Genomic DNA, 55,835 nt, shown 5'->3' on the forward strand with positions numbered 1-55,835 from the left:
ATTAACCCCACGTCTACAATATGGCGGCGGGGCCCCCACATATCGGGCCCCCCCCCCGGCCGATTGCTTTGTGTTCGCGGCACGTCCCGACGGAGATATTTCCGTTCGGTCGCGTGATCCGCACCGGCTCAACTTCTTTGCGACTTCATGGTTACGTCGTGAGTTCGCGAGGTTGCTGCTAGGGTGGGCGGGTCGTCGGGTTCCGGGCTGTGCGGGCGCTCTCCGTTCAGTCGGCGATCGATCGTATGATCGCCTGTCCCACAGGAACTGTGAGGTTCGGGACTCGACCGACGATGACCCGCGCCGCCGGTCGCCGCTGCTGGATTCAGAACCTCCGATACGAGGTGATCCGTCCGCGGTGGTGCGCCGAGGTCGGCATGTGTTCGACATACGTTCGGAAGGTGAGACGGAGTTCGGTGGCAGCAGGCTGTGGGTTTCGACGCGGACCATAGGCACATGGTTCTCGGGGGGAGGTTGGACCTGTCGACGACGAGAGAACTGATGAATGTGGATATCGCCGTAGTACTGCCATGGATCCTCGCCCTTGCACTTGTGCTCGCGGTGGCGGGGTATTCGGTGAATGCCGGAAAGCGCCAGAAGGCTCGGATCAATGAGCTAACGGCGCGACAGAGCACATACGAAGAGGCACTAGAGGCGTTCGGCGTCAAGACGATGCCGGCGCTGACCGAGGCGGTGCGGCGCTACGAGCCGTCCACCCCCGCGATGGAAGTGCCTGCGGGGCTGGAGGATTCGCGATTCGCGCAGGGTCTGCGCTGGATCGCCGAACGCTACAGCGACGACCTGCGTCGCGTGCAGGCCGAGACCCGCGAGATGGTCGCGCACGAGGCCGAGGAACAGGCCCGGATGGTCATCAAACATACCGAGACCACGGTCAGAGCCGAGGTCGCCACGTCCGCCCGCGAGGCGACCAGTGGTGCGGTGCGCTCGTTCGGCACCTCGGTGGTGAGTCTCGGCGCCGACGTCAGCCAGGTGGTCAGCGCGGCGCTGCGCGAACATCGCGATGACGAGGTCTACGCGACGCTCACCCGGATCGACCACACCGTGCAGCAGATGATCCGTCAGGCGCAGTCCTACGTGATCGTCTGCGGTGGCCTTCCCGGACGTCGCTGGCCCGCGCAGTCGCTGACCGATGTGGTCGGCGGCGCGGTCGGCCGTGTGCGCGACTACCTGCGCGTCCGGCCGAATCAGCTCGACCGGGTCGTCATCAGCCGCGCGGTGGAACCGCTGGTGCACACGCTCGCGACCCTGCTCGACAACGCGTTGCGCTATTCCCCGCCAACGTCTTTCGTCGATGTCAGTTTCCAGACCGGCCATCACGGCGTCACCATCATCATCGATGACGCGGGCGTGCGGATGAACTCCGAGCAGATGGAGGAGGCCAGGCAGATCCTCGCGAACGAGCGCCCGGTCGACATCCACCAGCTCGGACCCGCGCCCAAGGTGGGTTTCCCCGGTATCGCCGCACTGGCGCGCCGGTACGGATTCACCGTCTACATCGACGGACCGAACGCCTACGGCGGCATGCGCGCCATGGTCTACGTTCCCGAGGCACTGCTCGCGGCGCCGACCAAGAACGACGAACCCGCTGCTACGCCCATCGAGGCCAAGGTGCTCGAGCCTGCCCTCGTGCCGGCCGGGCCCGAGCCGGCCAGTGAGGAGAGCGAATTCGCCGTGCACGACATCACCAGCGGTGGTCTACCCAAGCGTCGGCGTCGCATGGTCGCGCCCACGTCGGCCCGGCCACGCATCGCCGGATCCGATTCCGCGACGCCGTCGGGACCCGCTCGACCCGATATCGCCGCCGCCTGGCAAACAGGTTCCAAGAGCGGCCGCGCAGCCGCGGACGACAATTCGCCGATCGCCCCGAACAGTATCGCGACCGAACACACGGAAGGGACTACACCCTGATGAGCACACCGAACACAGCCGTGACCGACAACAGCAACAAGCTGGGTTGGTTACTCGAGGATCTGAACGTTCCCGGCGTGCGTTTCGCGGTGCTGTTGTCCGATGACGGTTTACGGATCGCGCACTCCACGGGCATCACTCGCGATAACGCCGAGCGGTTCTCCGCCGCCGCGTCCGGGCTGCGCTCATTGGGCAAGGCACTCGGCGAATTCTGCGGCGGACTGGAGTCCGGTCTGCGGCAGAACATGACCGAATACGACGACGGGATGATCTTCATCACCGCGGCGGGCGAGGGTGCGCTCCTCGGGGTTTCGACCACCGGGGAGATCGACGTGAGTCTCATCGCCCACCGCATGAACGAATTGGCCGCGAGAGTCGGCCACGAGCTAGGCAGCATGTCGCAGCGGAGAGCCGATAGCGACCGGCGATGACCAGATCCCGCCGCGATCCCGACCTGGTGCGCGCGTATGTGCGCACTGGCGGTCGTTTGCGCCCGACGCGCGAACTGGATTTGGTCACACTGGTCATCACGAAGTCCGATCCGGCGCCGGGTGCGGCGCCGGACGTCGTGCGCGTGATGAATCTGTGTAGCAGGCGCGGCGCGCTGTCCGTCGCCGAGATCGCGGCCTATCTGGATCTGCCGCCGTCGGTGGTGAAGATCCTGGTCGCCGACCTGATGGACAGCGAGCATCTGGTCACACCGACCCCGGCCGAAAATCTGCCGGAGATCGCCCTGTTGGAGGAGGTACTCAATGGGCTCCGTGCTCTCCCGGCCTGAGCGCACTGTCGACTATGTGCCGGAGACGGTGACCCGTTCGGTCAAGCTATTGGTCGCGGGAAATTTCGGCGTCGGCAAGACGACTTTCGTCAGCAGTGTCTCGGAGATCAAACCACTGCGCACCGAGGAGACGATCACCGAGGCGAGCGTCGGCATCGACGATATGGTGGGTCTGCCCGGCAAGGTGCACACCACCGTCGCCATGGATTTCGGGCGTATCACCCTGAATCCGCAGCTGGCGCTGTACCTGTTCGGGACACCGGGGCAGCAGCGGTTCGTGCCGCTGTGGGAGGAGTTGGCGCGCGGGGCGCTGGGGGCCCTGGTGCTCGTGGACACCCGGCGGATCGAGAAGGCCGACGAGGTGTTGTCGGTGCTGGAGGAACGCGGCGTGCCGTATTCGGTGGCCGTCAACCAATTCGAGGGCGCGCAGAGCTATCCGCTCGAAGAGATCCGGGACGCCCTCGATCTGACGCCCGACACGCCACTGACCGCGCTCGACGCACGTCATCGCGGTACCTGTCTGCAGTCACTCATCACCCTGGTCGAATTCCTATTCCATCGCGTGGAGACTAGTCGTTGACTTTGCCGTCCCATCCCGCCCGCTGCCCGGTGCCGCACGGATCACCGATCGACACCGACGGGCCGCGGGTTTCTCTGTTCGACCCGGAATTCGCGCAGGATCCCCATGGCGCGTATGACCGGATGCGTGCTCGCTACGGGTCCCTCGCACCGGTCGACCTGGCTCCCGATGTGCCGGCGACGCTGGTGATCGGCTATCACACCGCCGTGCGAATCCTCAACGATCCCGAACATTTTCCCGCTGATCCGCGCACCTGGCAGCGCAATATCCCCGGGGAATGTCCCGTGTTGCCGATGTTGGAGTGGCGGCCGAACGCATTGCGCAGCACCGGTATCGAACACACCCGCTACCGGCAGGCGAATGCCGCGAGTATCGCCGCGATGGATCTGCACGCGCTGCACGCGGTGGTCGAGAGAATCGCGCTGCCGTTGATCAACGGCTTCTGCGGTGACGGGACGGCGGATCTGATCAGCCAGTACGCCTTTCCATTGACTTTCGCGGTGCTCAACGACATGCTCGGCTGCCCGCAGGATATCAGCCAGCAGGTCGCCACCGGCATGGCCGCGATCTTCGACGGTGTGAACGCGGATAAAGGCAACGCGATGCTGGCCGACGCGCTACTGGAACTGACCGTGCGCAAACGCCGCGATCCCGGTGACGACATCACCTCCCGGCTCATCGCCCACGAGGCGGGGCTCGACGATGTCGAGATGGTCCACCAACTGGCCACCCTCTATGGCGCGGGTATCGAGACGCAGCAGAATCTGATCGTGCATACGGTGCTGCTGATGCTCACCGACGAGCGTTTCGGCGGCAATATTCTCGGTGGCAGTCTTTCCACCCGCGACGCCGTCGACGAGGTGCTGTTCACCGACCCGCCCATGGCGAACTACTGCGTCACCTATCCGCGCCAGCCGATTCTGATCGAGGACGTCTGGCTCCCCGCGCACCAACCCGTCGTCATCAGCATGACCGGCTGTAACAACGATCCCGCGGTCAAGGCGCGCGAGTACTCCGACAATCGGTCGCATCTGTCCTGGGGGGTCGGGCCGCATGCCTGCCCCGCGCGTTCGCTGGCCTACCTCGTTGTGCAGGACGCCATCGATCAGTTGCTGGACGCGCTGCCCGAACTGCGTCTCGGGATTCCGGCCGAGCAGTTGATGTGGCGGCCGGGGCCCTTCCATCGGGCCCTGGTCTCACTCCCGGTCAATTTTCCGAAATCCGCTCCGCTGTACGGGTACTGACGGAGCAGGACCGCCGTACGGCGGTCCTGCGGCAACTGAGGGTGCTCGGCTCGCGGCATTCGTGGGTGAGCGCGAATTCAGAGCTGGGTGAGCGCGGCGAGCAGGGTGAGCAAGGGGATCGCGCCCTGCGCCGCCGCGGCCTTGACGAATCGGCGGTCGGTGGCGACGAGCACGATCGCCGCGAGGAGCATCGATCCGCACCCCATCACGATCAGTGCCCAGCCCGCCGCCTCGACCGATCGGACAAGCGCGGCGCCGACGAATGTCCCGATGGCCAGGAAGAGATTGTAGAAACCCTGGTTGAAGGCCCACGGGCGGACAGCGCCGACGTCGGTTTCCGCCACCCCGAAAATCCCGCGATGCACCTGGGGGCGGCCGAACCGCAGCGCCTCGAGGGTGAAGATGTAGACGTGGATGACGGCGGCGGCAATCGCCAGAATCTGCACGATCGTGAGCAAGGGCCCTCCTCTGGGACACGGTGGATGCGGTCCTGCGAGAACCGTAGCGCTGTCACGATGTGCCGTGGTGCGCCGCGCCGTTTTCGGCTACCGCGACGCGTCGTCTCGCACGCGGTAGTTCCGCAGCACCAGCGCCAGACAGCCGACGGCCGCGACGACTCCTACGGCGAACATCGCCGGGTAGCCGAAGCCGACGGACTTGTGCAGGGAGGCCAGGATCGCCGGGACGCCGAATCCGAGATAGGACACGGAATAGAAAACCGCCGTCAACCCCGCGAGATCGTCCGGGCGGGCGATGCGTTCGATCTCCTGCAGGCCCGCCACCATCCCGATGCCGTAACCCGCGCCGAGCACACAGGCGGTGAGGATCGTCGCCCACATCGTCAGGACATGCGCCGCCGCCACCGCCGCCACCATGCCGCACACCACGAACAGCAGTGATACCACCGCGGCGCGGGCCGTGCCCGGCTCGTCGATCCGGCGCGCGACGGATTGGATCGCGAAACCACAGCTCAGCGTGATCGCGGTGATCAGCGCGGAGAAGGCGATGGGAGCACCGTGCACCCGCGGCGCCATCAGCGTCGGCATCACGGCGTAGGCCGTCGCCGCCGAGGCGAACAACCACGAGGCCACCGGCACCACCACTGCGCCGAAGCGCCGGTATCCGGCGACCGGAATCCTCAGATCGTCGCGCAGGCGGCCGGGATCAGCCTGGGAGACTACCGTTTCCGGCGCCCGGGCCACCTGGGTCGCGGCGGCGAGACACAGCGCCACATTGATCAGGTAGGCCAGCGAATGCGGCCACGGCGCCCACTGCGCCAGCACTCCGGCCACGCCGGCGCCGACCGCGAATCCCGCGGTCAGACTCATCGCCGAGCGGCGCGCCCCGATGCCAGCGCCCCGATCCCGATCGAACGGTGGTTGCGACAGCTCCTTGAGCCAGCTGCTGCCCACCGCCATGGCGAGGCCGAGGGCGATTCCGCACAGCACCCGCCCGGCCGAGAGCATCGGTACCGAATCGGCGCCGAAGGCCAGCAGCAGCGAACCCGCGGCCGCGATCAGCGGGGCCGGTCGCATGAGCGGCCTGCGTCCGTACCGATCCGACATCGGCCCACCGATCAGCAGGGCGGGCACGATGCCGAGCACGTAGTGGAACAGCAGCAGGTCGACGGTGGTGGCGGGAAGTCCGTTCGCCTTGTACATCACCAGTAGCGGCGTGAATTCGTTACCGCCCCAGGCGATCGCGAATATGGAGGCCGCGACCGCGGGCCAGCGCCCGGTAGCCGTCGCGGCGCGTGCGGGCCGGATATCGGTCAGCGCGGTCATCACAGACCTCGTAGCGACAGCTGGTGCACCGCGGACAGATGCGCGACCAGCGCGGTGGCGAACGCGTCCACGTCACCGGCCTCGATCAGATCCGCGAGTGCGGTGTGCTGTGCGATGATTGCCGCCATATCGGTCGCGCCGCGATGGAGCGCGAGACTATTCATGCGGCGCTGCCGTTCCCGCAGCGAATCGTAGAACGCGGCGAGCAACGGGTTGTCGGCGGCGACCACGTAGGTGCGGTGGAAATCGGTGTCCTCCAGCGCGAACGCGTCGCGATCGCCCGCCTCGGCGTGGGCCCGCTGCCGGTCGAGCGAATCGCGCAACGCCGAGGTCAGCGCGGACCTTTCGCGCACCGCCACCGCCCGTACCGCCGCGACCTCGACGACATAGCGCGCGTGCGCCACATGCTCGGCCTCCGCGACGGGGATCGGCACAACGAGCGCACCCCGCTTCGGGTAGAGCTTCATCCAGCCTTCGGTCTCCAACCGCAGAAACGCCTCCCGCACCGGCGTCCGTGACATGCCGAGATCGCTCGCGACCTCGCCCTCGCTGATGAGTTCTCCGCCCGGAAGCGCACCGGTGAGAATCCGCTCCTTCACTGCGCGATAGGCGTGGTCGGCAGATGAGTACGTCTTAGACACAAGTTGTATTCTAGACGTGTCACGTAGTAACAGACCGTGGGGTCGGTCACGGTTGGCGTGTTCGTTCACCCGACCCCGGTGTGGGTACCGCGCCGCGCGCACCGATCAGGACATGCCCGCCGGTAGATGTTCGAAGATCAGGATCGTTTCCGTCGAGGACACCGCGGGGCGCTCGTTGAGATCGGTCAGCACGAAGGCGCGTAATTCGTCGGTGTTCGAGGTCGCGACATGGATGAGATAGTCGTCGGCGCCCGCGATCAGATACACGTTGAGCACCTCGGGTAGCGCGGCGAGTTCGCGGCCGAATTCGGCGAGGCGATCGCGTGAATTCCCGTGCAGCCGAACGGCGATCATGGCTTGCAGATCCCGGCCGAGCGCGGCGGGGTCGATATCGGCGTGCACGCCGCGGATCACGCCGCGCTCGACGAGCGCGCGCACCCGGCCCAGGCAGGTCGACGGTGCGATACCCGCCGCCGCGGCGAGCGCGTTATTGGTCATGCGGCCGTCGCGCGCGAGGTGGTCGAGCAGCACCCTGTCGATCTCGTCGATGGGCACCGCGCCGCGCCGACCCGGCGTGGCGGGCGGGCGTTCGATCACCGTGGGTCGTGTGCGTTGGGGGCCGTTGGGCGCGGGCACCGCGCCGGTTTTTAGCACGCGCATACCGTACCGAATACGGTGCGAGCGACCATCGGGCATCCACCCATACCGTCGCCGTACTGTGTTGTGCCGGTGCGGATTTTCGGCCCGGCGGCGGGTGAATCCGAGTCAGGCGGGGGCACGCGGTGCAATACCCGCGACTGCCGCCGCGGCGGTGAAAACGTTCTCGAGCATGGCCGGGGTCAGCCTTCCGGTGAAGGTGTTCTGCTGACTCACGTGATAGCAGCCGAAAACGTGCAGCGGCGCGCGGTCGGCGCGGGCCGGTGCGAGCAGTACCCGCGCGCCGTGCCCGAACGCGGGCCGTGGTCGCGGCACGATCCATCCGGCTGCCGCGAGTACGGGCATCAGCGCCTGCCACCCCCATCCGCCGAGCACGACCACGGCGCGCACCGTCGGCGCGAGCAGTTCGAGTTCGGTATGCAGCCAATGGCGGCACCGGTCGCGTTCCTCGGGGGTCGGCTTGTTGTCGGGCGGCGCGCAGTGCACGGGTGCGGTGACACGGGTGTCGAATAGTCGCAGACCGTCGTCGCGGCGCACCGCGGTCGGTTGATTCGTCAAACCCGCCGCGTACATGGCGGCGTAGAGCACGTCGCCGCTGCGGTCGCCGGTGAACATGCGGCCGGTGCGGTTTCCGCCGTGCGCCGCGGGAGCGAGGCCCACCACGAGCAGACGCGCGTCGTCAGGTCCGTAACCGGGCACCGGTCGTCCCCAGTAGGTCTCGTCGCGGAATGCCGCGCGTTTGTCGCGCGCGACCTGCTCACGCCAGGCCACCAGACGCGGGCAGGCGCGGCATACGCTGACGGCGGCGTCGAGTGCGGCAATGGTCCGGCACATTGGCGACTCAACTCCTCGCCGGTCCCGGGACAGGGCCCGCGCATTGATTGCCGAACGTCATCCTTGCAGCGTAGGCGGCCGGTCCGATAACAGCCCTGCTGCCGGTATACCGAAGCGGTCACGGTCGGCACGGTAGCGTCCCCGATGTCGAACCGACTGGTTGCGACAGAATGTCCGGCGGCGGTAGTTTGCGGTGGTGGCCGCACGGCGAGGGGTCGGGGCTGGTCGCGAGGTGTAATGCGCCCGTGTGTCCGCGGGGCTCGCGTGGCCGTCGTGCGTTAGGATCGCGATGCCATCGTGGAGCAACTGGCGGGCGCACTGGAAACCGCTCGGGGAGTTGTACATTGGGTAGGACAAGCGGTGCCGTTCGCAATGAAGGGAACGGTGGGCGGATATGAATCCGCGCGAAGATCTGCTGCGCCGTCTCTTGGACGCGCTGCACGATCTTCCCGACGACGAACGGCTCGTGCCGATGTCACGGGCCCATCAGCGCCATCCGTCGGCGACCACCTCTGGCGACCGTACGGCGCTGGCGGATCTTTTCGCCGATCGCGTGAAGTATTACGGCGGACTGGTGTACCACCTCATCGAGCCGGATGTTCCGGAGATGGTTCGCGATATTCTCGCGGTGCGCGGCGTGCGCTCGGTGGTGGCGCCGCAGGGTCTTCCCGAATCCTGGTTGCGCGCGTGGGCGTCCGACGAGGGGCACCGCGTCATCGATGACAGCCCATTCCTGCCGCAGGACGAGTTGTCGGGCGCCGACGCCGTGCTCACCACCTGCGCCGCTGCCGTGGCCGACGCGGGCATCATCGTCCTGGACGGCAGCGCGGGCCAGGGGCGTCGCGCACCCACCCTCGCCCCCGACTGCCACCTGTGCGTCGTCCGGATCGATCAGATCGGCGCATCCCTGCCCGAGGTGATCGACCGGCTCGACCATCGCCGCCCGATCACCTGGTTCGGCGGACCGTCCACCGACGCCGAATCCGCGTCATCGAGCGACTCCTCGGCGCCCCGACAGCTCATCGTCCTGATCGTCGACCCGGTGATCTGACTACCCGGAATTCGCGGGTGTGCGCCGATGCGGCGCAGCCTACCGGTGACGGTCTTCGGTCCTCCCCGCCGATGACGTTCGGCCCTCGCCGCGCCGATACCGCGCCTGGTGCCATGGGAGCGGCCCCTCCCGGCCGAAGCCCGAACGACGAACAGAGAGGCGGGATACCCGTTGGCACGAGATCTGACCCAGCGTGAGATTCTCAGCGAGTTGGAGCCGGTCGCCGAGACCTGCGTGAACCGGCACCTGGGAATGGCCAAGGACTGGCAACCGCACGACTATGTGCCGTGGGAGGCGGGCCGCAATTTCGCCATGCTCGGCGGAAAGGATTGGGAGCCGGAACAATCCGCGCTCAGCGAGGTGGCCAAGGCCGCCATGGTGACGAATCTGCTCACCGAGGACAATCTGCCGTCCTACCATCGCGAGATCTCGGAGAATTTCTCCCGGGACGGTGCGTGGGGGACCTGGGTCGGGCGCTGGACCGCGGAGGAGATGCGCCACAGCGTTGTCATTCGCGACTATCTGGTGGTGACCCGAGGCGTCGATCCGGTGGCCCTGGAAAACGCCAGGATGGTGCACATGACCAACGGCTTCTCCTCCGGCGCGACCGAAGTGGAGATCAACAGCGGCGCGGGATTCCTGCATTCGGTCGCCTACGTCTCCTTCCAGGAACTGGCGACGCGGGTCGCCCATCGTAATACCGGCCGGGTCTGCGAGGATCCGATCGCCGACCGGATGTTGCAGCGCATCGCGGCCGACGAGAACCTGCACATGATCTTCTACCGCACCGTGTGCGGAGCCGCTCTCGATCTCGCGCCGGACCAGGCGATCGAGGCGATCGACCGGGTGGTCCAGAATTTCCGGATGCCGGGCGCGGGAATGCCGGACTTCCGTCGGCACGGGGTGCTGATGGCCAAACACGGGGTCTACGACTTGCGTCAGCATCTCGAAGAGGTGCTGTGGCCGGTGATCCGGCAGTGGAATATCTTCGAGCGCACCGATTTCGGAACCCGTGGCGAAAAGATCCGGGAAGGGTTGGCCGCTTTTCTGGACAATCTGGAGCGGGTCGCGATCCCTCGGTTCGAGGAACAGCGCGACCGGGCGCTGGCAAGGGAGAAGGCCAAGGAGACGGCCAGGGAGAAGGCGAACGCCTGAGTCGGCTCAATCCAGCGGTGTGACGCCGAGCAGCACGGCGACCACTTGGCGCAGGCGGTCGACATCGCCGTGAATTCCCGCCGCTCGATCGTTGTAGAGGAATGCCTCGCCGAGTCGGACCAGCGCGTAGGCGAGCAGGGAGCGTTCCAGCGGCGGCTCGTAACCGTCCTCCCGCTCGGCCCTGGCGATCAAATCCTCGATCGCGGCGACGATTCTCGGCTGTACCGGACCGTCGCTCGCGGTGAGGATGCGCAAGCCCGAGATGGGTTCGTGTTCGAAGTAGCGCCGGAAGGGTTCGTTATCCGATTCCCACCGGGCGACGCGGTCGAAGACCTCGAGCACGCGCGCCGCGCCGCGAGTCCGGCGCCGCTGGTCGGCGCGGTCGAGCATGCGCTGATGTTCGTCGACCAGCATCGCGCCGAGTAATCCGTCGCGGGAACCGTACCAGCGATAGATGGAGGCGCGGCTGAGTCCGAGTTCGGCCGCGATCGCCTGCACGTCGACGCGTTCGCCCGCGAGGAACGCGCGGCGGGTCAGGTCGAGGACCTGCTCCCTGGTGGCTGAGGCCGGCCGTCCGGGGGAACGGGTGGACGGACGCCGCTGGGGGGTACTCACCGCGAGAATAGTACAGCGCTTATGACATGTATCAGAACGCTGACCTGGAAGTTCCCGGTTGATCGCGTCGGGTTAGTTAGAGACGCCCTATTCGAGATGTATTTTATGAGTGTCGACTCGACCCCCTTCGACCCTCAGGAGTCTCTATGAGTGACACTCGCACCGCCATCGTCACCGGCGCCGCCCGCGGTATCGGCGCGGCCACCGCCCGCAAACTCGCCGAAGACGGATTCGCCGTCGCGATCCTCGATCTGGACGAGCAGGCGGGTAAGCCCGTGGTCGCCGATATCGAAGCGGCTGGTGGCAGGGCGCTCGCGGTCGGGGTCGACGTCTCCGACGAACAGTCCGTCGACGCGGCGGTCCAGCGCGTCGCCGACGGCCTCGGCGCCCCGACCGTCCTGGTCAACAACGCCGGTATCACCCGGGACAATCTCCTGTTCAAAATGACCGTCGCCGACTGGGATTCGGTGATGGGCGTACATCTGCGCGGTTCCTTCCTGATGAGCAGGGCCACGCAGAAATACATGACCGAGGCCAAGTGGGGCCGCATCGTGAACCTGTCGAGCACCTCGGCGCTCGGCAACCGCGGTCAGGTCAACTACTCGGCGGCGAAGGCGGGTCTGCAGGGCTTCACCAAAACCCTGGCGATCGAACTGGGCAAATTCGGTGTGACAGCCAATGCCATTGCCCCCGGTTTCATCGAGACCGATATGACCCACGCGACCGCCGAGCGCGTCGGCCTCACCTTCGAGCAGTTCCGCGACGGTATGGCCAAGCAGATTCCGGTGGGGCGGATCGGCCAGCCCTCCGATATCGCCAACGCCGTCTCCTTCCTCGTGAGCGAGGGCGCTGGATTCGTCTCCGGACAGGTCCTGTACGTCGCGGGCGGACCGACCGACTGATCGCGGAGATTTCGACAATGCGAACGTTCAACGGCATCGCCGAACTCGAGGCGGCGGTCGGCACCCACCTCGGCTACAGCGAATGGCATACCGTCACCCAGGAGCAGGTCGATCTGTTCGCCGAGGCCACCGGTGACCATCAGTGGATCCACGTGGATCCGGACAAGGCCGCGAACGGCCCGTTCGGCACGACCATCGCGCACGGCTACCTCACGCTGTCGCTGGTGCCGAAACTGGTCGCGCAGGTGTACCGGGTCGACGGCCTGAAGATGGCGATCAACTACGGCGCCAACAAGGTGCGCTTCGTCTCGGTGGTGCCGGTCGGTAGCCGGGTGCGTGCGGGAGTGGAGCTGCTCGGCCTCACGGCCACCGGCGCCGGCACCCAGCTGGCCGCGAGGGTGACGATCGAGATCGAGGGTAGCGACAAACCCGCCTGTGTGGCCGAGACGCTATCGGTGCTGGTGGGCTGAGTTCGGACAGGGACTCACCTACGCGACCCGTGGTCCGCGCCCGCCCGCGCCCGATACGATCGGGCTGGGGACGATATGTCCCCGGACAGGGTTTGCTGGACGATTCGCGTGCGATCGGCTATCCGGTAGCGCGCGGACCACGGCGTGCGCGGGAAGACGGCCCGCGCGGAATGAGGACCGCATGCTCGGCCACCGCACCAATCGCACGTGGATCGCCCGCACATCGCTCACCGGGCGGGCGGGAGCGATGGCCTTCGTCGCGGTGGCCGTCGTCGGGGCGGCCTTCGTCCTCGGCGCGCTGAGTCAGCCGCCGCAGGCCGCCGCCGCCGTCACCAGGGTCGGCGTACTGCCCGATATCAACTACGGTCCGATCACCGACTACGGCACCGGCTGTTCCTACACGATCGAGGCATTCCTTACCGACGCCGTCACCCCGGTGTCGCTCTACGACAACGGAATTCCCCTGGCGACCATCGCGCCGACGGGCGGCGTCGCGCTGGCGACCTGGATTCCGACGACACGGGGCGCGCACACCATCAGCGCCGTACAGGGCCCCGGCGGGCCGATAGCGCCGAGCGTGACTGTCGACGTCGGCGTCGGCATACCGCTCGGCACCTCCTGTCTCGTCCTGTGAGGTACACCGCCGGTGACATGGCCCGCGGTGCGCCGCCGCTGGAGGAGCGAGGTCATCCTCGCGCGGACAGCGATGCGCCGCTCGACGGCAGCAGCGTCGCCAACGCCGTCGCCGCGTGCGGGTAGTTGTCCAGCAGGGCCGTGACGGCGCGGTTCGGCCCGGCCGCGACGGGCTGCCAGCCGCCTTGGTGACCGAGGAGTGCGGCGAAGGCATCGCAGGCGGCGGGATGCGCCCGCAACAGCTCACCCACCGGTCCGCCCGAGGCGACCGCAACGACCGGTGGGGCCTGCGCGGTGTGCGTCCACGGCGGGGTCCACGATTCGATGGCCGTGCGCTCGCCGGGGAAGGTGCGGCCCGCCTCGCGGGTCAGGGCGGGGATCAACTCCGCCGCCTGTCCGCGCAGGGTGGTGATCAGTTTCGGCAGCCACGGCAGCAGCACCGCGTCGGGCAGGCGGCCGAATGCCTTGGAGAGCAACTCCACGATGAACGGTTTCACCGTCGGCACCGGATCCATGGCTTGCACGAACCCGCTGAGGTATTGCGGGAACGCCGGGACCACCAGCGGATTCGCGAGCATCTCGTCGCAGCGGCTCCGCAATTCGGCCTGAGTGAGCAGACCCAGTTGCAGGCGCGTCGCCCACAACAGCGCGACCTTGGCGGGCGCCTCGGGATGGGACTGGCGCACGGCCAATTCCAGCTGGGTGTGATCGCAGCCGAGGGAGAGCGCCAGATTCTCCATGCCGAACAGGAATCCGAGCATGGCCGCGACCGGTCGGACGCCGGTGTCCTCGTCGGTGAACGCGGTGGGCAACAGGGTGCAGTAATGCGCGTAGCCTGCGGTGACGAAGGTGCGGCACCACTGCGGTAATCCGCTGCCGGTGGATCGGAAATAGTTGAGCAACAGTCGGATTCGACGCAGTACCGCGGGCGCTTCGTCGACCGACCGTTCCGCGGCGAGCAATTCGACGGCGCGGGCGCCGAGTTCGTCGGCGAGTCGTGCCGAGCCGAGGTAGACCAGCGCGTCCTCCACTGCGGCGAGCGCACCCGCCGCGGTGGCGTCCGGATCGTTGACCGAGCGGCGCAGGCGCTGTTCGAGCACTTGCTCGACGGTGACGCCCTCGTAACCGAGTTGCACCAGGTCGCGCTGGTATTTGCCGATGGCGAGATCCCAGCTCTCCTGGATGGAGCGCTCGCCGAGCGCGCGCGAGCCCATGATGGGTCGCGCCGCGCCCGCGGGCAGCAATCTGCGCAGCATCCACAGCAGATCCGAACACGGACGCAGATGCGGTTCGGATTCGAGATCGAGCAGGGTGCGGCGTACCCCGCGGTGGGCCGGGTCGACGCCGACCGGTCGCAGACGATCGAAGACGTTCTGGGCCAGCGGCGGCAGCGCCGCGTAGCCGACCTGCCCGATCCGATCGCCGCCGAGCAGGATTTCGCAGAGCCTGCGCACATCCCTGCGCCCGGGGACGTGGTCCTTCTCGATACAGGTGATCGCGGCGTCCTGGAAGTCGTACGGCGTCGGGCGCGCTCGATTGCGCATGCCCGCCAACAGGATCGAGGTCTCATAGATCGCGATGGCGTCGGCGGTACTGGCCAGATAGCCGTTACGGCGTGCCAGCCGCACGATATCGACCGACCATTCCAGCAGTTCCGCCTCGTCCAGCCGATCCAGTCGCGGTGGACTGGAAAGGAAGCCGGAGAGCTGGTCGGCGACGGGCGTCGCATCGACCGGAGCCGCCTCGGCCTTGCGGCTCGGCGCGCGTTTCGCCGACTGCTGACCTTTCAACGCGAACGGTCGCAGCTTGCCGCGCCGGACTCCCTTGGCCCAGGTGGCGGCGGCGATCGATACCGAACCCGCCGCCAGCCCGAACTGGTCCTCGATCGCGGAATGACTCGACGGGATCAGCCCGTACTGCCACACCGTCGCCGAACGCGGGGTGATCTCGTACGGCGCGTCGGAGGCGATGCCGAATTGCTCGACGCGACTGGCCGCGTGGAAGGCGCCGCACACGTACAGGCAGTGCGCCGGATCGGATCCGGTGGCAGCCAGATGTTCGCGCATCCGCGTCCACATATACCGTTCGCGGTCCTCGTCGCGATCGGCGCCGGTGCGGCGCAGTCGACGGAACAGACTCCCGATCAGCACCATGACCTGCCGGTAGGTGTCGTAATCGGCCCCCGCCAGCGGTTGTTCGACGTACTGATCCCACCATTCCGACCAGTGCCGCACCTTGCCGTGGTGCAGCAGATGTTCCTCGAGTTCGGCGAAACGCGGGCGCAGATCACCGATTTCGATTCCCACCGCGTCGCCGTGCAGAGCTTCGTCCGCGCCGCTCGCCTCGGCGGATTCCTGCGGTTCGGTCGGTGACCACTGGAAGACGTGATCGGTCGACCTGTCGACCAGCACCAGCTCGACGCCGGGAGTGTCGAGCGCGTAGGCGATGGCCTGGTATTCGGCCGAGGCCTCGGTGATCGGAGCGACCACCGACAGCGGGGCCCAGGCGGCCGGGAATCCGTCGGGCTCTCCGGCCCATGCCTGCAACGCGACCGGCAACGCGCAGTTGCGCAATTCCTCCAGAATCGGTCGCAGATCCTCGCACAACTCCAGGTAGATGACCTTGGGTTGTTTCTCGTGCAGTCTGCGCACCATCGCCAGCGCCGAGGCGGGCGAGTGGTGGCAGACCGGGAAGATCTCCAGTTCCTCGCGCAGCGCGCGGTCGACGTCGTCGACGATGCCCGCGAGGATTTCGGCGACGACACCCGGTTCGGCCGCGAATTGCGTCGCGGCGTCGGTGAGCTGCTCGCGCAGCGCGGTGAAGGTGCTCACGAGAGCCTCGCGATGGCGTCACGGCCACCCTCGAGGAATTGCGACCAATCGCCGCCCACGTCCTTGCTGCGCGGCTCGACCACCCCGTGCCAGAACTTGTTGAGGATGGCGAGATCCTCCGGCGCGCGCCTGGCCAGCGATCCGACCAGCGATCCGGCCAGGGTTTCCGCGCGCAGCGTGTTGTCGCCGAAGAACTGGCTGTGCAGGATCGCGTCCTCGAGGACGCCGATCTGCTCTGCCGTGGACAGCGCCGACTCGAGTTTCTCGTCGTCGCTCGCGGCGGCGGCAGCGGCGGCGCGCAGATCGGCGAAACTCTCCAGCAGGATATCCAGCAGCGTCGGCGGCAGTTCCAATTCGATCTGATGGCGGCGCAGCAGTTCCGCGGTGCGGAAGCGCACGATCTCGGCCTCACTGCGCTTGTTCGTCACCACCGGGACACGGACGAAATTGAAGCGGCGCTTCAACGCCGAGGACAGATCGTTCACACCACGGTCGCGACTGTTCGCCGTGGCGATGATGGAGAATCCCGGCTGCGCGAATACGATATTGTCGTCGTCCAGTTCCGGGATGGACACGTATTTCTCGGAAAGGATGGAGATCAGCGCGTCCTGGACATCGCTGGTCGAGCGGGTCAATTCCTCGAAACGGCCGATGACGCCCTGTTCCATGGCGGTCATGATGGGGGAGGGGATCATCGATTCCCTCGACTGTCCCTTGGCGATGACCATGGAGATATTCCACGAGTACTTGATGTGATCCTCGGTGGTGCCCGCGGTGCCCTGCACCACCAGAGTCGAATTGCGGCTGATGGCGGCGGAGAGCAATTCGGCCAGCCAACTCTTCCCGGTGCCTGGATCGCCGATCAGCAGCAGCCCGCGGTCGGAGGCCAGGGTGACGATGCTGCGTTCCACGAAACTGCGATCCCCGAACCATTTCTGGTCGATCGCGCGGTCGAGACCATCGGCGCGTTCGGAGCCGAGAATGAACAGCCGCACCATTTTCGGGCTCAATCGCCACGAAAACGGTTTCGGGCTGTCATCGATGGATTCCAGCCAGTCCAGTTCTTCGGCGTACTTGACTTCGGCGGGGGCGCGCAAGGTGGATTCGGTCATGGTCGGCGTCTCCTAGTCGAGAAAGTTCTTGAGTTCGTTGACAAGCTTTTGAATGCGGCCCGAGAGCACCGGGGTTCCCATGGTCTTGAACCGTTCCCGGAACCACGGGTTCACGCTCTGCTGGCCCGAGCTGTTCACCGAGCCCACCGGAATGAGTTTCACCCCGTTACGGTGCACGGCCTGCATGCTCTCGAACAGCTCCTGGCATTGCCATTCGTAGAAATCCGAGATCCACACCAGCACGGTGTTCTTCGGATCGGTGATCTTCGGCTGCGCGAGGGTCATCGCGACGCGGCCGTCGGTGCCGCCGCCGAGGTTGGTGCGCAACAGCACTTCGAAGGGGTCGTGCACCCACGGTGTCAGGTCGAGCGCGTTGGTGTCGTAGGCGACCAGATGCACGTCGACCTTCGGCAGCCCGGCGAATATGGAGGCCAGGATCGTGCAGTTGACCATGGCGTCGACCATGGAGCCGGATTGGTCGACCACCACGATCATCTTCGCGGGCACGGTGCGCTTGGCGGTCTGCCGGTAGAACAGGCGATCGACGTAGAGCCGCTCGTCGTCCGGGTTCCAGTTGGTGAGGTTCTTCCAGATGGTCCGGTCGACATCGAGATTGCGCAGGATCCGCTTGGGCGCGATCGTGCGGTCGATGGTACCGGCGCTCGCCTGCTGCACCTGGGTGCGCAGCACCTCGGCGACCTGGTCGACGAACCGCCGGATCAATGCCTTGGCATTGGCGAGGGCGACGCCGGACAGGTTGGACTTGTCGCGCAGCAACTGCTCGATGAGCGACATGCTCGGGGTGAGTCGCGCGGCCAGTCGCGGATCGGCCAGGACCTCCCGCAACCGCATCCTGGCCACCAGATCGCCTTCGAGACCGGCGAGTACCGCGCGCATCTCGGCGTCGTCGCCGGTGCCGAGGGTTCCGCGCAGCCAGCCCGCGTCACGCTGCCAGCCCGCGAGCTGGGTCGCGCTGACATTTCCCGAACCGGTGGCGAAGACGTTGAGCAGCAGTTTGGAGATCAGCGCGGCATTGCGGACCTCGTGCGCCGCCACCGATTCCGACTCGCCGGTACGCGGTGTTGGACCGTCGGCGTCGCGAGCATCGGTGCCCGAAGTGCCCGAAGTGCCCGAAGTGCCCGAAGTGCCCGAAGTGTCGACAGCCTCGTCGTCGGACGTGGCCGAAGTGTCTCCCGCCGACCCGTTCTCACCCGGTTCGATCTCGGTGCGCAACGATTCGAGGTCCCCGGTGAGTTCGGGGAACCGTTGCACCACGGTATCGATCGCGACACCGGGATCGAGCAGTGCGGCGGGCAGTCCGAGGTCATCGATGATCGCGACGCTCGCCGCTTCGAGTGTCGACTGCGGTTCGGTGTCGAAGATCCGGGCCAGCAGCCGCCAGTAGAGGATCTGGCGCTGGGTTTCGTGGGGAGTTCGGCGCGTATCGCTCATTTCCGCAGCAACCGTCCCGCCCGTTCGCGCAGAACCGCGACCGAATCGCCGGATTTCGCCAGCGCTTTCACCACTTTCGGATCGGTCGGGCCGAGGGCCCAATCCCCGTTGTGCGCGTCGACCGGCGCACCCTTGACCATGCGCCGCACCGCGAGTGGGCGCAGCATCCAGCGACCGGCGTCCCAGCGCACCAGCCCGATACAGGCCGATGAACTCGTCACGGCCGAAGGGGTGAGCGGCCCGCAGCCGGGCAGGCGCTCCACGTCGACGGCCAGGCGGTGACCGTCCAGTTCCACCGCCCCGTCCCGCACCCGATAGCCCTCCAGCAGTACGGGTTCGGCCAGGTGGACCGGATCGCGCTCGAGCGGGGGCGCCGCCGGACCGACCGCGTCCGCCAGTCGGACGCGCGCGGTGGTGAAGGGATCGGCGGGCGCGTCGAGTTCCGCCCTGTCGTCGCGCCACAGCAGATCGCCACTCGCGGTGAGCGGTAGATCGGTTACCGCGAGGGCGCGGTGTTCGGCCAGCGCCCGCAGGAGCTGCCGGTGATCTGCGAGGAGCTCCCAGATCGCCGGGCCGACAATGGTGTCGACCTTCGCCGCGCCGACGCTCACGCGCACCCGGCGGGTGAGCCCGTCTCCCGTTTCCAGCACGCCGTGGATCTGCGCCTGCACGGCGGTGCCGTGTTCGTGCACGTCGACACCGAGGATCAACAGCCGCCCGGAGACGGTGGCCGCGTGCGGAATATCAGCGCAACGCCAGGTCGACAGCAGTGCCCGCGTCCACAGGTCGGCCCAGCGCCGCGTGGGCAGCTTGTCCAGGGTGGCGATGGGGCACGCCGCGCGCAGTTCCGCGGTGAAACCGTCCAGTAGCACGGCCGGACGCCGCAGCGTCGGCTCGGCCCACAACGCCGCGACGGTCCGATCGGCGGCGGCGACGAGATCGTGGTCGACCCCCCGCCAGCCGGTGATGGCCACCTCCTGTAGCCAGGACCGGCATCCGACGACGAGATCGTCGGGCCGCGCCGGCTCATCGGAACCCTCCCACGCGGATCGGGTTCGTCCCAGCGCCGAGTCGAACCGCTCGGCGAGCGCGTCGTGGACCGCGCCGAGCAAGGCGGCCCGCCCCGCCGCCACCGCGGACAATTCCTCCGGCCCGATCGAGCCCGCGCCGAGCTTTGCCGCCGCGTCGGCGACCGCGGCGCCGAGCGGTGATCCGCTCACCGCCCCCGCCATCGCCGCCAGTGCCGCGCCGTCCTGGTCGCCGAGGCGTCCGAACCCGTTGACCAGCGCGGTATCGATACCGGCCACCACCGCCACGGCATCGGGCACAGCGGTCGGGATCTCGGCCAACGCTGCCATCTGCACACCGAGCATCAGCGCGTCACCCCCGTGGTGGCCGGGAACCACTGCAATTCCGGAATCGGCGCGGTGCTACCGGGAAATTCCAGATACGCGAGGTGCCGCAGGAATCTGCTGAAGACCACCGCGGCGGGCGCGGGCTCATGGACGGCGTCGAGCGCGGCGAGCAGATGTCCGTTCTCGGGAGCCTCAACCCGCAGATACCGGGCGACCTGTTCGATTCCGTACTGCACTATCGCCTCGCTGACCAGCGCGGAGATATGTTTGCACGGGTACGCCCCGCGCAGGCCGCCGCACGGCCGATTGTTATTGGTGCTGCAACTGAGCCCGTGGTTGTGCACCGAAATCGACGAGACATAGACCCGTGCGAGATCGGACCCGCTGGACACCACGCCTTGCAGTCGCCCGTCTGCCAACTCGACGAACGGCACCTTCGCGAGTTTGCGCGGCGCGACGACGGGCAGCATCCGCACCACCGACGCTCGCTCCCATTCGCGCTCATCGGAATCCATGGGTTTGCCTCCCGTTCCTCATCATGGTGATCAACCTACGGGAGGCCACCGACAAGTCGGCAATGCCGAGATTGCCTCGGGTAATGTTGTCGTACAGCGACTTTCGTTCAGCCAGCGATTGTCGGTGGTGACTGCTACGCTCAGCACGGTGTTCTTGCAGTACTACTTTGCACTCGGCGAATCCGACGCCGCCGCGGTGCAACGGGTGCGCGATACGGTCCGCTATTTCCTGGGGTGCCGGGAGGTGCGCACGGCGGAATCGGAGCACGGTTTCCTGATCGTTCCCGGCCACCCGGTCGACCTCGGCGCCCTCGCGGAATTGATGGCCGAGGCATTGCGCAATGTGGACCGGGCCACCGAAGTACCCGATCGGCACCTGATCACCCCCATGCTCGGCTTCGATTTCGCCTGCGGCTGGGGTAAGGCGACCCCGCCCGTCTGCCCGCGCTGCCGGACCCCGCTCGACGGGTGGGACGAGGAGGCATGGATGTACGGCCCCGAACCCTTCGAAACCTGCGCATCCTGCGAATACACCGCGCTCGTCGGCGACTGGGATCTCACGAGCGCGTCTTTCGCCAAAACGAATTGTGGTGTCGCCCTGCTGGATTGGCCCGAACTCTGGGAGTACGCGCGCGATGTCCACGAGCATGCGCTCGGACTTATCGGCCGCCGCGCACGGTACCTGTGCGGGACGGTCGGTTGACGCAGGCCCTGGCGCGTCGCGCACGTCGCGACGGGCAGCGTGATATCGAGGACAGATGATATCGACGCGTTCCTCCTATGACGTGGTGGTGGTCGGCGGCGGCCACAACGGCTTGGTCGCCGCGGCATATCTCGCACGGGCCGGTCGTTCGGTACTGGTGCTGGAACGTCAGGACCACACCGGCGGCGCAGCGGTATCCACGCGCATGTTCGCCGGAGTCGACGCGCGGGTGTCGCGATACTCCTATTTGGTGAGTCTGCTGCCGCGCCGGATCGTTCGCGACCTGGGACTGCGTTTCGACACCCGCCGCCGCCGGATCTCCTCCTACACCCCGGTCGGCGCGGGCGGACTGCTGGTCGACACGGGTTCCGCGTCACGAACCAGGCAGAGTTTCGAACGTCTCACCGGCTCCCCCCGGGATTACGAGGCCTGGCAGGAGTTCTACGGCGCGATGGAACGTCTCGCGCAGCGTGTCTTCCCGACCTTGACCGAGCCACTTCCCTCGCGCGACGAACTCCGGACCCTGGTGGACGACGCCGAGATCTGGGACGCCGTTTTCGAACGACCCCTCGGCGAGACCATCGAGTCCCGTTTCGCCGACGACACCGTCCGCGGCGTGGTGCTCACCGACGCCCTGATCGGTACCTTCACCCATGCCAACGATCCGACGCTGCGACAGAATCGATGTTTCCTCTACCACGTCATCGGCGGCGGTACCGGCGACTGGGATGTGCCCCTCGGCGGCATGGGCGCGCTCACCGACGCCTTGGCCGCGGCGGCGCGGGCGGCGGGTGCGCATATCATGACCGGATGCGAGGTGACGGGGATCGACACCGATGGCCTCACCTGCGAGGTCCGTCACGCGGACGGCACAGTCGGGGCAGGATATGTGCTGGTCAACGCCTCGCCCTATGAACTGGCGCGTCTGCTCGGCGAGCCTTTGCCGACGAAACCCGAAGGCTCCCAACTCAAACTCAATATGGTGCTGAACCGGCTGCCACGGTTGCGCGATGACGCGGTCGGCCCCGGTGACGCCTTCGCGGGCACGTTCCACATCGCCGAATCCTACGAACGACTCGACCGCGCCTACCGTGAGGCGAGCCGCGGCGCGCTGCCGTCCGCGCCGCCGTCGGAAATCTATTGCCACACACTGACCGATCCCTCGATCATGTCCGGCGACGCCGCCGCGCGCGGCCTGCACACCATGACCCTGTTCGGTCTGCATACTCCGGCGAGGCTGTTCGTCGACGATCCGGAGGCCGCGAAGGCCGCACTGGTCGATGCGACGCTGGCGCAGTTGGACGCGGTACTCGCCGAACCGATCGCCGACTGCCTGGCCACCGATGCCGACGGCGTCCCCTGTCTGGAAGCGAAATCACCGCTCGACCTCGAGCGAGAGGTGGGCCTGCCCGGTGGTCACATCTTCCATCGGGATCTGGCTTTCCCCTTCGCCACCGAGGCCGGCGACGACTCGGCGGCGCGTTGGGGTGTGGATTCGGGTCGCGCGAGGGTTCTGCTGTGTGGTGCGGGCGCGGTGCGCGGCGGCGGGGTCAGCGGAATTCCCGGACACAATGCCGCGATGGCCGTCCTGGAATCGTGATCGCGTTCGTTGTGGGCGCGGGGCGCGGGCGGGTCGGTACCGGGCCTGCACGAGATCTCCACAATTCGGCCCGGTCCTGCGCACAACGACTTCCTAGGGTTGCGGACATGGAGAGTGTGCTGCTCGGTAGGGGAGAGAACAGCGATTTCGCGAGATGGACGCGCGAATTCGAAGCGAAGGTCATCGCGCGGGACGCGGCGGGGGAGCCGGATTGGCAGGGCGGTGCGCGCCTCGACCCCTCGGTGATCCGCAGCATCCAGCGGTTCCAGGTCGGCGAAAGCGGCGACGGCGCGAATCTGATCGCCAAGGCCGATCGTGCGGGTGACCTCGAGTACGCCGCTGCCGTCCGGCTGTTCGTGGCGGAGGAACGTAACCACGCGCGTCTGCTGGAACTGCTGCTGCGCTCGGCGGGCGCACCCACGATCGCGAGCCACTGGACCGACGCCGTCTTCGTCCGCCTGCGTCGGGCACTGGGGCTGCGGCTCGAACTGATGGTGCTGATGGTCGCCGAAGTCGTTGCGCTGCAATACTATCGACTGCTGCGTGCGGGTACATCGGATCCGCTCGCCACGCAGGTCGCCGCGCTCGTGCTGAGCGATGAGAAGCGTCACGTCCCATTCCACTGCCAACGTCTGCGCGTGGAATTCGCGACGAGTTCCCGAGTGGTGAGGTGCGCGGCGCTGTTCGCCTGGTCGATCGTACTCCTCGGCGCGACCGTGGTCGTCGCCTTCGATCACGGTCCCGCGTTACGTCACTTCGGTTGCCGCCGTGCAGAATTCGTGCGAGCCGTACTCGCACTATTCGTCACGATCGCACCGACGGCCATATCGCCGTCCACGGCGCGCTCTGTTCGTTCGCCGCGCGGAAATTCTCGATAGCGACGAATAATCTTGGGGGAGAGCCGATCATCGACCGGCCTATAGCCCGCCGAGCCCCGCGAGCACCTCGAAGGCGATATCGGCGGACCGCCACAGCGCGTCGATCTCCAGTTCGGTCGCGGGTGCGAGAACGGGATCCTGTAGGGCGAGACCGTTGGTGAAGATCGCCACGTTGGCTCCCGCATCGGCGAGACGGAGAAGCGCGCCGCTGCCGACGCCCGCCCCGAATACGGCATCGAGCCCTTCACCGAGAAAATAGAACCGCCACAGCGGACCGAGGTCACCGCCGTACACCCGCTCGGTCGAACTGACGATCAGCTGCCCCCGCTGCGCGATGGCGTCGACGATCCGGAAATAGTCCGCCGCGTTTGCGGGCGTACCATGCACGGCCGCAAAGGAATACGCGAGATCGACACTCAAATGCGCGTTGTATCCGGCCATCGCGACCCGTGCGGGCGACAGGTCACACTGCCGGGTGAGGTCGAAATACCGTGCCCAGTGCGCCTGCACCGGCGCGCCGCTGAATTCGGCGTGCACATTGTCGAGGAAACGTGAGAGCAGTTCCAGGCTGATCCGATGCGCCCACTCCGGATCATCGAATGCCGACGGGTCACGCTGCAAAGGCAGCACGGCGGCCCTCTCCACCTCATCCAATCCCAACGGGAACAGTCCGCGCCGATCCCGATGCCGCACCAAGATCTCGGTGAGCTGTCGATGGTTGTCCACCGCCTGCTCCAGCCGCCGCATGGACGGCCCGACGAGCGCCGCGGTGTCGGACAGTCCGACCACCGCGTCGACCTCGGCGGCGCTGAGCGGCGTGCCGCAGGCCTGGTCGACCTGGGCGGCGGCGGGAGTCCCGAGCGTGAACGCGGCGAGCAGCGCGAGCAGCGCGGACAGCACCCCGAGCCGTCGGGCCGCGGCGGTGGGGCGTGCGCGGTGATCGAGGTGAATTCTGTTGCGGACGTTCGTCATCGCGGCTCCGATAATGCGTCGAATGATGCGGGGTTGCCGATACACGAGAGACGCCGGTGTCCGCGTGATCGAACGGTCACCGGCCGCGCCGAAGCCTATCGAATGTCGTCGCCGTCCGCCCGCCGCCACGGGCGTCGGCGCTGTCGTGTCGTGCTGCGGTGGCTCCGGCCAGCGTGGATCCGCGGTGAGGCGGGTGTTCGGCGTGCGGGCATAGAGCCGCGTGCGCATCGCCGCTGCGGGCGCTACGAGGTGCAGGCGGATGGATCTGATCTCGGCTCTTCGATGTGTGCGTTCGCGATCTTCGCCAACGAGCGGAATCTTGTGTGCCACGAACACCTTTGATACCGTGTGAGTCCTGGCGCGGGGGATGTCTTCCGGATCGATCGGGAGCGCACGCCAGAAGGCTCGGCCGATCGATGGTTCGAGCAAGCGATGCCGGTCCTACCTGATCACGTATCAGGAGCCGATTTCGCGTCAACTGTCAGGGAGGGGATTTCAATGCGCAAAGTACTCTATTTCGCCGTATCCGCGGGGATCGCGGCCTCGGTGATCGCGGTAACGTCTGGTACGGCCTCCGCGCAGACTCTCACCGAGTACTGCATCGCGGGCGGCGGCAGAGTGGTGACGAAATACAATCCGCCGAAGGGGACGATAACCGTCTGCGAAGGCGGAAGACTGAACGGTCACGTGCTGTCCGTGAATCGTTAGGCACCGCGAGGCCCGGGCTTCTCTCGCGCCCGGGCCGTTCGGCCTGTCGCACACTCACGGGACCTTGCGCAGAATCCCGGACATGGGGCCAGCGACGCTGGGTGTGCGATAGGACAATGATCCGTCGGGTCGTAGCATCACGGTGGAGACCGCCCCATCGTCGGTGCAGCCGCCCCCGTTCGAGGCCAAGCGGGCAGTGAGGGCAATCTCTGTCGCGCTGACCGCATTCAGTCGCTCGGTGCGAGCGCATCGTGCACCGGACAGTTTGCCGGTATTGGACGACTGTCCGACCTCGTCGCCGACTCCGCCCTCGCCGAGCGTCAATTCGATGTCGAAGGCGAACAACGTATCGTTCGCGGTGCCCCGCCATGTGCCGATGAATTCGGCGGGCAGCTCCGACACAGCACCGGTCGTGGTAGTGGTAGTGGACGAGACGCTCTGCGTCGCAGACTCGGTGATCGCGGACGTGCTGCTGCCGACGTCACCATTCGCGTCGGTCGACGTACCACGCAACTGGGTGCCGACGAAGTAGGCGCCGCCCGCCACGACTATCGCGATGATCGACAGCGCGGCGAACAGGGCCACACGGGTGCGATCCTTCGACGGTGACACGGGTTTCGGCGATCCGGTGAAGGTCGCGGGTTCCGGCGGCGAGGCGTGCCGCTGGGATCGCGGCGGAAACGGAGGAGCCTCGTATCGCGGTTGGGCCGCGGACGGCCAGGCGGCGCGGATGGAATTCTCCGTAATTCCGTGCCCGGAATGACCTGGCGACCGATCCCGACCGGACGCGTAAGGGTGCTGCGACACCGACGGGTTCGGCTGCGTCGCTGTCGGAGCCGGTTGGTGAGACGCCGAACCCGTTGCAGGATAAGGCGATTGGAAACTCGGGGGCAGATCGTGCGCCCCGGAGTCCAGATCGAGCAGCTGCACCGCACGTCTGCTGACTTCGTGCAGGACCGGCATCGGCAGCCATCCGCCGCTGTCCGGAACGCCGAGCCGGTCGAGTTGGTCGATCAGTTGCCGCGGCGTCGGCCTGGACGCGACGTCCTTGGCCAGGCAGGACGCGATCAGCGGGCGAATACGTTCGGGGACAGCGTCGAGTCGTGGCTCCTCGTAGACCACCCGCCACAGCATGTGCACCGTATCGCCGGTCCCGAACGGTCCATGCCCGGTCGCCGCGAAGACCAGCACCCCGCCGAGTGCGAAGATATCGCTCGCGGGTACCACAGGTTCGCCGGTCACCTGTTCCGGGCACATGAATCCCGGTGAACCGATCACCTTTCCGGTCGTGGTGAGCGCGGTGTCCTCCGCCGCACGGGCGATACCGAAATCGATCACCTTCGGCCCGTCGAGCGCGAGCAGCACATTCGATGGTTTCAGGTCGCGATGCACCACCCCTGCCCCGCGGATCGCGGCCATCGCCTCGGCCAGTCCGCGCGCCAACACCAGTACCGCGTCCTCGGTGAAGGTGCCGAACTGCTCCACCGCCTCGGACAGCGAGAACCCCGCCACGTAGCCCGTCGCCAGCCACGGCGGATTCGCGTCCACGTCGGCGTCGAGTACCGGGGCGGTGAATTTCCCGCCGACGCGCCGCGCCGCGGTCACCTCGCGCTGGAAGCGGGTCCGGAATTCCCCGTCACCGATCAGATCGGGCCGGATCACCTTCACCGCGACCGTGCGCCCGCCGGCATTGCGCCCCAGGTACACCCGGCCCATCCCACCGGAACCGAGCACGCCGAGCAGCCGGTAGTCCCCGATCCGTCGTGGATCGTCCATGCCAAGCGGTTGCATCGCGAACTCGGTTCCCTTCGAATGAATCGAATATCCGAAAGGCTACCGACCCGACCCTCGAGAGGCCGCATCCGCGAACATATCGGTCGGCTCTCAGAGTTGCGACCGCACCTCGGCGGCAATGAGTTCCAGATGGGCGAGATCCTGCAGATCCAGGATCTGCAGGTAGATCCGGCTCGTCCCGACCGCGGCGTAGGCGCCGATCTTGTCGACCACCTCGGCGGGAGATCCGGCCAGCCCGTTGGCTTTCAACTCCGCCACCTCGCGCCCGATCGCCGCCGCGCGACGCGCCACCTCGGCGTCGTTCGCGCCAACGCACGCCACCAGGGCATTGGAATAGACCAGATCATCCGGCCTGCGACCACGTGCCTGAGCTGCCGCGCGCACCCGGTCGAACTGCCGCGCGGAATCCGCGGCGGATGAGAACGGCATATTGAATTCGGTCGCGAACTCGGCCGCCAAACGCGGGGTGCGGGTAGCGCCCTTGCCGCCGATCACCACCGGCACCGGATCCTGCACCGGCTTGGGCAGCGCGGGCGAATCGGTGAGCCGGTAGTGGTTCCCGTCGAAGCTGAACGTATCGCCGAGTTTGGTCGACCACAGCCCGGTGATGATCGCCAACTGCTCCTCGAGGCGGCCGAATCTATCCGACGGGAACGGGATGCCGTAGGCCGCGTGTTCCTCGGCGAACCATCCGCTGCCGAGACCGAGCTCCGCCCGCCCGCCCGACATCTGATCCACCTGGGCGACCTGAATGGCCAACGGGCCGGGCAGCCGGAACGTGGCGGCGGTGACCAGCGTGCCGAGGCGGATGCGCGTGGTATCCCTGGCGAGGCCCGCCAAGGTGATCCAGGCGTCGGTGGGTCCGGGCAGGCCGTCGGCGTCTCCCATGGCGAGGTAGTGGTCCGAGCGGAAGAACGCGTCGAATTCCAACTCCTCCGCGGTCTTCGCGACTGTCAGCAGGGTGTCGTAGTCGGCGCCCTGCTGCGGTTCGGTGAAGACGCGCAATTTCATGGGATCTGACACATGGCCTCCAGCGTATTCGCGGTATTTGTCTGTTCATGGGATCACACCGCGTCGTCGGGGGCCGTGTCCGGGGCGACCCGATCGGGCGTCGGTGGATGCGTGTTGGTGGGAGCGCGGGGTCTGGTGACTCGAAGTCTCGCGGCCGAGGCGCCGGTCAGTAGAACCGGGCTCGAAGAAGTGGAGATCGTGGAGGGCTCGTGGAGACCTCGTGGTGATCGGCTCGTCGCCGTGGCGCGGGCCGCCACCCGCGAGCACCATCATCGGCGTGAAAGCCTCGCTGTTGTCCGTCGGCCTGCTGTTCTGGACCGTTGGATTCTTGTACAACTGGTGTCGACCCACATTGTGGATCGTGGACCTGCTGGTGATCCCGGTCATGGCCGTGATCTACACGGTCGGGTTCGTCATCGTGATCGCCGGGTTCGTCCTGGAACTGCGGATGAGGGTGGCCGCCGCGATGGTGTCGGTGTTCACCGTACTCACGATGCTGGTGAACCCGTTGTGGCAGATCGCGCCGAGGACGTACTTCCTGATACACCGACCGTTCCTCGAGATGGCACTCACTGTCGAGCCGGGGAACGACTTGTACGGTGCGAAACTGCCGCTGCCGATGCAGTTCTTGACCTCGAGTGGATCGGTGTCGAGCCCGCGCGCCGATTTCGACCACAACCCGTCGGAGCGATCGATTCGCTTCTTCCCACAGTGGATCGGGATTCCGGACGGTGGCGGCGGATACCTCTACAGCCCCGGGCGCTCCCCGAAGGGGATAGATCTCTACGGGGACCCGTGTGTCGAACCAGTCGACCTCGGCGGTGGCTGGTGGATGTGCGATATGGCCCTCACGGGCTTCTAGCGCAGCATTTGAGGCTGGGACGATGAAGGGCCGTTGGATTACTCAGGCGCGTAGGTAGGCGTGGACGGTTTCGCAACTGATCCCGAATTCTTTGGCGAGCAGGGATTTCGGTTCCCGGCGGCGGCGCGTGCGCGGAGTTGTGTGGCTTGCTCGGTGGTGAGGGATCACATTCGGGCGAGACATCGAGCGCGATACGGTCGCGGCCGTACAGCTCTCGTCACCGCCCACTGGCCGTTGTGGTTGTACCGAGTACATGGTCGAGGAGATGGTCGACGAGTACGGTCGCGGACTGCGTGGTGCTGTAGCCCTGGAGCACGCTTTGGGCGAGTCCACCGATCGTCATGAGGACGAGTTCGGCGTCGAGATCCGGTTGGCGGGGGCCTGATCCGTCGGCGTGCTGGGCTCGACGGAGTTGATCGGCGACGATCGTGACCAGTGCGCGAGGCGCGGCGAAGGTTTCCTCCGCGGTGATGCCGCCGCCGGTGATCGCCGCGGTGCCGAAAGCGCCGAGCACGATGGCTTCTTCGCGGCGTTGTTCGTCCAGGGGGAGCAGTTCGGTCAGGACCGCACGGATCGCTTCGCGGGGTGCGGCGTCCCGGCCCAGCGCGGTCCACCGTTGCGTGAATCGTGCGCCGGCGTCTTCCATCACCGATCGGTGGGTCGCCAGCAGGAATTCGCTCTTGGTTCCGAAGTAGTACTGCACCAGCCGTATCGAGAACCCGGCCTCGGTGGCGACCGATTGAAAGGTCACCGCTTCCAGGCCGCCGCCGACGATGACTCGGCGTACGGCGTCGGTGATCTGGCGTCGGCGCACTTCGTGGTCGACCAATCGTGGCACGTGACCTGCTCTTTCCTCTTGTATCGACTATATCCGACGTTATGGTATGAGCATACCGCGCATATGTTATGGTCATACCATGGAGATGATACGGTCATACCGTATCAGCGGATCGAAGGGGAGGATCATGCCGAAGATCGGGCGATTCACCAGCGAACAAGCGAAGACGACCTTCCTGCACGCCTATGACACCGTGGCCGCGAAATGGCCCGTGCCCTCGGTCGATATCGACGTCGAGACATCCTTCGGCACCACGCGAGTACGCAAGTCCGGAAACGGGGACGGTGCACCGATCGTGCTGCTGCCGGGCATCGGGGGCAACGGTCAGGTATGGATCGACTTCATCGAGGATCTGGCGCGCGATCGCGTCGTGTACACCCCGGATGTCATCGGGTGGGCGGGACGCTGCGTGCAGACCGCACCCGTGCGCGACACGGCGGATATCGCGACATGGATGGTCGAGGTCCTCGACGGACTCGGTGAGGATCGCGTCCATCTGGCCGGAAACTCTTTGGGCGCCTGGCTGGCCGGTGCCATCGCCGTGCACCGCTGCGATCGTCTTGCCAGTCTGACCATGTTCGAGCCCAGCGGTGCCACATTCGCCAAGCCGCGCTGGAGTCTGCTGCTCAAATTCCTTGCCGCAGGTGCGCGGCCGACTCCCGAGCGGATGCGTAAGTTCAACAAGTGGCTGATGCCGGGTCTGGACTTCACCGAGGAGGCGTTCGCGCTCGCCATGGCATCGGTGAAGTTCCGGTCCGGTATGCCGTGGGACCGCCCCCTCACCGACGAACAGCTGGCCGCCATCACCGCACCGTGCCTGGTACTTTTCGGCGCCGACACCGTCGTCAGCGACCCACAGCTCGGGGCGGCACGCGCCCGCGACCACATGCCCTCGGCCGAGACCGAGATCTATCCAGGCATCGGGCACGATCTGCTGTGGGCGAATCCGAAACAGATAATTCCGCGCTTCCTCGACTTCGTCGCCCACCACGACCAAGTGCGGGCCTGAACCGAGCACAGTAGGCAATGGGCATGCCAGGCAACCTCATTCGAGACGCGCCAAGGTCCGATCGTTCGCGAGACACCGTCGGCGACAGCATGTTTCCGCAGGCCAAGTCTGTAACGCATGCCGTGTACGCGCCATGTGCCGGGCGATCTGCCCGGAACCGGCCGACCGCGGGATCGGCATCGGGGAGATCACCGCCGCCCGCAACGTAGGCCGCCGCGAACTGCGCGGCACACCACGCAACCGCTGCGAACTTTCGGGCATCCCGCTGTTATCGGAATGCGGACCCTCGTCGTATACACGGTCAGGGGGTGAATTCGATACCCCTGGAGTGCCTTTCGATGCAGCGCGTCATTTCCGATCCTTATCGAAACAGGAAGTCCGGCAGTGGCCATGGAACCGCCTGGCGACCACTCGGCCCTGGTGCACTGCGATGGTTTGTGGCCCGGGCATGTGTCCTACGCCGAGGGCTACGCCTGGACGAACACCACGAACATGGGCCCGGCCCTGCACTAGCGTGTTCCGGACGTGAACTGGTCGGTGGGCGCCCGAGGGATGCGGGCAGCTGCACGATGGGCGCCGGTGACCAGCGCGGCGAGGCCGAGATACTCACCGAACTCCGCGCGTGGCAGGGTCTCGAGCGGAGTTCGACGAGTTCGATCGATCCAGGTGATGTCCAGTGCCCGGTAACGGATTTCAGTGGTCAACGATAGATCGTCAGACCACAACGGGAGGATGGCAATGGCAACTGAACTGGTGATTCAAATCGGTAATTGGCTTCGTGAAGGCATGCTCAACGGTGATCCGTTGGCGATCGCCGCAGCGGTTGTGCTGGTGCCGCTCGGCGTGATTCTGGGTCTGACAACGCTGTAGCGCTGGGGCCGTTCATCGCGGACTTTTCGCGCGGATGTTCCTTCTGCCGCCGATCGCATCGGATGCGGACTCGCGACCGTGAGAACATCGGCGGATGGAGGGTGGGCCGATTGGCTGGTTTCGATGGTTCGGTGCCGGGTGCGGCTACATCCGGTCGACGGGGGTCGCTCTCGCGGCCCGAGGAACAGATCTTTCAGGGTATGCACGAGTGGAACACCGCCGCACATGTCCAAGACACCGAGTCAGATCCTGAGAAGCGAGCCGCTTGATTCCCGAACCGCCGATCATCGTCGTCATGGGGGTCTCCGGCGCGGGTAAGTCGACCGTCGGTGCACGGCTCGCCGCCGCCCTGGATGTCGACTACGCCGACGGTGACGATTTCCACCCCGCGGCGAATATCGAGAAAATGACGGCGGGTATCGCCTTGACCACCGACGACCGAGCCCCCTGGCTGGACGCCATCGCCACCTGGCTCGCCGATCACCGGAAGCCCGGCGGCGTCGTCAGCTGCTCGGCCCTCGAGCGCGGGTATCGCGACCGGCTGCGTAAAGCCGTCGCAAGAGCCTTCTTCGTGCACCTCGACGCCGACCGCGACGAGCTCGACCGTCGAATGAGCGCCCGCAGAGGTCATTTCATGCCGACGGCACTACTGGATTCCCAACTCGACGCCCTGCAACCACTCGCCGCCGACGAGAACGGTGTCACCGTTGACGCGACCCGCGCACCGGGGGAACTGGTGCGAACCGTGATCGCGGTTGTGCGCGATCCGAAAGCGGCGGGCCGCTAACCGCCGGTCAGGGTCGGCGCCTGGCACGATTCGCCCGACACCACCGGAATGCAGACGCCCGTCGCGTCGGAGAGCAGCAGTCCGCCGCCGACCACGAGCGCGGCAACGGCGATCGCGCCGAAGAACAGCACCCACAGGATGCCGGGAATGTGGGTGAGCCGGGCCAATTGGTCGGCGTCGGAGTCGACGTTGTGGGGGGTGTTGTGCAGTCGCCGGGAACGGCCGCGCTGGAGTTCGATGATCGGCCGTGCTCCCGCGAGTAGCAGGAACCACGCGCCGAGGAAGGCGAACCCGGCTTGCACGGTGTCGGTGCCGAACCACGATACCGCGAAAATAGTTGCGCCCAGCGCTAATACGGTGAACAAGCCGTAGATGTTGCGCACCTTGATCAGCACGGCGGCCAGGAGCGCGATAGAGGTCCACAGCATCAAGGTGATGCGTTCGGCTCCGAGCAGGGCGGCGAAGCCGAGGCCGAGCAGCGGGGGAGCGGGGTAGCCCGCCATGGCCGTGAGGATCATCCCGAGGCCGTAGGGTTTTCCGCTCGAGACGGTCAATCCCGAGGTGTCCGAATGCAAGGTGATGCTGTTGAGGCGACGTCCGGTGAGTAGCGCGAACACCGCGTGTCCACCTTCGTGGGCAATGGTGACCACATTGCGGGTGATGCGCCACAGCGGCCCGTAGCCGACGAGGATGAGGGCGACCACCCCGGTCGCGACCACCAGCCACCAGGGCGGCGGGGTTTGTGTTGTCGTCAGCCGATCCGCGATGGAGGTACCACGATCGACAAGTTCCGCTCTGTCCACCGCCGCACCCTATCCGCCGAGCCGCCGGCCCGCTCGGGCATCTGTTCCAGGATGCCGTGATCTGCGGCATCCCAGTGCGGATCACGCCGCACGCCGCGGGTGTCGGCGCGCGTCCGGGACGTCTGTCGCGCGAGAAGCGGTCCAGTATCGGGTGAGTGGCGCTGTTTCGCGGGGCCGGTTCGCGGCAGGCTGAGCGAATGCTGTTTCGTCGCCTGACCGCGCTCTACGTCGGGCTCTGGTTGTACGGGTTATCCATGGCCGTGATGATCCGCGCCGCCCTCGGGTTGGATCCCTGGGATGTCTTCCACCAGGGCGTCGCCGCGCACGTCCCGCTGAGCTTCGGCGCGGTGACAGCCCTGACCGGTCTGATTGTGCTGCTGGCTTGGATTCCGCTCCGGCAACGACCGGGTCTCGGCACGGTCAGCAATGTGGTGGTGATCGGCATCTCGGTCGACGCCGGACTCTGGTTGCTCCCGGAACTGCACGCGCTGCCACCCCGGCTCGGCGCGATGGCGCTGGCCGTGGTGCTCAACGCCGCCGCGACCGTGCTCTATATCGGCGCGGGCATGGGCCCCGGTCCACGCGACGGACTGATGACCGGCCTGGTGCGCAATTCGGGTCTGTCCGTTCGCCTGGTCCGCACCGGTATCGAGGTGACGGTGCTCGCCGTCGGTTGGCTGCTCGGCGGCAGCGTCGGTATCGGAACTGTCGTCTATGCCTTCGGCATCGGCCCGCTGATCCAACTCATGATTCCCCTGGTCGACCACCACCTGCCGGGGTTTCACACGGCTGAATCCGTTGCCGCGCAATCGAAGAGGATTGTCGACCCTCCGGGTAGGCGGCTCGGATCCGAGGTTCTCAGCCCGCGGCGGACGCGGTCTCCTCGGCCTCGGGTTCGGCTTTCCACCGGCGGAAGACCTTCCTCGGTGCGACCGCGTCGCCAGTAGCCGGAGATCGAGTTCACCGATTCGGCGGGCACATTGCGCTCGCGTCGGATGTAGCGGCGCAAATCCTGTCCGCGATCGACAAGTTCCGCTCTGTCCACCGCCGCACCCTATCCGCCGAGCCGCCGGCCCGCTCGGGAGCGACGTGCGGTCGGTCATGGTAGCCAGGTCAGTGCGCGTGTTGCGGGTGGAAGGTGGTGCGATCGGTGAGCAGTGCGACGAAGGTCAGCAGCCAGCCGCCCACTGCCACCGCCAGCAGTATCGTGCCCACGGTGCGCAATGCGTCGACATGAATGGCCGATCCGGTGGAATACGTCGCCACGGCGGTCATTCCGAGCGGGAAGACGGTGGCCCAGCGCCGGATGTCGTAGTGCGGTCTCGGCCGGATCGCCTCCGCGAGCAGCAGCACTCCGTAGCCGATCATATTGAGGCCGAGCACGATCAGGGTGGTCACCTGGATGACGTTGTGCGGCAGACCCGTCCACTGTTGTGCCATGGTCAGTTTGGATCCGGCCAAGGCCGAGATGGCCAGCGCGCCGGTCGCGACCCACTGATCGCCCGAACCGGTCCAGATCTGCGGAAGATCGAAATGCGAGAAGGCCGCCACGTACAGCAGGAGACCGAGGCAGAAGCAGATCAGCGCCGCGGACATCAGCCACCGGCGGCCATCCTCGAGAGCGAGGGTCGCCGCGAGCACAGCGAGTCCCTGTGTGGAGACGCAGACCAGGAATGCCGCACCGGGCATGCCTCGCTGCCAATGCCGCATCACCGCGCTCAGCAGTATCGGCCACACCGCTGTCGCCAGGACGAGCAGTGCCACGCCCAGCTCGTTCAGACCGAGCAGCGCCAGCCGGGTGCCGAGCACCGTGGTCGCCGCGACCGCGGTGAGGGCGGGCGGGGTGTCGGCCTCGGCGCTCCAGCGGTCTCGATTCCACAGCAGCCGGGAACCGAAATCCACGGCGAGCAGCACCCAGATCACGGCGGCGAGGGCCAGGAAGATCCAGGACACAGCCTCGAAACCAGTGAGATGCAGTCCCACCGAGACGATGCCCGTGGCCATCACGAACGAGCCCGCCGCAGGGGGCAGCTCCTGCCACCATCGATATGCCACCCCGGTATCAGAACTCGAGCCGGATCCCACGGTCAAGCAGGCTGTCGGTGATCTACGCGGCGAGGCGCACGATACGAGAATTTCGGCTGGACCACCCGCTTGTCGCAAGCTTGTGAGTCATCGAAGAGGTTCGTCGAATCCTCCCGCGGCCCGGATCCGGGGTGCTCAGCCCGCGGCGGGTGCGGTTTCCTGGGCCTCGAGTTCGGCTTTCCACTGGCGGAAACCTTCCTCGGTGCGACCGCGTCGCCAGTAGCCGGAGATCGAGTTCGCCCATTCGGCGGGCACATTGCGCTCGCGTCGGATGTAGCGGCGCAAATCCTGCATGACCGCCTGCGCCTCGCCGTGAATGAACACCTGGACCTGCCCCTCGGTCCACGGTGCGTCGCGTACGGCCCGCGTGAGTACTTCGCCCGGTCCTCGGACGCCGCGATGCAACCAGGTGAGTTCGACGCCGTCGGGCTTGTCGAGGGGGAGTTCGTCGTCGGGTCCCGCGACTTCGATGTAGGCCCGCCCGATCGCGGTGCGGTCCATCGCCTCCAGTGCGGCGGCGATGGCGGGGAGCGCGGCCTCGTCGCCAGCGAGTAGATGCCAGTCGGCGTCGGAGCGAGGCGAGTACGCGCCGCCCGGTCCGTAGCAATCGATGGTCTGGCCGGGTTCCACCTCGGCCGCCCACGGACCCGCGATGCCCTCGGCGCCGTGGTAGACGAAGTCGGCGGCCAACCGGCCCGCTTCCGGATCGACCGAGCGGACGGTGTAGGTGCGCAGCACTTCGATGCCGTCGCGTTCGAAGATGAATTTCACATAGGAGTCGGTGAATTCACTCGGGCGGAAGGCGGCGAAGCCCGGTCCGCCGAGGTGGACCCGGATCAGGTGCGGGGTCAGCCACTCGGTGCGCTGCACGGTGAGGGTGGTGCGAGGTCGTGCCAAGGTCGCCTCCGGAGAAGATCGGTATTAATTAGGTATACCTAACCGACCGTACCCGGTCGGTGGCTGGGATGGCATGCCACGGGGTTCGGTTCACAGTGACGCTTACCGCAGACGTTCGCGGGTGCGACGAGCCACAATCACCACTCATGACGCAGACCGTCGCGACACCAGCCCACATCGTCCAGCAGCGCTACCGGGACGCCGATCCGGAGGATCCGGCCGACTGGAATCCGGTTCTGCAGGTCCTGCACGAACATCGCTCGGTGCGCAGGTATCTCGCCGATCCGGTCTCCGACGACACCCTGCGGCTGCTGATCTCCGCGGCGCAGTCCGCGCCCACGTCGTCGAATCTCCAGGTCTGGAGTGTCGTCGCGGTCCGCGACCCGCAGCGCAAAGCGCGGTTGGCCGCGCTGGCGGGCAATCAAGAACACATTCTGCAGGCGCCCGTGCTGCTGGTCTGGACGGCGGATTTCGCCCGGCTGCGCCAGCTCGCGGACGACAGGGGCGCGCCGCTGGAGGGCGCCGACTACCTGGAATCCAGCTACGTCGGTTTCATCGACGCCGCGCTGGCCGCGCAGAACGCCGTGGTGGCCGCGGAATCGCTCGGGCTGGGCACGGTGTATATCGGGGCGCTGCGCAATAAGCCCGCGCAGGTCGCGGCCGAACTCGGTCTGCCCGAACATGTTTTCGCGGTGTTCGGTCTCGTGGTCGGCCACCCCGACCCGGCCGAGGACGCCAGGGTGAAACCGCGTCTGCCGCAGCGGGCGGTGCTGCACCACGAGACCTACGATCTCGAGGCACAGCGCGAGCATGTCGCCGAATACGAGGGACGGATCGCGCAATTCTATGCCGAACAGCGACTTTCGCATTCGTGGACCGATCGCGTGCTGACCAGGCTCGCGTCGGCGGCGAGTTTGAACGGGCGGCACACATTACGCGAATCCCTGTTCGAACAGGGATTCCGGCTGCGCTGAGTCAGGCGGCGACCTTCTCCGCGAGGAGTTCGAAGGAACGTATCCGATCGTCGACGTCGTAGACCAGCGTATTGATCATCAATTCGTCGGCGTCGGTGCGTTCCATCAAATCGCCGAGTTGGCGACGGACCGTCTCGGGGGAGCCGAGGGCCTGGCCCTCACGGCGTTGCAGAATGAATTGCCGTTCGCGATCGCTGAGCGGGTATCGCGCCGCCTGCTCTGGGGTCGGCAGCGCCTGGGGACGTCCACCGGCCAGACGTAGGAAGGCCAGGTCGCGCGGCAGCGCCAACTCCTCGGCCCGCTCGTCGGTGTCGGCGCAGACGACGGCCACGGCCACCATCGCGTACGGCTTGTCCAATTGCTCGGACGGGCGGAACTGCTCGCGATAGAGCGCGAGCGCGGGTTCGGTATTGGCGGCGGAGAAATGATGGGCGAAGGCGAACGGCAGGCCGAGCAGCGCCGCGACCTGGGCGCTGAACCCGCTGGAACCGAGCAGCCAGATCTCCGGCTGCTCGCCGAGCCCTGGTGTCGCGGTGATTCCGGCGGGGTCGGTGCCCCTGAAGTAGCGCAGCAATGCCGCGAGTTCCTGCGGGAACGAATCGGCGTTGAGCCCCTCCTTGGTGCGCCGCAGGGCGAGGGCCGTCGCCTGATCCGTGCCGGGCGCGCGTCCGATGCCGAGATCGACGCGGCCGGGATGCAGCGCGTGCAGTGTTCCGAACTGTTCGGCCACTACCAGCGGGGCGTGATTGGGCAGCATCACCCCGCCCGAGCCGACGCGGATGGTCGAGGTGTTCGCGGCGAGATGCGCCAGTAGCACGCTCGGGGCCGAACTCGCGATACCGGGCATATTGTGGTGCTCGGCCACCCAGAAACGTTGATAGCCGAGCGCTTCGGTGCGCCGCGCGACCTCAGTGGTCGCCGCGAGCCCCTCACCTGCGGTGCGACCGGCCTGCACCGGCGCCAGATCCAGAACTGACAGCGGGACGTCCAGCAATGCGGCTCCTAGTCGTGGGATGACATCCAGAGCCAACGTCATCGGACCCGCGCCTTATTTCATGCCATGTCAGCGTGGCCGCGTGGATGTCGGCATCAGCCCTTCGGTGAGCAGGATGCGATGTGCCTCTTGGGCGGCCGACGCGGTTCGGTTGAGGTCGACTGTGTCGGTCGGCAACTGCTCCAAGCCGTGGGCGAGGGCGGCGACCGCGTCACCGAGCGCGCGGACCCGATCTTGGAGTGCGAGCACCGGATCGGCGTCGCTGTCCGTCCCGGCCGGTTCTTCGTCCGTCACCGGGGATACCTCGGGGCGCGCACCGCACAGGACGCCGTACAGCCGCATCGGCAATACCGCGAAGACGCGGTTCATCTGGCCTGCGGAGAACAGGTCGGAGAGCACCGCGGTGATCGTGCCAGCGACAGCGCCGACTTCGTCGGGTTCGATGTCCGCGGTCCTGGCGAATTGATCGATGAACTCGGCCAGACCGTGGCGCACCGGCACATGGCTTGGTATCCAGCCTTCGTAGTAGGCGCCGCGCAGGAGTTCGGGCAGTTGCGCGCTCAGATGCGCGGAAGCCGCCACACTGATCCGGTCCCTGACGGTATGCATCCAGGCCCGCAACGCGCGGTTGGCGAACGCGAGATCATCTGTGTCGAGGCCGTCGGCGACGGCGCGCAACCATTTGTGCGCGACCTGCACGGCAGGAGCGAAGGGGTCGGCGGCATGCGGCATGGTGTCCTCCTGGGTATTCGCCCGACGCGTCGGCGAGGGTGCACCGATCAGCCTGCGCCGACCGCGATCCGGGTCCAAGGGCCCAAAGTTGCTCGGTGGTGAGGCGATGGTCCCGTTCCGCGGGGACCTCTCACACACGCCCCGGACGCGATCTCACAGCAGGTGATGGCGTTCGAGGGATTTGAAGGCGAAGAAGCCGAGTGCGGCGGGCAGCCAGAAGGTCACCAAGCGGTAGGCGAGAACACCCGCGACCGCCGGTCCGTCCGCTACCCCACCCACCATCAGTCCCGCGACGAGTGATGCCTCGACGACTCCGAGCCCCGCCGGAGTCGGGCTGGCGGCGCCGAGCGCGGATCCACCGAGGAATACGGCGGTGACCAGGGCGGCCGAGGGGGTGCCGCCGAAGGCGTACACCGAGAATCCCAGGGCCGCGATGTAGGCGATGTTGCCGCCGATCTGGCCGGTGAGCAGCAGCGCGGCCTCGCGTGGCCTGCGCAGTACCCCCACCATCGATGACGCGGTGCCGCGGACCTCGGCGAGCCAGTCCGGGCGTCGCACCAGCAGCGCGATCGCCACTCCGATGGCGGTCATAGCCACGACGAAACCTGCCAACAGAACCCAGCCCGAGGGCAACGCCGAATCCAGCAGTTGACGGGATTGCCCGAGCCAGATACCAGCGCCGATCAACTGGAGCAGATGCAGCACGACACCCGATGCGGCGATGACGGCGATCGTGCCCACCGCGATGCCGCGCGGAAGGCCTGACCGCTCGAGATAGCGTTCGTTCACCGCGGTGCCGCCGATGCCGTACGGCGCAAGCCTGTTCGCGAACGACGTCGCCAATTGCACCTTCACGGTGCGACCGAAGGCGAGCGGGCGCGGGCTGGCGCCGAGCACGGTCAACGCCGCCGCGAGATAGGTCAGCGCCGACATCGCGAGGGCGCCGAGCAGCCACTGCCACCGTGCGTCATCGAGAGCGCTGATGGTGCGCCCGAGCTGACCGACCTGCGGCAGCAGCACGTAGGTCGCGAAGATCGTCGCCACAATCCAGCCCAGCGTGCGCCACTGGAACCGCATGATCGTCTCCGGTGCCGATAGTGGTGTGTCGGTCACCGCGGCGACGGTGCCGCGAATCTCATCGATCAGGCCGTGCCGGTGCCGTGCCGCGCTGCGGGTCGCGGAGGCGAGGGCCAGCGGCTGCAATTGCGGTGCCGCCCCGACCAGCGCGTCGTGCCCGAGCACCCGAAGTGCCGCGTCCACACTGCGTTTCGCCCCGACCTTCAGACTCATCGACACCAGGAGCTCGGCCACGTCGGCGTCGAGCCGGTGGTCGGAGGCGCCGGTCTCGCCGAATCCGAAATCGACGATCCAAGGATCACCCTGCTCGTCGATGAGCACATTGGCCAGCCGCAGATCGCGGTGCGCGATGCGAGCCGCCCGCAGCAGCGCGACTTGGCACCACACATCGCGCAGAACGTCGTCGGAGATCGGTTCGGCGACCGATCTGCCGAGGTCACGGCCGGGGATTCGAGCCTCGGCCAGCCAGGCGTCGCCGTTCTCGGCGACGCCGACGGAGATTATCGGTGGCGTGCGTACGCCGACGCGATAGGCCATCAGCGCGACGAACGCCTCGTGTTCGGCCTGCTGCTTCGGTGTCGCGAAAGGCGACTCGTCCTCGAGTTCCCGGAACACCAGATGGCGGAACGACTTGAACAGCAGATCCGAATTGCGTTCGTGATACCCGATGACCTTCACGAAGAGATCAGCGTGGGTGCCGTTCTCGGTGGTCACCAGAAAGGGGCGGGACCCGCGGGCATCCAGCCGGACAGGTGCGACATCGATCGGGTGCAGTCCCGCCGCGGCCAGCGCCTTGGCGAGGGCGGGCGCTTCGCAGCGATGCACCGGCGCCCCCCACAGCAGATGCATGGCTGCGGCGACTGCCCAGCCGAGAGCGGCGCCGCCGAAGACATCGAGAACCAGGTGAGCGCCGACGAAGATTCGAGCGAGCCCCACCACCGCCGCGGCCGCCCATGCCACCCTGCGCCAGGGCCGTGGCAGCCAGGGGGCGGCGGCGGCAGCGAGCGCGGCCGCGACGGCGGCGTGCCCTGAGACGAAACCGAGTCCGCCCTGGTGGGTCCGCAGATTGAGCTCGGTCAACAACATGTCGGGTCGAGCTCGCCCGACGAACGACTTGACTACCAGGGCCAGGACATACGCGAGCGTGCCCGCGGTGGCCAGATCACGCGCCAGCCGGAATTTGCGTGCCGCCAGCGCCACGACCGAAACGGCCACGACCGCGCCGAGCGAGCCCAGTTGCATGATCACGTACAACACCGGCATCACCCAGGAGGGCAAGTCGTTGATCAGATGGAACAGGTCCACTTCCAGCCGCGGCACCCGCGTGTGCCAGACGACCAATGTCGAAACGATCAGTGCGGAAACGCCGAGCACGACGCGTACGAGGTCGCCGGGATGCCGTTGCGTGACGACCGCCCTCGGCGTCGCGTTGGCCGTCGCGGCAGCTGTCGGCGGTGTGGTCGGCGTCGCTTCGGTGGTCATCGTTTCGTACTCCGGGGGTGAGAACTCGATCGTGTCGGTCGGGGAAAGCGACTGACATGGATTGTCCGGCTCGGGAATCCGAGCCTGTGCGCACCGCTGGATGCGGTGCGGTGTTCGGAGACGCCGACGACCAGGGTAAGGGTTGCGCCGAGCAGTACACCCGCGGCGGCTCCACCGATCACGTCCAGCGGCGCGTGCGCGCCGAGGTATACGCGCGCGGTCGCCGCGAGCGAGGCGAAGACGAAAACCGCGGTGCGCGCGGCGCGGCTCAGGTAGGGAGCGAGCAGCGTCGCCGTTCCGAACAGGATGACCGCGTGCCCGGAGGGAAACGAAAGCCCCGCGGTCGGGACGTCACGCAGCACGGGATCCGACATGGTGACGGCGGGACGCGGCCGGTGCACCAGGGCTTTGAGCACGTCGCGTTCGAGGATGAGCTTCGCCGGAATCAGGAGCACGAGACCCGATGCGAGCCGGTATCGGCCCAGTAGCAGCGCGACTATCGCGACAAGCGCCGGTGCTCCGAGCACACCGGACAGCTGGAGTAACCACAATGGCCGAAACAGATCGTCGGGCAGAGTATTCACAGCGTGAAACAGGGTGCTGTCGAGTCCGGTCAGTACCGTGGTGTGTGCCGTCCACGCAGCGATCGCGGTGGCCGCCAGCGCGACGGCTGCCAGTCCTGCGGTTCGCGGGGACCGCCGTCCGTTGACCCGGCACCCGGGTGACGTGGTCGATTCGGCCGTCTCGAAGACCCGGCGGCGGGCGGACAATTCTTGCTCCTACCGGCCGGTCGGATCGTCGATCCGAGAATATGTTGTGTCGGGTGCGCTGCACATTCTAGAGGAACGCGGGCGAGCGAAACGCTGGCTTTGGTCCTCGAAGCGAGGGACGATCCTCCGCTGACGCGTTGGCCGAGGCGGGAACCGAGTTCACGGGTGATCGAGCGGGCCAGGGCGGTACCTGCTCAGGCGGCGGTCTTGACAGGCGGCGGTCTTGTCAGGCGGCGGTCTTGTCAGGCCGGGTCTTGCGGCCGGGCATCATCGCCGCGGCGACGACCATGACCACCGCCATCGCGGCCAGCGCCACGAATACCGAGTGCACCGCCTCGGCGAGAGCGCCGGGTTCCGGGTGGTCGGCGTTGCCGACGCGGGAGTTCACGATGGCCCCGAATACTGCGACGCCGACGGCGCTGCCGATGGAGCGGGCGAACATATTGGCCGAGGTCACCACGCCGCGTTCGGTCCATTCGGCACTGGACTGGGCAGCGATGAGTGTCGGCGTCGCGACCAGCCCCATACCCGTGCCCACCACGAAACAGGACGCGGCGACCTGTGCGATGCCGGAGTTCTCGGTGATGAACAGCGTGCTCGCGGCTCCGAGGGCGGCGAGTCCGCCGCCGATGAGCGCGGTGCGGCGGAATCCGATGCGCAGGTACACCTTCCCGGCCTGGGACGCGGCGAGCGGCCAGCCGAGGGTGAGCGCGCCGACGGTGAGACCGGCCAGCAGCGCGCCGGTGCCGAGCACGCCCTGGGTGAACGTCGGAACGTAGGAGGTGAAACCGAGGACGACGGCCCCGACGAGGACCGAGACGGTACTACTGGCGATCACCACGCGCCGGGTGAACACCCACAGCGGCAGGATGGGATTCTCCGCCGAACGCTCCACCAGGACGAACAGCGACAACACGAGCACTCCGCCCGCGAAGATCGCGATACCGGTCGGTGACGACCAGGCCCACGCCTGACCGCCTTCGAGCAGGCCGAGGATGAGAGCGCCCGCGCCGATCGTCAGCAGGCAGGCGCCGAGATAGTCGACGCGACGGCGGTGCCGGGGCGCGCTCTCCGCGAAATTTCGCGCCAGCATCCAGCCGGCGAGGGCGGCCAGCGGCAGATTCACCAGGAAGATCCACCGCCAGCTGATGTACTCGGCGAAGATCCCGCCCACCAGCGGGCCGAGCACCGCCGACATGGCCCACACCGATGCCAGATAGCCCTGCACCTTGGCGCGTTCGGACAACGTGTACAGGTCGCCCGCGATCACCATCGTCATCGGCTGGATCGCGCCCGCGCCGATACCCTGCACGGCGCGGAAGATGATCAGGGCGACCATATTTCCCGCCAGCCCGCACAGCAGCGACCCGAGCGCGAAAACGGCTATGCCGAAAAGGATCACCGGCTTACGTCCGACGGTGTCGGCGAGTTTGCCGTAGATCGGCACGGTGACCGCCTGGGCCAGCAGGTATATCGAGAACAGCCAGGGGAATTGCGAGAATCCGCCGAGACTGTCGGTGATGGTGAGCACCGCGGTGGCGATGATCGTCGAATCCAGCGCCACCAGCCCGGTCGACAACATCAGCGATCCGAGGATCGGCCCGCGTTCGGATCGGAATCCGATGGCCGAATCCGCCGAATCCGCTACGTCGATCGCCACCGGCGGCCCCTCTCGTTCGTTCGCCTAACCATCTCGAACGAACATATCGGCGAGCCGGCTATTCCCGCACGGAATTTTTCCCGTCACGGCACCCAGGTGATGCGGCCGCCTTCGAAGTCCTGCGCCTTGCCGCCCTGATAGTCGTATTCGTCGCCGGTGGGGTAGCCGTAGCGGCCGTTCTCCGCACCCGCCCGGACCCAGTCGTCGCGCAGCGCGCCCCAGACGACATGCGCGCCGGTCCTCGGCGAGGAGTAGATCGCGCCGCCGGTGAACAGGTTGTAGCGACCGTTGCCCTTGGCGGACGCCTCGTCGGTGAGTGGGTACCCGAGCGGCCCGCTCTCCCAGCCGGTGGCCGCCCACTTGTCCCGGATCACGCCGCCCACCTGGTGCGCGGCAGTGCCGAGGGACCAGTAGATCGATCCGCGTTCGAAGTGGCTGAACCGGCCTGCACCGGACGGTGTGACTTGCTCCGCGGTAACCGGATATCCCAACGTCCCTGTTTCCGACCCGAGTTCGGTCCATTTGTCGCGGATCGCCCCGTTCACCGAATGGGCGCCGACATCGGGCTGCCAGTAGATCGCGGCATTGCGCGCGAAGGGCTGGAATTTCCCGCCGCGCGCGGCGTCGGATTCGGGGGCGACCGGATCTCCGAAGACGGCGGGGCCGCCCTGCTGGTCGTATTCCACCTCGATCGCGCCGCCGACCTCGAACGGGCCGATCGGCCGAGCCCCCGCCGCGGCGGCGGTCAGCAGCATGCCCGCCGCGACGGCGGTCAGGGCCAGCGCGCCGCGGCGGCGCGATCCGGACGGATTGGGTGTGCGACGTGGCTGTGCCATAGAGCTCCCTGTAGACGCGGAATCGGATGCCGGGAGTTTGCCAGCCCGGCCTGCGGCAGTGCTCCACCCGAAGTTACCAGCCGTTGGATTCGCGCCGGGCACGCCTGCCGCGAACTCGCGACACCGCGGCCACGGGCCGCCGACCGAGATGATCGCGTGGATCAGGGTTTGCGGAGGATCCCACCGTATTCGTAGACAACGGTGCGCGAGTCGGTGGTGCCGACATAGGGCAGCAGCGCCTCCGGCACCGGCTCCAGCGGAGGCTGGTCCGCGTCGGGACGCCAGTCGATGACGTTGGTCAGGCCGGGCTCGACCGGTTCGAGACCGTCGAACAGCGCGTCCACCTCCGCGGGCGTACGGTTCTGCCACGGAATCCCCGCGCCGTCCAGTTGCGCGGCGAAGGTGGCGCCGACTTCGGCATCGTCGCTGACGACCTGGGAGAAGGCGATATGGCTTCCCGGCGCGGCCACCGTATCGACGATGTGGCGCAGCGCGTGACGGGCGCCTTCGCCGACCGTGTCGACATCCTTGAGGTGATGTCCGACCGAGAGGAACAGCACGGCGACCGGTTCGGAGAAATCGATCAGCCGCCGCACATCCGAATCGGCGAGCACGGCGTCGGGATCGCGCATATCCGCGGTGATGACGGTGGTGCGCTCGTTGTCGGCGAGTAGCGCGCGACCGTGCGCCAGGACGATCGGATCGATATCGACGTAGGCGACACGGGCGTCGGGGTCGAAATGCTGGGCCACCTGGTGCACATTGTTATCCGTCGGCAGGCCGCATCCCAGGTCGAGGAATTGGCGAATTCCGGCCTCCTGGACCAGATAACGCACGGCACGGTAGAGGAATTGCCGGTTCTGACGCGCGATGTCGACGCATTCGGGGAACCCGGTCAACACATGGAGGATGATCTCGCGGTCGATGGCGTAGTTGTCCTTGCCGCCGAGCATCCATCCGTACGCCCGCGCCGATGTCGGCCGGTCCAGGGGGATCGAGGTTTCGATCGTATCGTCCGAAGTCATGAAGCTCCGCCTTTTCGTCTCGTGCCGCTCGGCCCGACGCCGGGTACCAGTCTGACCGTAGACGACTGGTCAAGCAAGACAGCTCGTTTCGGGCGCACCCTGACGAATTACGGTGTGCACACCTCGATTTGGGGATAGCTTATCGATACGTCCACGTGGCAGACTCGGCGCATGAGCACGCGGGAGATGCGCGAGTCGACGGGAATCGCGGATCCTGATTCGATCACCGAATCGGCGCGCCGGGCGGTCGGGACGACGTGGTGGGAGCGCGATGCCGACTGGCTGCCGCCGGGGTTCGATACCTACCTGCATCTGGAGCAGGCGGCGCGGCGGTTGCGTTGCTACGAATCCCGGGCCGTGCCGGAACTTCTACAGACGCCCGATTACGCCCGCGCGCTACTGGCGCTCGCGCATCCAACGGATTCGGAGATTCAACTCGAGCGCAGGGTCGCGCTGCGCATGCGCCGCGGCGAAGTCCTGACCGGATCCGATCCGGCCCAACTCTGGGTGATCATCGAGGAATCGGCGTTGCGCCGCCCGATCGGCGGCTCCGCGGTGTGGCGTGCCCAGCTCGACCACCTGTGCCTGGTGGCCGAAGCGCAGAATGTCGCGGTGCAGGTGCTCGCCGACCACGTGGGCGGGCCCGCGCTGACCGAAGGTTCGTTCTCGGTGCTGCGCTTCGCCGAAGGCGATCTGTCCGACCTGGTCTATCTGCAGCAGCTGACCAGGGGCACATTCCTGGACGCGAGCGACGATATCGAGGCATATCTCGCCGTCGCCGACACGCTGTCCGTGCACGCCGCGCCGCCGGAGTACGCCTCGGCGTGGATACAGGCGTTGTGCAAACACTATCCGTCGACCGTCGACCAGCCCGCCGACCTGGGATAGCGGTCGTCAGCGTCGGTGTGATAGCCGAAATGTCCGATTGCGCCGAAGGGGGCGGTGCGAAACTTGTTGACACATCCAGCGTGCGGCCCATTCGGTGCTGCTAACGTGGACGCGTCGTCGGGTTCGGGACGACTGGTGGGATGTGCGCGCTCGATCGTATCGATCGGCGAAAACGTCTGTTCCGCAGGCACTGTGGGTCACCCCTGTGACCCACAGCGGCCTTGCCAGCAGTTCCGGTCCGCGATTGGACCTCACGTCCGGGGTCGCAGGGTAGGCGGTGCGAGGAAGGCCGAGCAAAGCGTTGTGGCAGTTGGTCCAGAGCTACCGACCCCTGCGGCGTCGCGTCGACGCCGACGCTCGCGCCGATCACCCCGGGCGACATTCTGTTTCACCTCTTGGAGTCATATCTTTTGAGCACCCCACATTCAGCCGCGTTCAAGCCCCGGGCCGTCAATCCCGGCACCTGCCCTGTACAGCAGGGATCGCCCGTCGATACCGACGGCCCGCGACTACCCCTGTACACTCCCGAATTCGCCGCAGACCCGCACGCCGCCTATCGTGAAATGCGCAGGCAGTACGGCTCGATGGCCCCGATCGAGATGGCCCCGGGTGTTCCCGCCACCCTCGTGCTCGGATACCAGACCGCACTGCGCGTCCTGAACGATCCTGAACACTTCCCGGCCGATCCCCGAGCCTGGCAGGACAGCATTCCCGCCGACTCAGCGGTCAAGCCGATGATGGAATGGCACCCGAACGCGCTGCGTAACAGCGGCGCCGCGCATGTGCGCTATCGGCAGGCCTACGTCGCGGCGATCGACGGCATCGACCTGCACGCGCTGCATGCCACGATCGAGAAGATCGCCGTCCCGCTGATCAACGGCTTCTGCGAAACCGGGTCGGCGGATCTGGTGTCCCAGTACGCGTTTCCGCTCGTTTTCGAAGTGTTGAACAAGATGGTCGGCTGTTCGACCGAGTTGGGCCAGCGCGTGGCCACCGGTATGGCGATGCTCTTCGACACCGTCGAGGCGGCCCGCGGCATGGAGATGCTCAGCACAGCCCTGCTGGAGTTGATCGCGCTGCGTCGTGTCGAGCCGGGAGACGACGTCACCTCTCGGCTCGCCCACCACCCGGCCGGTCTCGACGACACCGAAATGCTGAGTCAGTTGATCAGCTTCTACGGCGCGGGTATCGAACCCCAGCAGAATCTCATCGCCAACACCCTGCTGCTCATGGTCACCGACGAACGGTTCGGCGGCAATATCCTCGGCGGTGCGCTGTCGACCCGGGACGCACTCGACGAGGTGTTGTTCAACGACCCGCCGATGGCGAATTTCTGCACCACCTACCCGAGGCAGCCGATCCTCATCGACAACACCTGGCTGCCCGCGCACCAGCCCGTCGTCATCAGTTTGTCCGGTTGCAACAACGACCCGGCGATCCGCGGCGGCGATCGCACCGGCAACCGCGCGCATCTGGCGTGGAGCGCGGGACCGCACGCCTGCCCGGCCAAATCCGTGGCCTACATGATCGTGCAGGACGCCATCGACCAATTGCTCGATGCCCTGCCGGAGATGGATCTGGCCGTTGCCGCCGACCAATTGTCGTGGCGGCCCGGCCCATTCCACCGTGCCCTCGCGGCACTGCCGGTCGTCTTCCCGCAATCTCCTCCGATGAACCTGGTGTAAGGAGCAACCCCGATGGAGAATCAACCGATCGTCCTGGATCCGACCGGCGCCGATATCCAAGGCGAGTTGAACAGGATCCGGGCCCGCGGGCCCGTCGCGCGGGTGGTGCTGCCCGGCGGCGTGCCCGCGTGGTCGGTGACCGATGCCGTGGTTCTGAAGAATCTGCTGGCCGATCCGCGCGTCTCCAAGGACGCGCGCCGACACTGGTCGGCGTTCATCAACGGTGAGATCACCGAGGCGTGGCCGCTGCACGTGTGGGTGGCTGTCGACAATATGTTCACCGCGTACGGCGCCGAACACCGGCGGCTGCGCAAACTGGTCTCGCCCGCCTTCACCCATCGGCGCACCACCGCACTGCGTCCGCGCATCGAGGAGATCACCACCCAACTGCTCGACCAGCTCGCGCAGACCCCGAGCGGTGAGTCGGTGGACCTGCGCCAGACCTACGCCTACCCGGTTCCGATCCGGGTCATCACCGAGATGATGGGCGTCCCCGACCACCTGGGGCCGGGCATGCACACCTGCGTCGACGGTTTCTTCGACACCTCGCTCGGTCCGGAGGAGGCGATGGCGAACTATCTCGAGATGTACCGGCTCGTGAGCGAACTCGTCGCCTACCGGCGCGAGACTCCCGGTGATGACGTCACCAGCGTGCTCATCGCGACCCGCGACGAGGACGACGGCTCACGGCTGTCGGAGAAGGAACTCGTCGATACCCTGATCCTGGTCATCAACGCCGGGCACGAGACCACCGTCAACCTGCTCGATCAGGCGATCGTCGCCCTGCTGACCCACGGTGAGCAGCGCGCCGAGGTGGTCGAGGGCAGGACCCCGTGGTCGGAGGTGGTGGAGGAGACGCTGCGCTACGAGGCGCCGGTGGCTCATCTCCCGCTGCGCTACGCCGTCGAGGACATCGATGTCGACGGCATCCTGATTCCCAAGGGCGAAGCCATTCTCGTGTCCTACGCCGGCGCGGGCCGCGATCCCGGCGTGCACGGTGCGACGGCCGCCGAATTCGACATCCATCGCGCGAACAAGGAGCATCTGTCCTTCGGGCACGGGGCGCACCATTGCATCGGCGCTCCGCTGGCCCGGCTCGAGGCCGCCATCACGTTGCCCGCCCTGTTCGAGCGGTTCCCGAATATCCGGCTGGCCGAGGATCCCGCCGCATTGGAACCCGTCGGAAGTCTCGTCTCCAACGGTCACCGCAGGCTTCCGGTGTACCTGGACTGATCGCGCCGCGCGTGGGGCGTCGCGTCGGCGGCGCCCGGACGCGGGGTCAGCGCCCGAGTTCATCGATATCGGATTGCTCGATCGGGCAGCTGACCGTGCGCGGCACGTCGATCCGGACATCGCCGATATGCGGGCCCGCGGCGGTGTTCGAGATACTTGCTATCCGGACGCTGTCGGTAGGAACCGATTGATCTCCGAGAATATCGAGCGCTCCGACTCCGGCCAGAATGATAGCCGCGGTGGCGAAGAATAGCTTCATTGCCTGCTCCCGCTGGTAGGGCGAGTTCGAATGCCGAGTCCGCGTCGACTCGTATATGTCTCGTATCTCGTTTCGGTCGCTGAGTATTTGCTCACAGGAACCGTAAGTCCGAATTCGTACGATGTTCAAGACACAGAACGGTCACGAAAGTGATAGTCGCGGGTGTCGCTCTGCCCGAAAACCGCTGTGACCGGGTATTCGATGCCCGGTCATCATCCGATGCGCGGTGGCGAATTCCGAGTTACCGAGTTGTTATGGATTTTTCACATCGTGGCGGCCGTATCCCGAAGTGCAACAGGGTCGTGATCGTGCCCGTGCGATCCGATGGAGTCGGACGCGGACCCGGTGAGCCGCGCTACCGCTGCCGAGACCGCCGACCCGGCCGGTAGTCGCAGGGCTCCCGGGCGAGGCTCACGCGCCCAGCGCCACCCGAAGCCGTGATCCGACATCGGAAGCATCACGCGACGGCCGCTGGCCCGCAGGACGACGCCGTGGGCTGTGAGATCCCGGACAACGGTGGGCCGGGGTGGAGGTGCGACGAGAAAGGTCCACACGGTGTCGCGCGGATTCGCCACGACGGGCCCGATATGCCGGTCCTGGAGAAGACTCAGCACCCGTGAACCCAAGTGGGCGGGCATGTCGACGGCATCCAGTTGCGCACCGCAGACGACGGTTGGCCGCGACTGTGTCAGTTCGACCGGCAATCCGTATCGGTGACGCAGGAGGTGGGCGACATCGTGTGGGCTATAACAGGTTTCGAACACGGTACCTCTCTGGTGAAGTCCTCGTGGAAGTCGCGGCGCGGGATGGATCGGCCCGCCCTCGGGCTGGGTCGATGACACCATTCGTCCATTGCCGCAGCATTTCCGCGACATTGCTCCGCCATTGCTCTCTGCTCGCCGCGCCCGACTGCGACGCGGCGTAACCGAGATCCTGGGCCGAGCGCGGGAGTTGTTGCGGCAGTGTGGGATAGCGGTCGAGTTCGCCGGCAGGCGGTGGTCGAGGTCACCGGCGCCCGGACTATCGGGCTAGGGTGGGGCCATGGTCGCATCGACGCAGATCGTGCTCGCTTCCCGCCCGGTGGGTGCGCCCACCGCGGCGAATTTCCGCACCGAGACGGCGGAGCTGCCGCCGCTCGCCGACGGACAGGTGCTGTTGCGCACGCTGTATCTCTCACTCGATCCGTATATGCGGGGACGCATGAGTGCGGCGAAATCGTATGCCGCGCCGGTGGGGGTGGGCGATGTCATGGTCGGCGGCACCGTCTCGGAAGTGCTGGAGTCGCGGGATCCCGGCCTGGCGAAAGGTGATGTGGTGCAGTCCTATTCGGGCTGGCAGACCCATCAGGTCACGCAGGCGAAAGGGTTGCGCGCACTGGATCCCGACCTGGCACCGGTGTCGACCGCGCTCGGTGTGCTCGGCATGCCGGGTTTCACGGCCTACTCGGGCCTGTTGAAAATCGGTCGCCCCGAGGAGGGGCAGACCCTGGTGGTGGCCGCGGCCAGCGGCCCGGTCGGCTCCGCAGTCGGTCAGATCGCGCGCATCAGGGGTCTGCGTGCGGTAGGGATAGCGGGTGGACCGAAGAAGGTGGCCTACCTGCGCGACGAACTCGGATTCGACGCGGCGATCGATCACCGCGCCCCCGATTTCGCCGACCAGTTGCGGGCCGCCGTGCCCGACGGCGTGGATATCTACTTCGAGAATGTCGGCGGTGCGGTCGCCGCCGCCGTCTACCCGCTGCTCAACACCTACGCCAGGGTGCCCGTCTGCGGTCTGATCGCCGATTACAACGCGGCGAGCGCACAGGAGGGCCCGGACCGCCTGCCCGCCTTCTACTCCCGCATTCTCACCAAGAGCCTCACGGTGCGCGGTTTCATCCAGACCGAATTCGTGCGGGAGATGTACTCCGATTTCCTCCGGGATATGTCCGGTTGGATAGCGCAGGGGCGCGTGAAGTACCGCGAAGATATCGTCGACGGCTTGGAGCGGGCCCCCGAGGCGTTCATCGGACTACTCGAGGGCCGCAACTTCGGCAAACTCCTGGTACGGACCGGATAGGGGTCCGGCCGGAACAGTCGCTATGACCGCTTGAACCGACCTCCGAATCCACGCAGGGGCATATCGGCGCTGGTGAGAATTCCGGGCGCGGCCGCGACCACACTGCGGATGGCATTGAGGGCGGGCAATCCGGTGACGGTCATGCCGATCGACGCGAAATCTTCCGGGTTGTCCAGGCGTGCACCCGCTTTGGGGAAGATCATATGCTTGCTGTAGATATTCGGGTCACCGGTGATCTGGGTGATGTAGCAGCCCTTGATATCCCAGGCGGGGTCGGTGAACGGGGTCATCTGCCATTCCAGGTGCGACTCGACACGTGGCACCCCGTCGACCATGCCCTGATATTTGATGTAATTCGCGCCGAGCGATCCCTTCGGCAGCTGATACCAGCCGAGGTCGATATCCTTGGTGCACGCTCCGAGTTCGTAGGTGAACGTCACTTCGTCGAGTTCGAGGTCGAAGCAGTCGGCCATCAGGTAGACGCTGTCGGAGAAGACGCGGGTGTATTTCTCCAGCGATCCGGGGATGCTCGGGTCATCGATCGGTGTGCCGTAGCCGACTTCCTTCCACGTCTCCACCGAGTGATGGCAGGAGACGTCGACCGATTCGATCACGGTGACATTCTCGATCTCGGCGACATCGGCACTGTGGGCTACAGCGAGGATCTGGTTGAGGCCGGGGTTCATGCCGGTTCCGTAGAACGTCGATCCGCCACGCAGGCACGCGGCCAGCAGGACTTCGCTGACTTTCCGGCCGGACGGGTGTGGATGGTTCTGGTCGCGATGATGCCCGGTGATCCAATCGGCCGTGGTCACGATATTGATTCCGGCCTCGAGCACCCGCTCGTAGAGCGCTTCGTCGGGAAATACTCCGTGGAAGGTGAGCACATCGGGTCGTGCCGCGATGATCTCATCGACAGTGCCCGTCGCGGTGACGCCGATGGGGGCGAGACCGGCGATCTCCCCGGCGTCGCGCCCGATCTTCTCGGGGGTGTAGCAAGGCAGGCCGATCAACTCGAGATCGGGATGATTGCCGATGCGCTTGATCATCTCGGATCCGACATTGCCGGTCGCGACCTGGAAGACGCGAATCCGCTCCGCGGCGGTACTCGTACTCATGTATGCGTCCTTTCGGATCCCAGCGGGCCCGGCCGCCGTGATGTCGTTTCGATCGCCGCGCGATCTTCGGGATAGAACTGCTTCGCCCATTCCCGCAACTGTGTGAAGCCGTCGTATTCGCCCTGGGTCAGCGCGGGCGGGTCGCAGTAGCGCTGATGCGACCAGATGCGGATATCGGCCGTGAACTGTTCGATGACGGCGTCGGCGAGGAATTTCGCCCTTGTCGGCAGTTCGGTCGATGTATCGCCCGGTCGTCTGCCGATCCAAACGCTGAATCGCACATCCGAGGTCGAGTCGTCGACCGGGGTCACGGCGGTGAGGGTGCGGTTGTCGACCATTCCCCAACTCTTCGTCGCGGCCACCCCCAGACCGGCGTTGACGGCCCGCACGCCGCTGTTGACGTCCTCGGCGCGGGTGTTCTCGTCGAAGGCGATGGTGAAGTCGACATAGGAGGTGGGCAAGGTGAAGTCGTGCCGGGTGATATCGGGCATGAAGGGGACCTTGTGGACGAACGCGAAATGCGCGAAATCCACGCCGTTCTCCATCACATACTGCGGATGCAGTTCCAGGCCGTGCCGCAGCAGCGTTGCCGCCGGGTAGTAGTCGGCGGCGGTGCTGTCGTCATCGAATCCGGCGAGGACGTCGGGCACGTCGAAATAGGGTGCGCCGCCGTCGACGTCGTGCCAGAGGAAGATCGACTCGTTGAGTTCGGCGACCGGATAACTGCGGATGCGCCGCCCCCTGTTGGGCCGTCTCTCGTAGGGGATGCAGACGTTGCGGCCCTCGCTGTTCCACTCCCACCCGTGGAACGGGCACACAATGCGATCGCCGTCGACGTGGCCTCCGTGGCCCAGGTGCGCGCCGAGATGTTCGCAGTACGCGTCCATCACCGTGATCGCACCGGCGGCCGAGCGCCACGCGATCATCTCCGTGTCGAAGTACTTCATGCAACGGACCTCGCCGATACCGATCTCGGCGGACCACGCGACCTGGAACCATCCGGTCGGCTTCATCGACAACGGGGGTTTGGCCATCTCGGCTGCCCTTTCCTCGGCGATCGGAGGCTGCTTGTCCCCCAGAATCGTAGTGGGTTCTGTGAAAAATAGCAGAGGGTTCTATGAAAAGGCGGGTTCGAGCTTCCCGTCCGGGGGTTCGCGCGATCGGTGGGAGGCGGCCCGACCACTAGGATCGTGCGGATGACGGAACCGGGAGTGGTCGGCAGGCGGAGTAACAGGCGCGGGCTGGCCACCCGGGAGTCGATGCTCGACACCGCGTTGCGCTCGCTCGCGACAGGGGATCCCGCGGCGGTGTCGGGCAACCGGATCGCCAAGGAGATCGGTGCCACGTGGGGGACCGTCAAATATCAGTTCGGCGATATCGACGGACTCTGGGCGGCGGTGCTGCGATATATCGCCGAACGTCGCGGCGATATGCCGGTCAGCGCGCCGCCGGATGCCTCGCTGCGAGAACGCGTGACGGCCATTGTCGACAATATGTACGACGGGCTGACCACCGGTGATTCGCGTGCCATCGAGAATCTGCGTGCCGCGCTCCCGCGTGATCGGGGAGAATTCGAACGGCTGTATCCGCGTACCGCGGCCGAATTCGCGTCATGGGGGCAGGCGTGGCTGGACACCTGCCTGCGAGCGTTCGCCGGTCTCGACGTCGATCCCGGGCGGGTGGCCGAGGTCGCCGCGTTCATCCCCGGCGCCATGCGCGGTATCGCCTCGGAGCGACAACTCGGCACCTACACCGACCTCGATCTCGCTCGGCGCGGGATCACCAATGCGATCGTCACCTACCTGCGACCCGCAATGGAAACGGAAGGGTAAGGGCCGCAGGGTCATCGAGGCCGAAGTGGAACTGCCGGCAGGGCAGACGTGCGCGGTGGCGTGGCTCGCGCGATACCGCCGCCCACCTGGTCGGAACGGCTCCGGCTACCACACCGCGGCCGGGTAGCGGAAGATCCCGTGCTCAGCGTGTCGCAGGGATCTCGGGTGACTCGGCGCCGCCGCTGTGGCGCAGTTCGAACCAGTAGGTCGCCATCACGGTGATGTAGGAGGCGATGACGACCGCCACGACCACGGCGATCAACAGTAGGAACAGTGCAACGAAGTGATCCACGGTTGCCTCCCCGGAATAGGGTGCTCTATGGCGTCGTCAGCGGGTTGGCGCGGCATCGCGCCGAATCGGATTGAACCCAGTGCACATTCGAATCCTAGAACGCCGCGCCTCTCCTCGCACGGGACGGGACTGTGAGCCGAGTCATGCCGAAATCGGAGTGTCGGTTCAACCGCCTGATCTTGATGATGTTCAATTGATGAGGTCAACGAGTTCTTCCGTGCGCCCGGTCTCGTTCATTCTGTTTCGAGCATCACCTCGTCATCCGTGAAGGAGCATGACAGTGAGCACGATCCTCTGCGCGCTACACGACACCGTCCTCGCGCAGGTCGGCAATCCGACCCCGGAGGCTCCACCGCTGGCCGACAAGTTGTTGCAGATGGGCCGATACTTCACCTGGCTCATTCAGCTGTCCGGCATCACCGCCATCACCTATGGCGGCGGTCGGTTCGCCTGGGAGAAGTGGAACGGCGGCGGCCTCCAGTCGCCGAAGATGGTGGCGGGCGCGATGGTCGGCGGGGCCGTCGCGACCAGTGCGGGCACGATCATGAACGCGGTGATCTGACCC

56 protein-coding genes are annotated in these 55,835 nt (G+C 66.6%); 26 read left to right on the forward strand and 30 right to left on the reverse strand.

Translation table 11 applies throughout. The features are described 5' to 3' along the window. Positions 1 to 501 precede the first annotated feature (501 nt). Genes ABZS43_RS24110 through ABZS43_RS24130 form a run of 5 tightly spaced genes read left to right on the forward strand, consistent with a single transcriptional unit; the run spans position 502 to position 4,531 of the window. Positions 502 to 1,929 carry a sensor histidine kinase gene (locus tag ABZS43_RS24110; protein WP_355038210.1) on the forward strand — a complete coding sequence of 476 codons (1,428 nt, stop codon included), beginning with the start codon at positions 502 to 504 and terminating at the stop codon, positions 1,927 to 1,929. After that, positions 1,929 to 2,360 carry a roadblock/LC7 domain-containing protein gene (locus ABZS43_RS24115; RefSeq protein WP_355038211.1) on the forward strand — a complete coding sequence of 144 codons (432 nt, stop codon included), beginning with the start codon at positions 1,929 to 1,931 and terminating at the stop codon, positions 2,358 to 2,360. The genes ABZS43_RS24110 and ABZS43_RS24115 overlap by 1 nt, the downstream gene beginning before the upstream one ends. Next, positions 2,357 to 2,707, forward strand: a complete 351-nt coding sequence (locus tag ABZS43_RS24120) for a DUF742 domain-containing protein (protein WP_355038212.1) — start codon at positions 2,357 to 2,359, stop codon at positions 2,705 to 2,707. Before ABZS43_RS24115 ends, ABZS43_RS24120 begins: the two co-directional genes overlap by 4 nt. Further along, a complete protein-coding gene (locus ABZS43_RS24125) occupies positions 2,682 to 3,287 on the forward strand; it encodes an ATP/GTP-binding protein (RefSeq protein ID WP_355038213.1) in 606 nt (201 codons plus the stop codon). The genes ABZS43_RS24120 and ABZS43_RS24125 overlap by 26 nt, the downstream gene beginning before the upstream one ends. After that, positions 3,284 to 4,531: a cytochrome P450 gene (locus ABZS43_RS24130; RefSeq protein ID WP_355038214.1), complete on the forward strand. Its 1,248-nt coding sequence runs from the start codon at positions 3,284 to 3,286 to the stop codon at positions 4,529 to 4,531. Before ABZS43_RS24125 ends, ABZS43_RS24130 begins: the two co-directional genes overlap by 4 nt. 77 nt (positions 4,532 to 4,608) lie before the next feature. Here the strand turns inward: ABZS43_RS24130 and ABZS43_RS24135 are convergent, their stop codons facing one another. From ABZS43_RS24135 to ABZS43_RS24155, 5 genes are all read right to left on the reverse strand, one after another. Further along, complete coding sequence (locus ABZS43_RS24135; RefSeq protein ID WP_355038215.1) at positions 4,609 to 4,989, reverse strand: DUF1304 domain-containing protein; 381 nt, start codon at positions 4,987 to 4,989, stop codon at positions 4,609 to 4,611. Between the two features lie 87 nt (positions 4,990 to 5,076). Further along, entirely contained in the window at positions 5,077 to 6,315 is a 1,239-nt protein-coding gene (locus ABZS43_RS24140; RefSeq protein ID WP_355038216.1) for an MFS transporter, read from the reverse strand. Continuing rightward, positions 6,315 to 6,956, reverse strand: coding sequence for a GntR family transcriptional regulator (locus tag ABZS43_RS24145; RefSeq protein WP_355038217.1), 642 nt, complete (start codon positions 6,954 to 6,956; stop codon positions 6,315 to 6,317). The genes ABZS43_RS24140 and ABZS43_RS24145 overlap by 1 nt, the downstream gene beginning before the upstream one ends. Before the next feature lie 105 nt (positions 6,957 to 7,061). Next, a complete protein-coding gene (locus ABZS43_RS24150; RefSeq protein ID WP_355038323.1) occupies positions 7,062 to 7,553 on the reverse strand; it encodes an Lrp/AsnC family transcriptional regulator in 492 nt (163 codons plus the stop codon). A gap of 168 nt (positions 7,554 to 7,721) precedes the next feature. Next, complete coding sequence (locus tag ABZS43_RS24155) at positions 7,722 to 8,447, reverse strand: uracil-DNA glycosylase (RefSeq protein ID WP_355038218.1); 726 nt, start codon at positions 8,445 to 8,447, stop codon at positions 7,722 to 7,724. 394 nt (positions 8,448 to 8,841) lie between these two features. Here ABZS43_RS24155 and ABZS43_RS24160 point away from each other — a divergent pair, with 394 nt between their 5' ends. Together ABZS43_RS24160 and ABZS43_RS24165 are read left to right on the forward strand one after the other, a co-directional pair. Beyond that, positions 8,842 to 9,498 carry an LUD domain-containing protein gene (locus ABZS43_RS24160; protein WP_355038219.1) on the forward strand — a complete coding sequence of 219 codons (657 nt, stop codon included), beginning with the start codon at positions 8,842 to 8,844 and terminating at the stop codon, positions 9,496 to 9,498. A gap of 171 nt (positions 9,499 to 9,669) precedes the next feature. After that, positions 9,670 to 10,653 carry an acyl-ACP desaturase gene (locus tag ABZS43_RS24165; RefSeq protein ID WP_355038220.1) on the forward strand — a complete coding sequence of 328 codons (984 nt, stop codon included), beginning with the start codon at positions 9,670 to 9,672 and terminating at the stop codon, positions 10,651 to 10,653. 6 nt (positions 10,654 to 10,659) lie between these two features. Here ABZS43_RS24165 and ABZS43_RS24170 read toward each other — a convergent pair whose 3' ends face one another. Continuing rightward, positions 10,660 to 11,268: a QsdR family transcriptional regulator gene (locus ABZS43_RS24170; protein WP_355038221.1), complete on the reverse strand. Its 609-nt coding sequence runs from the start codon at positions 11,266 to 11,268 to the stop codon at positions 10,660 to 10,662. 146 nt (positions 11,269 to 11,414) lie between these two features. Here ABZS43_RS24170 and fabG point away from each other — a divergent pair, with 146 nt between their 5' ends. From fabG to ABZS43_RS24185, 3 genes are all read left to right on the forward strand, one after another. Then, complete coding sequence (gene fabG / locus ABZS43_RS24175) at positions 11,415 to 12,170, forward strand: 3-oxoacyl-ACP reductase FabG (RefSeq protein WP_355038222.1); 756 nt, start codon at positions 11,415 to 11,417, stop codon at positions 12,168 to 12,170. A 17-nt stretch (positions 12,171 to 12,187) separates the two neighbouring features. Further along, on the forward strand, positions 12,188 to 12,640 hold the full coding sequence (locus ABZS43_RS24180) for a MaoC family dehydratase (RefSeq protein WP_355038223.1): 453 nt from the start codon (positions 12,188 to 12,190) through the stop codon (positions 12,638 to 12,640). A 181-nt stretch (positions 12,641 to 12,821) separates the two neighbouring features. Next, positions 12,822 to 13,274, forward strand: coding sequence for a hypothetical protein (locus ABZS43_RS24185; RefSeq protein WP_355038224.1), 453 nt, complete (start codon positions 12,822 to 12,824; stop codon positions 13,272 to 13,274). 52 nt (positions 13,275 to 13,326) lie between these two features. Here the strand turns inward: ABZS43_RS24185 and ABZS43_RS24190 are convergent, their stop codons facing one another. Genes ABZS43_RS24190 through ABZS43_RS24210 form a run of 5 tightly spaced genes read right to left on the reverse strand, consistent with a single transcriptional unit; the run spans position 13,327 to position 20,538 of the window. Beyond that, complete coding sequence (locus ABZS43_RS24190) at positions 13,327 to 16,104, reverse strand: DUF5682 family protein (protein WP_355038225.1); 2,778 nt, start codon at positions 16,102 to 16,104, stop codon at positions 13,327 to 13,329. Beyond that, on the reverse strand, positions 16,101 to 17,216 hold the full coding sequence (locus ABZS43_RS24195; protein ID WP_355038226.1) for an AAA family ATPase: 1,116 nt from the start codon (positions 17,214 to 17,216) through the stop codon (positions 16,101 to 16,103). The genes ABZS43_RS24190 and ABZS43_RS24195 overlap by 4 nt, the downstream gene beginning before the upstream one ends. Before the next feature lie 12 nt (positions 17,217 to 17,228). Further along, positions 17,229 to 18,668, reverse strand: a complete 1,440-nt coding sequence (locus ABZS43_RS24200; protein ID WP_355038227.1) for a VWA domain-containing protein — start codon at positions 18,666 to 18,668, stop codon at positions 17,229 to 17,231. Further along, the gene (locus tag ABZS43_RS24205) at positions 18,665 to 20,074 is read right to left on the reverse strand and encodes a hypothetical protein (protein ID WP_355038228.1); all 1,410 of its coding nucleotides are present in this window, start codon (positions 20,072 to 20,074) and stop codon (positions 18,665 to 18,667) included. The genes ABZS43_RS24200 and ABZS43_RS24205 overlap by 4 nt, the downstream gene beginning before the upstream one ends. Then, positions 20,041 to 20,538 carry a hypothetical protein gene (locus ABZS43_RS24210; RefSeq protein ID WP_355038229.1) on the reverse strand — a complete coding sequence of 166 codons (498 nt, stop codon included), beginning with the start codon at positions 20,536 to 20,538 and terminating at the stop codon, positions 20,041 to 20,043. Before ABZS43_RS24210 ends, ABZS43_RS24205 begins: the two co-directional genes overlap by 34 nt. A 124-nt stretch (positions 20,539 to 20,662) precedes the next feature. On the opposite strand from ABZS43_RS24210, the gene ABZS43_RS24215 reads away from it, so the two are divergent. The 3 genes from ABZS43_RS24215 to ABZS43_RS24225 all read left to right on the forward strand — a co-directional run bounded on the left by ABZS43_RS24215 (position 20,663) and on the right by ABZS43_RS24225 (position 23,719). After that, complete coding sequence (locus tag ABZS43_RS24215) at positions 20,663 to 21,241, forward strand: hypothetical protein (RefSeq protein ID WP_355038230.1); 579 nt, start codon at positions 20,663 to 20,665, stop codon at positions 21,239 to 21,241. Between the two features lie 55 nt (positions 21,242 to 21,296). Beyond that, the gene (locus ABZS43_RS24220; protein WP_355038231.1) at positions 21,297 to 22,841 is read left to right on the forward strand and encodes an NAD(P)/FAD-dependent oxidoreductase; all 1,545 of its coding nucleotides are present in this window, start codon (positions 21,297 to 21,299) and stop codon (positions 22,839 to 22,841) included. 107 nt (positions 22,842 to 22,948) lie between these two features. Beyond that, on the forward strand, positions 22,949 to 23,719 hold the full coding sequence (locus ABZS43_RS24225) for a ferritin-like domain-containing protein (protein ID WP_355038232.1): 771 nt from the start codon (positions 22,949 to 22,951) through the stop codon (positions 23,717 to 23,719). Between the two features lie 39 nt (positions 23,720 to 23,758). On the opposite strand, the gene ABZS43_RS24230 is transcribed toward ABZS43_RS24225, so the two are convergent. Continuing rightward, positions 23,759 to 24,691, reverse strand: coding sequence for a DUF5995 family protein (locus tag ABZS43_RS24230; protein WP_355038233.1), 933 nt, complete (start codon positions 24,689 to 24,691; stop codon positions 23,759 to 23,761). A gap of 498 nt (positions 24,692 to 25,189) precedes the next feature. On the opposite strand from ABZS43_RS24230, the gene ABZS43_RS24235 reads away from it, so the two are divergent. Next, positions 25,190 to 25,399: a hypothetical protein gene (locus tag ABZS43_RS24235; protein ID WP_355038234.1), complete on the forward strand. Its 210-nt coding sequence runs from the start codon at positions 25,190 to 25,192 to the stop codon at positions 25,397 to 25,399. A gap of 54 nt (positions 25,400 to 25,453) precedes the next feature. On the opposite strand, the gene ABZS43_RS24240 is transcribed toward ABZS43_RS24235, so the two are convergent. Both ABZS43_RS24240 and ABZS43_RS24245 read right to left on the reverse strand, forming a co-directional pair. After that, a complete protein-coding gene (locus ABZS43_RS24240; protein ID WP_355038235.1) occupies positions 25,454 to 27,190 on the reverse strand; it encodes a protein kinase in 1,737 nt (578 codons plus the stop codon). 93 nt (positions 27,191 to 27,283) lie between these two features. Beyond that, positions 27,284 to 28,204: an LLM class F420-dependent oxidoreductase gene (locus ABZS43_RS24245; protein WP_355038324.1), complete on the reverse strand. Its 921-nt coding sequence runs from the start codon at positions 28,202 to 28,204 to the stop codon at positions 27,284 to 27,286. A gap of 220 nt (positions 28,205 to 28,424) precedes the next feature. Here ABZS43_RS24245 and ABZS43_RS24250 point away from each other — a divergent pair, with 220 nt between their 5' ends. Next, positions 28,425 to 29,066 (forward strand): hypothetical protein, encoded by a 642-nt coding sequence (locus ABZS43_RS24250; protein WP_355038236.1) that lies wholly within the window; start codon positions 28,425 to 28,427, stop codon positions 29,064 to 29,066. Positions 29,067 to 29,283: 217 nt separating this feature from the next. Here the strand turns inward: ABZS43_RS24250 and ABZS43_RS24255 are convergent, their stop codons facing one another. Continuing rightward, complete coding sequence (locus ABZS43_RS24255) at positions 29,284 to 29,904, reverse strand: TetR/AcrR family transcriptional regulator (protein ID WP_355038237.1); 621 nt, start codon at positions 29,902 to 29,904, stop codon at positions 29,284 to 29,286. Positions 29,905 to 30,031: 127 nt separating this feature from the next. Between ABZS43_RS24255 and ABZS43_RS24260 the strand changes: the two genes are divergently transcribed. Further along, positions 30,032 to 30,913 carry an alpha/beta hydrolase gene (locus ABZS43_RS24260; protein WP_355038238.1) on the forward strand — a complete coding sequence of 294 codons (882 nt, stop codon included), beginning with the start codon at positions 30,032 to 30,034 and terminating at the stop codon, positions 30,911 to 30,913. A 509-nt stretch (positions 30,914 to 31,422) separates the two neighbouring features. Here the strand turns inward: ABZS43_RS24260 and ABZS43_RS24265 are convergent. Beyond that, the gene (locus ABZS43_RS24265) at positions 31,423 to 31,617 is read right to left on the reverse strand and encodes a hypothetical protein (protein ID WP_355038239.1); all 195 of its coding nucleotides are present in this window, start codon (positions 31,615 to 31,617) and stop codon (positions 31,423 to 31,425) included. Between the two features lie 34 nt (positions 31,618 to 31,651). Here ABZS43_RS24265 and ABZS43_RS24270 point away from each other — a divergent pair, with 34 nt between their 5' ends. Further along, entirely contained in the window at positions 31,652 to 31,783 is a 132-nt protein-coding gene (locus ABZS43_RS24270) for a hypothetical protein (protein ID WP_355038240.1), read from the forward strand. A 295-nt stretch (positions 31,784 to 32,078) separates the two neighbouring features. Then, positions 32,079 to 32,570 carry a gluconokinase gene (locus ABZS43_RS24275; RefSeq protein WP_355038325.1) on the forward strand — a complete coding sequence of 164 codons (492 nt, stop codon included), beginning with the start codon at positions 32,079 to 32,081 and terminating at the stop codon, positions 32,568 to 32,570. On the opposite strand, the gene ABZS43_RS24280 is transcribed toward ABZS43_RS24275, so the two are convergent. Then, entirely contained in the window at positions 32,567 to 33,373 is an 807-nt protein-coding gene (locus ABZS43_RS24280; protein ID WP_355038241.1) for a M50 family metallopeptidase, read from the reverse strand. The genes ABZS43_RS24275 and ABZS43_RS24280 overlap by 4 nt on opposite strands. Positions 33,374 to 33,570: 197 nt before the next feature. On the opposite strand from ABZS43_RS24280, the gene ABZS43_RS24285 reads away from it, so the two are divergent. Continuing rightward, positions 33,571 to 34,320, forward strand: a complete 750-nt coding sequence (locus ABZS43_RS24285) for a hypothetical protein (RefSeq protein WP_355038242.1) — start codon at positions 33,571 to 33,573, stop codon at positions 34,318 to 34,320. A 166-nt stretch (positions 34,321 to 34,486) separates the two neighbouring features. On the opposite strand, the gene ABZS43_RS24290 is transcribed toward ABZS43_RS24285, so the two are convergent. After that, positions 34,487 to 35,428 (reverse strand): tellurite resistance/C4-dicarboxylate transporter family protein, encoded by a 942-nt coding sequence (locus ABZS43_RS24290; protein WP_355038243.1) that lies wholly within the window; start codon positions 35,426 to 35,428, stop codon positions 34,487 to 34,489. Positions 35,429 to 35,593: 165 nt separating this feature from the next. Beyond that, on the reverse strand, positions 35,594 to 36,355 hold the full coding sequence (locus ABZS43_RS24295; protein WP_355038244.1) for a siderophore-interacting protein: 762 nt from the start codon (positions 36,353 to 36,355) through the stop codon (positions 35,594 to 35,596). 146 nt (positions 36,356 to 36,501) lie between these two features. On the opposite strand from ABZS43_RS24295, the gene ABZS43_RS24300 reads away from it, so the two are divergent. Then, positions 36,502 to 37,329: an NADPH-dependent oxidoreductase gene (locus tag ABZS43_RS24300; protein ID WP_355038245.1), complete on the forward strand. Its 828-nt coding sequence runs from the start codon at positions 36,502 to 36,504 to the stop codon at positions 37,327 to 37,329. A gap of 1 nt (position 37,330) precedes the next feature. Here the strand turns inward: ABZS43_RS24300 and ABZS43_RS24305 are convergent, their stop codons facing one another. From ABZS43_RS24305 to ABZS43_RS24335, 7 genes are all read right to left on the reverse strand, one after another. After that, positions 37,331 to 38,365 (reverse strand): LLM class flavin-dependent oxidoreductase, encoded by a 1,035-nt coding sequence (locus tag ABZS43_RS24305; RefSeq protein WP_355038246.1) that lies wholly within the window; start codon positions 38,363 to 38,365, stop codon positions 37,331 to 37,333. Positions 38,366 to 38,392: 27 nt separating this feature from the next. Then, a complete protein-coding gene (locus ABZS43_RS24310; protein WP_355038247.1) occupies positions 38,393 to 39,055 on the reverse strand; it encodes a DUF2267 domain-containing protein in 663 nt (220 codons plus the stop codon). Positions 39,056 to 39,208: 153 nt separating this feature from the next. After that, on the reverse strand, positions 39,209 to 41,614 hold the full coding sequence (locus tag ABZS43_RS24315) for a lysylphosphatidylglycerol synthase domain-containing protein (RefSeq protein ID WP_355038248.1): 2,406 nt from the start codon (positions 41,612 to 41,614) through the stop codon (positions 39,209 to 39,211). Then, positions 41,611 to 42,384, reverse strand: a complete 774-nt coding sequence (locus tag ABZS43_RS24320; protein ID WP_355038249.1) for a phosphatase PAP2 family protein — start codon at positions 42,382 to 42,384, stop codon at positions 41,611 to 41,613. The genes ABZS43_RS24315 and ABZS43_RS24320 overlap by 4 nt, the downstream gene beginning before the upstream one ends. Before the next feature lie 226 nt (positions 42,385 to 42,610). Further along, positions 42,611 to 44,044 (reverse strand): MDR family MFS transporter, encoded by a 1,434-nt coding sequence (locus ABZS43_RS24325; protein ID WP_355038250.1) that lies wholly within the window; start codon positions 44,042 to 44,044, stop codon positions 42,611 to 42,613. A gap of 83 nt (positions 44,045 to 44,127) precedes the next feature. After that, positions 44,128 to 44,880 carry a hypothetical protein gene (locus ABZS43_RS24330; protein ID WP_355038251.1) on the reverse strand — a complete coding sequence of 251 codons (753 nt, stop codon included), beginning with the start codon at positions 44,878 to 44,880 and terminating at the stop codon, positions 44,128 to 44,130. Between the two features lie 161 nt (positions 44,881 to 45,041). Beyond that, positions 45,042 to 45,905, reverse strand: coding sequence for an SAM-dependent methyltransferase (locus tag ABZS43_RS24335; RefSeq protein WP_355038252.1), 864 nt, complete (start codon positions 45,903 to 45,905; stop codon positions 45,042 to 45,044). Between the two features lie 171 nt (positions 45,906 to 46,076). Here ABZS43_RS24335 and ABZS43_RS24340 point away from each other — a divergent pair, with 171 nt between their 5' ends. The 3 genes from ABZS43_RS24340 (at position 46,077) to ABZS43_RS24350 (ending at position 49,711) form a co-directional block, all read left to right on the forward strand. Beyond that, positions 46,077 to 46,793 (forward strand): DUF5753 domain-containing protein, encoded by a 717-nt coding sequence (locus ABZS43_RS24340; RefSeq protein WP_355038253.1) that lies wholly within the window; start codon positions 46,077 to 46,079, stop codon positions 46,791 to 46,793. A gap of 410 nt (positions 46,794 to 47,203) precedes the next feature. Next, positions 47,204 to 48,478 (forward strand): cytochrome P450, encoded by a 1,275-nt coding sequence (locus ABZS43_RS24345; RefSeq protein ID WP_355038254.1) that lies wholly within the window; start codon positions 47,204 to 47,206, stop codon positions 48,476 to 48,478. Between the two features lie 12 nt (positions 48,479 to 48,490). Then, positions 48,491 to 49,711 carry a cytochrome P450 gene (locus ABZS43_RS24350; RefSeq protein WP_355038255.1) on the forward strand — a complete coding sequence of 407 codons (1,221 nt, stop codon included), beginning with the start codon at positions 48,491 to 48,493 and terminating at the stop codon, positions 49,709 to 49,711. Positions 49,712 to 49,757: 46 nt separating this feature from the next. Here ABZS43_RS24350 and ABZS43_RS24355 read toward each other — a convergent pair whose 3' ends face one another. Beyond that, complete coding sequence (locus ABZS43_RS24355) at positions 49,758 to 49,970, reverse strand: hypothetical protein (protein ID WP_355038256.1); 213 nt, start codon at positions 49,968 to 49,970, stop codon at positions 49,758 to 49,760. 1,041 nt (positions 49,971 to 51,011) lie between these two features. Between ABZS43_RS24355 and ABZS43_RS24360 the strand changes: the two genes are divergently transcribed. After that, positions 51,012 to 52,028 (forward strand): NADP-dependent oxidoreductase, encoded by a 1,017-nt coding sequence (locus ABZS43_RS24360; RefSeq protein WP_355038257.1) that lies wholly within the window; start codon positions 51,012 to 51,014, stop codon positions 52,026 to 52,028. Positions 52,029 to 52,048: 20 nt separating this feature from the next. On the opposite strand, the gene ABZS43_RS24365 is transcribed toward ABZS43_RS24360, so the two are convergent. Both ABZS43_RS24365 and ABZS43_RS24370 read right to left on the reverse strand, forming a co-directional pair. Next, positions 52,049 to 53,146, reverse strand: coding sequence for a dihydrodipicolinate reductase (locus ABZS43_RS24365; RefSeq protein ID WP_355038258.1), 1,098 nt, complete (start codon positions 53,144 to 53,146; stop codon positions 52,049 to 52,051). After that, positions 53,143 to 54,180, reverse strand: a complete 1,038-nt coding sequence (locus tag ABZS43_RS24370; protein ID WP_355038259.1) for a Rieske 2Fe-2S domain-containing protein — start codon at positions 54,178 to 54,180, stop codon at positions 53,143 to 53,145. The genes ABZS43_RS24365 and ABZS43_RS24370 overlap by 4 nt, the downstream gene beginning before the upstream one ends. A 162-nt stretch (positions 54,181 to 54,342) precedes the next feature. On the opposite strand from ABZS43_RS24370, the gene ABZS43_RS24375 reads away from it, so the two are divergent. Beyond that, positions 54,343 to 54,978 (forward strand): TetR/AcrR family transcriptional regulator, encoded by a 636-nt coding sequence (locus ABZS43_RS24375; protein ID WP_355038260.1) that lies wholly within the window; start codon positions 54,343 to 54,345, stop codon positions 54,976 to 54,978. A 142-nt stretch (positions 54,979 to 55,120) separates the two neighbouring features. Here the strand turns inward: ABZS43_RS24375 and ABZS43_RS24380 are convergent, their stop codons facing one another. Then, positions 55,121 to 55,270 carry a hypothetical protein gene (locus ABZS43_RS24380; RefSeq protein ID WP_355038261.1) on the reverse strand — a complete coding sequence of 50 codons (150 nt, stop codon included), beginning with the start codon at positions 55,268 to 55,270 and terminating at the stop codon, positions 55,121 to 55,123. Positions 55,271 to 55,550: 280 nt separating this feature from the next. Between ABZS43_RS24380 and ABZS43_RS24385 the strand changes: the two genes are divergently transcribed. Next, positions 55,551 to 55,832, forward strand: coding sequence for a hypothetical protein (locus ABZS43_RS24385; protein WP_355038262.1), 282 nt, complete (start codon positions 55,551 to 55,553; stop codon positions 55,830 to 55,832). The last annotated feature ends 3 nt before the right edge of the window (positions 55,833 to 55,835 follow it).

Source organism: Nocardia sp. NPDC005366 (assembly GCF_040606855.1).
Taxonomy (GTDB): Bacteria; Actinomycetota; Actinomycetes; order Mycobacteriales; family Mycobacteriaceae; genus Nocardia.

Excerpts from the sequence above, each read along its gene's own strand:
- ABZS43_RS24110 (WP_355038210.1), top strand. The coding sequence starts at position 502 with ATGAATGTGGATATCGCCGTAGTACTGCCATGGATCCTCGCCCTTGCA.
- ABZS43_RS24115 (WP_355038211.1), top strand. The coding sequence starts at position 1,929 with ATGAGCACACCGAACACAGCCGTGACCGACAACAGCAACAAGCTGGGT.
- ABZS43_RS24120 (WP_355038212.1), top strand. The coding sequence starts at position 2,357 with ATGACCAGATCCCGCCGCGATCCCGACCTGGTGCGCGCGTATGTGCGC.
- ABZS43_RS24125 (WP_355038213.1), top strand. The coding sequence starts at position 2,682 with ATGGGCTCCGTGCTCTCCCGGCCTGAGCGCACTGTCGACTATGTGCCG.
- ABZS43_RS24140 (WP_355038216.1), bottom strand. The coding sequence starts at position 6,315 with ATGACCGCGCTGACCGATATCCGGCCCGCACGCGCCGCGACGGCTACC.
- ABZS43_RS24155 (WP_355038218.1), bottom strand. The coding sequence starts at position 8,447 with ATGTGCCGGACCATTGCCGCACTCGACGCCGCCGTCAGCGTATGCCGC.
- ABZS43_RS24160 (WP_355038219.1), top strand. The coding sequence starts at position 8,842 with ATGAATCCGCGCGAAGATCTGCTGCGCCGTCTCTTGGACGCGCTGCAC.
- fabG (WP_355038222.1), top strand. The coding sequence starts at position 11,415 with ATGAGTGACACTCGCACCGCCATCGTCACCGGCGCCGCCCGCGGTATC.
- ABZS43_RS24180 (WP_355038223.1), top strand. The coding sequence starts at position 12,188 with ATGCGAACGTTCAACGGCATCGCCGAACTCGAGGCGGCGGTCGGCACC.
- ABZS43_RS24185 (WP_355038224.1), top strand. The coding sequence starts at position 12,822 with ATGCTCGGCCACCGCACCAATCGCACGTGGATCGCCCGCACATCGCTC.
- ABZS43_RS24195 (WP_355038226.1), bottom strand. The coding sequence starts at position 17,216 with ATGACCGAATCCACCTTGCGCGCCCCCGCCGAAGTCAAGTACGCCGAA.
- ABZS43_RS24200 (WP_355038227.1), bottom strand. The coding sequence starts at position 18,668 with ATGAGCGATACGCGCCGAACTCCCCACGAAACCCAGCGCCAGATCCTC.
- ABZS43_RS24210 (WP_355038229.1), bottom strand. The coding sequence starts at position 20,538 with ATGGATTCCGATGAGCGCGAATGGGAGCGAGCGTCGGTGGTGCGGATG.
- ABZS43_RS24220 (WP_355038231.1), top strand. The coding sequence starts at position 21,297 with ATGATATCGACGCGTTCCTCCTATGACGTGGTGGTGGTCGGCGGCGGC.
- ABZS43_RS24225 (WP_355038232.1), top strand. The coding sequence starts at position 22,949 with ATGGAGAGTGTGCTGCTCGGTAGGGGAGAGAACAGCGATTTCGCGAGA.
- ABZS43_RS24230 (WP_355038233.1), bottom strand. The coding sequence starts at position 24,691 with ATGACGAACGTCCGCAACAGAATTCACCTCGATCACCGCGCACGCCCC.
- ABZS43_RS24235 (WP_355038234.1), top strand. The coding sequence starts at position 25,190 with ATGCGCAAAGTACTCTATTTCGCCGTATCCGCGGGGATCGCGGCCTCG.
- ABZS43_RS24240 (WP_355038235.1), bottom strand. The coding sequence starts at position 27,190 with ATGCAACCGCTTGGCATGGACGATCCACGACGGATCGGGGACTACCGG.
- ABZS43_RS24245 (WP_355038324.1), bottom strand. The coding sequence starts at position 28,204 with ATGAAATTGCGCGTCTTCACCGAACCGCAGCAGGGCGCCGACTACGAC.
- ABZS43_RS24260 (WP_355038238.1), top strand. The coding sequence starts at position 30,032 with ATGCCGAAGATCGGGCGATTCACCAGCGAACAAGCGAAGACGACCTTC.
- ABZS43_RS24270 (WP_355038240.1), top strand. The coding sequence starts at position 31,652 with ATGGCAACTGAACTGGTGATTCAAATCGGTAATTGGCTTCGTGAAGGC.
- ABZS43_RS24275 (WP_355038325.1), top strand. The coding sequence starts at position 32,079 with ATGGGGGTCTCCGGCGCGGGTAAGTCGACCGTCGGTGCACGGCTCGCC.
- ABZS43_RS24285 (WP_355038242.1), top strand. The coding sequence starts at position 33,571 with ATGCTGTTTCGTCGCCTGACCGCGCTCTACGTCGGGCTCTGGTTGTAC.
- ABZS43_RS24300 (WP_355038245.1), top strand. The coding sequence starts at position 36,502 with ATGACGCAGACCGTCGCGACACCAGCCCACATCGTCCAGCAGCGCTAC.
- ABZS43_RS24305 (WP_355038246.1), bottom strand. The coding sequence starts at position 38,365 with ATGACGTTGGCTCTGGATGTCATCCCACGACTAGGAGCCGCATTGCTG.
- ABZS43_RS24310 (WP_355038247.1), bottom strand. The coding sequence starts at position 39,055 with ATGCCGCATGCCGCCGACCCCTTCGCTCCTGCCGTGCAGGTCGCGCAC.
- ABZS43_RS24315 (WP_355038248.1), bottom strand. The coding sequence starts at position 41,614 with ATGACCACCGAAGCGACGCCGACCACACCGCCGACAGCTGCCGCGACG.
- ABZS43_RS24330 (WP_355038251.1), bottom strand. The coding sequence starts at position 44,880 with ATGGCACAGCCACGTCGCACACCCAATCCGTCCGGATCGCGCCGCCGC.
- ABZS43_RS24335 (WP_355038252.1), bottom strand. The coding sequence starts at position 45,905 with ATGACTTCGGACGATACGATCGAAACCTCGATCCCCCTGGACCGGCCG.
- ABZS43_RS24340 (WP_355038253.1), top strand. The coding sequence starts at position 46,077 with ATGAGCACGCGGGAGATGCGCGAGTCGACGGGAATCGCGGATCCTGAT.
- ABZS43_RS24350 (WP_355038255.1), top strand. The coding sequence starts at position 48,491 with ATGGAGAATCAACCGATCGTCCTGGATCCGACCGGCGCCGATATCCAA.
- ABZS43_RS24355 (WP_355038256.1), bottom strand. The coding sequence starts at position 49,970 with ATGAAGCTATTCTTCGCCACCGCGGCTATCATTCTGGCCGGAGTCGGA.
- ABZS43_RS24360 (WP_355038257.1), top strand. The coding sequence starts at position 51,012 with ATGGTCGCATCGACGCAGATCGTGCTCGCTTCCCGCCCGGTGGGTGCG.
- ABZS43_RS24365 (WP_355038258.1), bottom strand. The coding sequence starts at position 53,146 with ATGAGTACGAGTACCGCCGCGGAGCGGATTCGCGTCTTCCAGGTCGCG.
- ABZS43_RS24370 (WP_355038259.1), bottom strand. The coding sequence starts at position 54,180 with ATGGCCAAACCCCCGTTGTCGATGAAGCCGACCGGATGGTTCCAGGTC.
- ABZS43_RS24375 (WP_355038260.1), top strand. The coding sequence starts at position 54,343 with ATGACGGAACCGGGAGTGGTCGGCAGGCGGAGTAACAGGCGCGGGCTG.